55 protein-coding genes (2 of these 55 cut by a window edge) are annotated in these 57671 nt (G+C 32.2%); 27 read left to right on the forward strand and 28 right to left on the reverse strand.

The window, feature by feature from the left end; translation table 11 throughout:
* Together IW18_RS11745 and IW18_RS11750 are read right to left on the reverse strand one after the other, a co-directional pair.
* A protein-coding gene (locus IW18_RS11745) for an endonuclease/exonuclease/phosphatase family protein (protein WP_205625287.1) crosses the window boundary here: on the reverse strand, positions 1-649 show its 5' portion. Its footprint begins 428 nt before the window's first position; only the first 649 of its 1077 coding nucleotides appear in the window; the start codon lies at positions 647-649; its stop codon lies beyond the left edge, outside the window.
* Positions 650-882: 233 nt separating this feature from the next.
* A complete protein-coding gene (locus tag IW18_RS11750) occupies positions 883-1812 on the reverse strand; it encodes a hypothetical protein (RefSeq protein ID WP_041517919.1) in 930 nt (309 codons plus the stop codon).
* A gap of 182 nt (positions 1813-1994) precedes the next feature.
* Here IW18_RS11750 and IW18_RS11755 point away from each other — a divergent pair, with 182 nt between their 5' ends.
* From IW18_RS11755 to IW18_RS11780, 6 genes are read left to right on the forward strand one after another with little or no spacing between them, the layout of a single operon-like run.
* Complete coding sequence (locus tag IW18_RS11755) at positions 1995-2936, forward strand: class I SAM-dependent methyltransferase (protein WP_041517920.1); 942 nt, start codon at positions 1995-1997, stop codon at positions 2934-2936.
* A gap of 17 nt (positions 2937-2953) precedes the next feature.
* Positions 2954-5470, forward strand: coding sequence for an FAD-binding oxidoreductase (locus IW18_RS22940; protein WP_089081919.1), 2517 nt, complete (start codon positions 2954-2956; stop codon positions 5468-5470).
* A 27-nt stretch (positions 5471-5497) separates the two neighbouring features.
* A complete protein-coding gene (locus tag IW18_RS11765) occupies positions 5498-5791 on the forward strand; it encodes a hypothetical protein (protein WP_041517922.1) in 294 nt (97 codons plus the stop codon).
* Between the two features lie 49 nt (positions 5792-5840).
* Complete coding sequence (locus IW18_RS11770; RefSeq protein ID WP_041517924.1) at positions 5841-6476, forward strand: hypothetical protein; 636 nt, start codon at positions 5841-5843, stop codon at positions 6474-6476.
* 40 nt (positions 6477-6516) lie between these two features.
* Entirely contained in the window at positions 6517-7023 is a 507-nt protein-coding gene (locus tag IW18_RS11775) for a GNAT family N-acetyltransferase (protein WP_041517926.1), read from the forward strand.
* A 52-nt stretch (positions 7024-7075) separates the two neighbouring features.
* Positions 7076-7624 (forward strand): HutD family protein, encoded by a 549-nt coding sequence (locus tag IW18_RS11780; protein ID WP_052480150.1) that lies wholly within the window; start codon positions 7076-7078, stop codon positions 7622-7624.
* Between the two features lie 204 nt (positions 7625-7828).
* On the opposite strand, the gene IW18_RS11785 is transcribed toward IW18_RS11780, so the two are convergent.
* Entirely contained in the window at positions 7829-8398 is a 570-nt protein-coding gene (locus IW18_RS11785) for a Crp/Fnr family transcriptional regulator (RefSeq protein ID WP_041517927.1), read from the reverse strand.
* Between the two features lie 218 nt (positions 8399-8616).
* Between IW18_RS11785 and IW18_RS11790 the strand changes: the two genes are divergently transcribed.
* A complete protein-coding gene (locus IW18_RS11790) occupies positions 8617-9729 on the forward strand; it encodes a pectate lyase family protein (RefSeq protein ID WP_041517929.1) in 1113 nt (370 codons plus the stop codon).
* Positions 9730-9913: 184 nt separating this feature from the next.
* Here IW18_RS11790 and IW18_RS11795 read toward each other — a convergent pair whose 3' ends face one another.
* The 3 genes from IW18_RS11795 to IW18_RS11805 form a co-directional block, all read right to left on the reverse strand.
* Positions 9914-10297 (reverse strand): DUF3037 domain-containing protein, encoded by a 384-nt coding sequence (locus IW18_RS11795; RefSeq protein WP_041517930.1) that lies wholly within the window; start codon positions 10295-10297, stop codon positions 9914-9916.
* Positions 10287-11069 carry a HipA family kinase gene (locus IW18_RS11800; protein WP_041517931.1) on the reverse strand — a complete coding sequence of 261 codons (783 nt, stop codon included), beginning with the start codon at positions 11067-11069 and terminating at the stop codon, positions 10287-10289. The genes IW18_RS11795 and IW18_RS11800 overlap by 11 nt, the downstream gene beginning before the upstream one ends.
* A 325-nt stretch (positions 11070-11394) precedes the next feature.
* Complete coding sequence (locus tag IW18_RS11805; protein WP_041517933.1) at positions 11395-12243, reverse strand: NAD(P)H-hydrate dehydratase; 849 nt, start codon at positions 12241-12243, stop codon at positions 11395-11397.
* A gap of 234 nt (positions 12244-12477) precedes the next feature.
* On the opposite strand from IW18_RS11805, the gene gcvT reads away from it, so the two are divergent.
* The 4 genes from gcvT (at position 12478) to IW18_RS11825 (ending at position 17339) form a co-directional block, all read left to right on the forward strand.
* On the forward strand, positions 12478-13560 hold the full coding sequence (gcvT, locus tag IW18_RS11810) for a glycine cleavage system aminomethyltransferase GcvT (RefSeq protein WP_041517934.1): 1083 nt from the start codon (positions 12478-12480) through the stop codon (positions 13558-13560).
* A gap of 197 nt (positions 13561-13757) precedes the next feature.
* On the forward strand, positions 13758-15788 hold the full coding sequence (locus IW18_RS11815; RefSeq protein ID WP_041517935.1) for a S41 family peptidase: 2031 nt from the start codon (positions 13758-13760) through the stop codon (positions 15786-15788).
* Between the two features lie 255 nt (positions 15789-16043).
* The gene (locus tag IW18_RS11820; RefSeq protein WP_007811539.1) at positions 16044-16757 is read left to right on the forward strand and encodes a YebC/PmpR family DNA-binding transcriptional regulator; all 714 of its coding nucleotides are present in this window, start codon (positions 16044-16046) and stop codon (positions 16755-16757) included.
* A 99-nt stretch (positions 16758-16856) separates the two neighbouring features.
* Complete coding sequence (locus tag IW18_RS11825; protein WP_041517936.1) at positions 16857-17339, forward strand: hypothetical protein; 483 nt, start codon at positions 16857-16859, stop codon at positions 17337-17339.
* A gap of 277 nt (positions 17340-17616) precedes the next feature.
* Here the strand turns inward: IW18_RS11825 and IW18_RS11830 are convergent, their stop codons facing one another.
* From IW18_RS11830 to IW18_RS11840, 3 genes are all read right to left on the reverse strand, one after another.
* Positions 17617-18540: a LamG domain-containing protein gene (locus tag IW18_RS11830; protein ID WP_041517937.1), complete on the reverse strand. Its 924-nt coding sequence runs from the start codon at positions 18538-18540 to the stop codon at positions 17617-17619.
* A 374-nt stretch (positions 18541-18914) separates the two neighbouring features.
* Positions 18915-19955: a PLP-dependent cysteine synthase family protein gene (locus IW18_RS11835; protein WP_041517939.1), complete on the reverse strand. Its 1041-nt coding sequence runs from the start codon at positions 19953-19955 to the stop codon at positions 18915-18917.
* A 72-nt stretch (positions 19956-20027) separates the two neighbouring features.
* Complete coding sequence (locus IW18_RS11840; RefSeq protein ID WP_041517941.1) at positions 20028-22163, reverse strand: S9 family peptidase; 2136 nt, start codon at positions 22161-22163, stop codon at positions 20028-20030.
* 68 nt (positions 22164-22231) lie between these two features.
* Between IW18_RS11840 and IW18_RS11845 the strand changes: the two genes are divergently transcribed.
* Complete coding sequence (locus IW18_RS11845; RefSeq protein WP_041517942.1) at positions 22232-22552, forward strand: YbaB/EbfC family nucleoid-associated protein; 321 nt, start codon at positions 22232-22234, stop codon at positions 22550-22552.
* A gap of 138 nt (positions 22553-22690) precedes the next feature.
* On the opposite strand, the gene IW18_RS11850 is transcribed toward IW18_RS11845, so the two are convergent.
* Entirely contained in the window at positions 22691-23710 is a 1020-nt protein-coding gene (locus IW18_RS11850; protein ID WP_041517944.1) for a threonine aldolase family protein, read from the reverse strand.
* Positions 23711-23861: 151 nt separating this feature from the next.
* On the opposite strand from IW18_RS11850, the gene prfB reads away from it, so the two are divergent.
* The 8 genes from prfB (at position 23862) to hemN (ending at position 31727) form a co-directional block, all read left to right on the forward strand.
* A protein-coding gene (gene prfB, locus IW18_RS11855) for a peptide chain release factor 2 (RefSeq protein ID WP_115098683.1) occupies positions 23862-24960 on the forward strand; the annotation gives its coding sequence in 2 pieces (ribosomal slippage) (positions 23862-23924 and positions 23926-24960; 1098 coding nt in all).
* Between the two features lie 89 nt (positions 24961-25049).
* On the forward strand, positions 25050-25496 hold the full coding sequence (gene msrB / locus IW18_RS11860) for a peptide-methionine (R)-S-oxide reductase MsrB (protein ID WP_041517947.1): 447 nt from the start codon (positions 25050-25052) through the stop codon (positions 25494-25496).
* A gap of 352 nt (positions 25497-25848) precedes the next feature.
* The gene (gene lpxD / locus IW18_RS11865) at positions 25849-26847 is read left to right on the forward strand and encodes a UDP-3-O-(3-hydroxymyristoyl)glucosamine N-acyltransferase (RefSeq protein WP_041517948.1); all 999 of its coding nucleotides are present in this window, start codon (positions 25849-25851) and stop codon (positions 26845-26847) included.
* 169 nt (positions 26848-27016) lie between these two features.
* Positions 27017-28645: an acyl-CoA carboxylase subunit beta gene (locus IW18_RS11870; RefSeq protein ID WP_041517950.1), complete on the forward strand. Its 1629-nt coding sequence runs from the start codon at positions 27017-27019 to the stop codon at positions 28643-28645.
* Positions 28646-28766: 121 nt separating this feature from the next.
* Positions 28767-29189: a DoxX family protein gene (locus IW18_RS11875; protein WP_041517951.1), complete on the forward strand. Its 423-nt coding sequence runs from the start codon at positions 28767-28769 to the stop codon at positions 29187-29189.
* A gap of 120 nt (positions 29190-29309) precedes the next feature.
* Positions 29310-29657, forward strand: a complete 348-nt coding sequence (locus tag IW18_RS11880; RefSeq protein ID WP_041517954.1) for a hypothetical protein — start codon at positions 29310-29312, stop codon at positions 29655-29657.
* Between the two features lie 111 nt (positions 29658-29768).
* On the forward strand, positions 29769-30239 hold the full coding sequence (locus IW18_RS11885) for a hypothetical protein (RefSeq protein WP_041517955.1): 471 nt from the start codon (positions 29769-29771) through the stop codon (positions 30237-30239).
* Positions 30240-30362: 123 nt separating this feature from the next.
* Positions 30363-31727, forward strand: a complete 1365-nt coding sequence (gene hemN, locus IW18_RS11890; RefSeq protein WP_041517957.1) for an oxygen-independent coproporphyrinogen III oxidase — start codon at positions 30363-30365, stop codon at positions 31725-31727.
* A gap of 21 nt (positions 31728-31748) precedes the next feature.
* Here the strand turns inward: hemN and IW18_RS11895 are convergent, their stop codons facing one another.
* The 8 genes from IW18_RS11895 to IW18_RS11930 form a co-directional block, all read right to left on the reverse strand.
* Positions 31749-32450: a sulfite exporter TauE/SafE family protein gene (locus tag IW18_RS11895; RefSeq protein ID WP_041517959.1), complete on the reverse strand. Its 702-nt coding sequence runs from the start codon at positions 32448-32450 to the stop codon at positions 31749-31751.
* A 6-nt stretch (positions 32451-32456) separates the two neighbouring features.
* The gene (locus IW18_RS11900; protein WP_041517960.1) at positions 32457-32906 is read right to left on the reverse strand and encodes a FixH family protein; all 450 of its coding nucleotides are present in this window, start codon (positions 32904-32906) and stop codon (positions 32457-32459) included.
* A gap of 44 nt (positions 32907-32950) precedes the next feature.
* A complete protein-coding gene (gene ccoG / locus IW18_RS11905) occupies positions 32951-34369 on the reverse strand; it encodes a cytochrome c oxidase accessory protein CcoG (protein ID WP_041517962.1) in 1419 nt (472 codons plus the stop codon).
* Between the two features lie 11 nt (positions 34370-34380).
* The gene (locus IW18_RS11910) at positions 34381-35322 is read right to left on the reverse strand and encodes a cbb3-type cytochrome c oxidase N-terminal domain-containing protein (protein ID WP_041517964.1); all 942 of its coding nucleotides are present in this window, start codon (positions 35320-35322) and stop codon (positions 34381-34383) included.
* Position 35323: 1 nt separating this feature from the next.
* A complete protein-coding gene (locus IW18_RS11915; RefSeq protein ID WP_041517965.1) occupies positions 35324-35518 on the reverse strand; it encodes a cytochrome c oxidase subunit IV in 195 nt (64 codons plus the stop codon).
* 7 nt (positions 35519-35525) lie between these two features.
* Positions 35526-37712, reverse strand: coding sequence for a cytochrome-c oxidase, cbb3-type subunit I (gene ccoN / locus IW18_RS11920; protein ID WP_041517967.1), 2187 nt, complete (start codon positions 37710-37712; stop codon positions 35526-35528).
* A gap of 2 nt (positions 37713-37714) precedes the next feature.
* Positions 37715-37906, reverse strand: a complete 192-nt coding sequence (gene ccoS, locus IW18_RS11925) for a cbb3-type cytochrome oxidase assembly protein CcoS (protein ID WP_041517968.1) — start codon at positions 37904-37906, stop codon at positions 37715-37717.
* Between the two features lie 115 nt (positions 37907-38021).
* Positions 38022-40409: a heavy metal translocating P-type ATPase gene (locus tag IW18_RS11930; RefSeq protein WP_041517970.1), complete on the reverse strand. Its 2388-nt coding sequence runs from the start codon at positions 40407-40409 to the stop codon at positions 38022-38024.
* Between the two features lie 203 nt (positions 40410-40612).
* Here IW18_RS11930 and IW18_RS11935 point away from each other — a divergent pair, with 203 nt between their 5' ends.
* Complete coding sequence (locus tag IW18_RS11935) at positions 40613-41293, forward strand: Crp/Fnr family transcriptional regulator (RefSeq protein ID WP_041517971.1); 681 nt, start codon at positions 40613-40615, stop codon at positions 41291-41293.
* On the opposite strand, the gene mazG is transcribed toward IW18_RS11935, so the two are convergent.
* The 3 genes from mazG to def form a co-directional block, all read right to left on the reverse strand.
* A complete protein-coding gene (mazG, locus tag IW18_RS11940; RefSeq protein WP_041517972.1) occupies positions 41294-42064 on the reverse strand; it encodes a nucleoside triphosphate pyrophosphohydrolase in 771 nt (256 codons plus the stop codon).
* A 101-nt stretch (positions 42065-42165) separates the two neighbouring features.
* A complete protein-coding gene (locus IW18_RS11945) occupies positions 42166-42651 on the reverse strand; it encodes a DUF5606 family protein (protein ID WP_041517974.1) in 486 nt (161 codons plus the stop codon).
* A 71-nt stretch (positions 42652-42722) separates the two neighbouring features.
* Positions 42723-43313, reverse strand: a complete 591-nt coding sequence (gene def, locus IW18_RS11950) for a peptide deformylase (RefSeq protein WP_041517976.1) — start codon at positions 43311-43313, stop codon at positions 42723-42725.
* A gap of 200 nt (positions 43314-43513) precedes the next feature.
* Here def and IW18_RS11955 point away from each other — a divergent pair, with 200 nt between their 5' ends.
* The gene (locus tag IW18_RS11955) at positions 43514-45736 is read left to right on the forward strand and encodes an FUSC family protein (RefSeq protein WP_041517977.1); all 2223 of its coding nucleotides are present in this window, start codon (positions 43514-43516) and stop codon (positions 45734-45736) included.
* Between the two features lie 120 nt (positions 45737-45856).
* Here the strand turns inward: IW18_RS11955 and IW18_RS11960 are convergent, their stop codons facing one another.
* The 3 genes from IW18_RS11960 to IW18_RS11970 form a co-directional block, all read right to left on the reverse strand.
* Positions 45857-47353 carry a malate:quinone oxidoreductase gene (locus IW18_RS11960; protein ID WP_041517978.1) on the reverse strand — a complete coding sequence of 499 codons (1497 nt, stop codon included), beginning with the start codon at positions 47351-47353 and terminating at the stop codon, positions 45857-45859.
* Positions 47354-47476: 123 nt separating this feature from the next.
* Entirely contained in the window at positions 47477-47893 is a 417-nt protein-coding gene (gene ruvX, locus IW18_RS11965) for a Holliday junction resolvase RuvX (protein ID WP_041517980.1), read from the reverse strand.
* Between the two features lie 140 nt (positions 47894-48033).
* A complete protein-coding gene (locus tag IW18_RS11970) occupies positions 48034-48663 on the reverse strand; it encodes a PAS domain-containing protein (protein WP_041518089.1) in 630 nt (209 codons plus the stop codon).
* A 286-nt stretch (positions 48664-48949) separates the two neighbouring features.
* Between IW18_RS11970 and IW18_RS11975 the strand changes: the two genes are divergently transcribed.
* The 3 genes from IW18_RS11975 to IW18_RS11985 all read left to right on the forward strand — a co-directional run bounded on the left by IW18_RS11975 (position 48950) and on the right by IW18_RS11985 (position 51720).
* A complete protein-coding gene (locus IW18_RS11975) occupies positions 48950-49765 on the forward strand; it encodes a 2,3,4,5-tetrahydropyridine-2,6-dicarboxylate N-succinyltransferase (RefSeq protein ID WP_035683702.1) in 816 nt (271 codons plus the stop codon).
* A 108-nt stretch (positions 49766-49873) separates the two neighbouring features.
* The gene (locus tag IW18_RS11980) at positions 49874-50947 is read left to right on the forward strand and encodes a glycosyltransferase family 9 protein (RefSeq protein ID WP_041517982.1); all 1074 of its coding nucleotides are present in this window, start codon (positions 49874-49876) and stop codon (positions 50945-50947) included.
* The gene (locus IW18_RS11985; protein WP_041517984.1) at positions 50944-51720 is read left to right on the forward strand and encodes a glycosyltransferase family 2 protein; all 777 of its coding nucleotides are present in this window, start codon (positions 50944-50946) and stop codon (positions 51718-51720) included. Before IW18_RS11980 ends, IW18_RS11985 begins: the two co-directional genes overlap by 4 nt.
* Here IW18_RS11985 and IW18_RS11990 read toward each other — a convergent pair.
* Entirely contained in the window at positions 51698-52342 is a 645-nt protein-coding gene (locus IW18_RS11990; protein ID WP_041517986.1) for a class I SAM-dependent methyltransferase, read from the reverse strand. The genes IW18_RS11985 and IW18_RS11990 overlap by 23 nt on opposite strands.
* A 120-nt stretch (positions 52343-52462) precedes the next feature.
* Complete coding sequence (locus IW18_RS11995) at positions 52463-53260, reverse strand: Kdo domain containing protein (RefSeq protein ID WP_052480151.1); 798 nt, start codon at positions 53258-53260, stop codon at positions 52463-52465.
* A 350-nt stretch (positions 53261-53610) separates the two neighbouring features.
* Between IW18_RS11995 and IW18_RS12000 the strand changes: the two genes are divergently transcribed.
* Entirely contained in the window at positions 53611-54588 is a 978-nt protein-coding gene (locus IW18_RS12000; protein WP_041517987.1) for a CgeB family protein, read from the forward strand.
* A 136-nt stretch (positions 54589-54724) separates the two neighbouring features.
* On the opposite strand, the gene IW18_RS12005 is transcribed toward IW18_RS12000, so the two are convergent.
* Positions 54725-55552: a polysaccharide deacetylase family protein gene (locus tag IW18_RS12005; RefSeq protein WP_052480152.1), complete on the reverse strand. Its 828-nt coding sequence runs from the start codon at positions 55550-55552 to the stop codon at positions 54725-54727.
* Positions 55553-55561: 9 nt separating this feature from the next.
* A complete protein-coding gene (locus IW18_RS12010; RefSeq protein ID WP_041517989.1) occupies positions 55562-56674 on the reverse strand; it encodes a glycosyltransferase in 1113 nt (370 codons plus the stop codon).
* Between the two features lie 546 nt (positions 56675-57220).
* Here IW18_RS12010 and glf point away from each other — a divergent pair.
* A protein-coding gene (gene glf / locus IW18_RS12015) for a UDP-galactopyranose mutase (protein WP_041517991.1) crosses the window boundary here: on the forward strand, positions 57221-57671 show its 5' portion. 653 nt of this gene lie beyond the right edge of the window; the window shows 451 of its 1104 coding nt (coding positions 1-451); it begins with the start codon at positions 57221-57223; the stop codon falls past the right edge of the window.

The raw sequence follows: 57671 nt of genomic DNA on the forward strand, positions 1-57671 counted from the left end.
CTCCGCCCAAAAGCACCAGATTTCCTTTTTGTTGTTCTTTTAAAGCATCTTTTACAAAGAGCACAATCTCTTCGTCACGTTGTGAATCTATGTTTTGTTTCAGGATTTTATGTGTATCAACAATAGGTTCTGGTAGTTTTTTCCAATCAATTCCGTCGTAACCTCTTGGCAAATAACAAGCATAATGTGTATAATCTAAATGTGCCGAGTATACTGCAATACTGGTTTTCTTGTTTAGCTTAATCATACACTTGGTTACAGAACTTGAATTTATGGCCGAAGTAGATTCAATAGGAAATTTTGACAAAATAACGGCATCACTTTTAAGACTGGAACTATAAAAAGTTGTTCCTTTTGCTTTTAGTACTTCTAAAATATGTTGCGTAAAAATGACTCCATTGTAATTTCGCACTTCACTCAGCAAAACAATATCGGCTTCTGACTGAAGGATTACATCTGCAATTGCATCAAATCCTCCTTTTACTGAGGTTCCTTCGTGCCACGTATTTAACGAAAGTACTTTTAACTGCCCTTTAAAATCCTTTTCTACCAAAGACATGTTGGAAGTTTTAATACTAAAAGCAGTCATAGCGCTTACCGCTGTTCCAAAAAATAGCAAAGTAGCAAGGAATAATATTTTATTTTTCATTGAATAATTTATAAAAAGAGTTTTTACTTCTATTATTAATTTGCCAAATTCAAACTGTACTCGAATGCAAATCAATGCTGAAATTTAATATTAAAATCTATTGATTCCAATTTTAGCTTTAAAAATCAAAACCACAAATCATACTGATTGATTCTCAGTACAATTTGTGGTTTTAATTAAGGCAATTAAGTTGTGTAAAATTATTGGCTTTAAATCTTTACAAATAAAATGTTCTATTTGTAAATAAAGCTCATCTTAACATCTGTAAACTTTTTAAAGTTTGTCGAATTCACTTCTGTTATTGTTGTTCCCGACATTAAAATTTCGGCTAATCTACCAAACTCATCAAGATTTCTTTTTAGTGTAATACTATTAAAAGCTGTTGGTTGAGGCAGGTAATTTTTATAAATATTATCAATTTTAATAACATTGTTGGTGCTTTTTTTACCTATTCTGTCTTTAACCACAATGTCCATTCCGTAATTAAAGGCGTAAAAAAATGGCGTTTCGTAAATCATGTCACCCATATTGATGTAAGGACTATTGTCGTAAGTATAATTAACCTCAACGACTTCTCCAGAATATCCTGTTTCTTTCATTTGAGTAACATTACCGTTCTCAATTTTATAATCTACTTGTCTGTTTAAACGATAGTTTTTTCCGTTGTTACTACTTCCGTAATACTCTAATCTTGTAAGGTAATTATTGGTATATTTAAACAATACAGAGTCCTTGCTTGAACTACGAACTTCTTTAGTCGATTCTACTACATCAAAACTACTGTTTACCATTAATGTGATATTACCATTTTGCAAATGCAACGATCTCTTCGAATTTTGTTTAAAACCAGCTATTGGGTCATCTAACATATCAATTTCGATCAAATTATCATTTATATACGTAACGCCATAAACCCAACCTGTAAAACTAATTTTGTTGACTCTTTTTAAATCATCATATTCATAAGTTTGCGGATCTCTAGAATAGCCAATATCCATAGATTTTGGGTAAAGAATTGAAACTAATTTTTGATTGGCAGGATTAATAACTTCTGGTTGTACAGGATTTGGTTTTGTTGGAGAATCTCCAGAATCTGAAGAGCAGGAAGTAATTGTAAAAAAAATAAATGGTAATAAAAATAATAGTAATTTTTCTGATCTCATATTTAATTTGTTTTTGATTGGGGTTAGTAAAACAGGAACATATCCTTAATTTTCCGATGCCAAATGTAAAAATTTTATTATCAAAAATAAAAGCAAAAAAGCAGTTATTCGAATTCTTTTTTAATTATGAAATTAGTTTTTTGTAAGCATAATCACTATGTTTGGCAGCATAAAAATAAATTATGAAGAGACGGAATTTTCTTAAATCAACGCTGCTTTTTGTTACATCGGTACAAGTGTTTCCCAACACGATTTTAAATTTGACTTTAGAAGTTCGAAACAACTTCAAATACATTTATACGAACGCGAAGCTTAAAAATCAGTTCTTTCTGTTTTTAAAAAATGTATTCAATTTATATCCTGAAAAAAAATTCCACGACTTAATTTATCAAAACACCATTGCAAAAAATACAGACAAAGAGATTTATTTAGCCACACAATCTAAGTTGGACGATATAACTCCTATGCTTTCCACCTTCCGTTATCAGCTTCCGGCTTTGATGCATCAAAAAAATGAAATGTCTGTCGAAACAGTTTCTTTACTAGGCGAAGGCAGTTCGTATAACGGATATTTAGAAATTGGTTCTTCGGGCAGGTATTTAGATTATCTGGAAGAAAGCGTTTCTATAAAAGGAAAAAGATATTATGCCGATGGCCGAAAACCTAAATATTCTTTTTCTGAAATGGTCGATCGAGGTCAAATCGCCGTTGGTGCAGAATATATTCAGTTTACAGATTACAAAACCAAATTTGCAGACCACGTACCCAAAAACAGTTTAGACCTAGTAACGGTATACATTGGTTTTCATCATTGCCCTTTAGATTTGCGAACGCAATACATTTCGTCTATTAGAGATACAATGCGAATTGGCGGAAAATTGATTTTAAGAGATCATAATTGCGATACCGAAGATCAAAAAGTATTGGTGGCCTTGGCGCACGATGTTTTTAATTTGGGCGTAAACGAAACCTGGGAATACAACAGTAAGGAAGTAAGAAACTTTTATTCGTTAGATTTTATTATTGATTTTGTCGAAAAAATCGGGTTCAAGTTTCATCAAAAAACCTTGTATCAAAAAGGAGATCCTACAAAAAATGCCTTAATGCTTTTTACAAAAATATAATCACCGTACTTTCTTCCATGAAAAAAATCTACCGTTTGATTCAAATTCTCTTTGTCTATTTTATAAAAATTATAAAGTTTCTATACACCCGAATCAAAAAGTCGATTCGATATATTAATAGCAAAAAGCGCTTAGCAATTCCGTTTTATAGTTTTCTTGCGTTTGTAATCTATATCTTTTTATTAATACAATTTTCGGGAGATCCTGCATTTGATAAAACACTTGAGAACAAAACCTTAAATGATGTTACAAAACTGAATCCTATTCAGGTTAATAAAATCATCGAACCCAAAACGGTAAATGAAATTGTTTCTGCTATAAAAAATACCACCGGCCCCATTTCTATTGGTGGAGGAAAATACAGTATGGGCGGACAAACGGCTTTCGAAAATAGTTTACATATCGACATGAGACTGTTTAATAAAATCGTCAATATTGATACTACAAAAAAGCAAATTACAGTACAAGCCGGAATTCGATGGAGAGACATTCAAAAAGTAATTGATCCTTTGAATTTGTCTATAAAGATCATGCAAACTTATTCTAATTTTACGGTTGGCGGCGCAATATCTGTAAATTGTCACGGAAGGTATATTGGTCACGGTCCTATAATTTCATCGGTATTAGAACTAAAAATTATTACTGCAAATGGCGATATCATAATTGCTAACCGAGATGTAAACCAAGATGTTTTTAATGCCGCAATTGGTGGTTATGGCGGTATTGGAGTAATTGCCGAAGCTACTTTACAATTGGTAGACAATGTAAAAGTCGAAAGATTTCATGAAGTAATGCCTATTGAAGATTACAAAGCTTATTTTGATAAAAATATTCGTAGCAATGAAAATGTAGTTTTTCAGAATGGAAATTTATATCCGCCTAAATACGATAAAATAATGAGCGTTTCCTGGCAAAAAACCACAAAACCGCTAACAGATAAAGATCGTTTAATACCCGAAGATGAAAATTATTGGCTCGAATCGCATATGGCAGGAGTTGTATCCTGGGGAAATTCAGGAAAATGGATTCGAGAATATACGATTGATCCTTTGTATTACATTCCTAAAACGGTACGATGGAGAAATAAAGAAGCTAGTTATGATGTAAAAGAATTAGAGCCTTCTTCGCGAGAAAAAACAACTTACGTATTGCAGGAATATTTTATTCCGGTAGAAAACATAAAATCGTTTATTCCGAAAATGAGTGCTGTTTTTCAAAACAATAAAGTCAATGTAATCAATGTTTCGCTCAGACATGCTTTGCCTGATCATGAAAGTTATCTTTCGTGGGCAAGAAAAGAAGTTTTTGCCTTTGTAATTTACTATAAACAAGGTACAAATCAGGAAGCAAAAGATCTTGTAAAAAAATGGACGCTTGAAATGACTGATGCTATTTTGAGCGAAAACGGAACTTGGTATCTTCCGTATCAGCCACACGCAACGGTCGAACAATTTCAAAAAGGATATCCGGACAGCAATAAATACTTTGAATTAAAAAACAAACTAGACCCAAATCAGCGATTTACAAATAAGCTATTAGACAAATACAATCCTTATGCGAAAAATATATTCGCCGAAGAAAAAAAGAAAACAAAAGACTATTTTAGAGCCGAAGAACAAACTGTTCTAACTGTTCCGGAATGGTATTTAGTGTACAATCCAAAAGAGTACGCAAATTATTTAGAAAGCGGTAAAAACCCTTCAGATTTTCCTTTTTACAAATCTATTGATGAATACTGGAAACTTTATGATCGTTCTCTAAAATTGACTTCAAAAGCTTATCCTGAAAACGGCGAATATAAAACGATGCTTCAGGTTATTGGCGTAAGTATGACAATGGAATATGGTGCTAAGATTCTTTATGAAAATACCATTGGAAGATTCTTTTCTTTATTCGCGGAAGAAAAATCATCTGAATCTGAGAAAGTAATTATTGAAGCTCAAAAAGCATATAGCGATTTTATTTACCAAACCGCATGGTACGAGTTTAAGTTTTTACCTTGGATTACGAAAGTTTGGACAGCATCTGAAAAATCAGATCACAGTATACTTCGAAAATGGGAAAGAACATTTCTTTTCACTATCGAGTTTTCATTTAAAGCTTTTTATTCTCAACTAATCGAATGGGCAGCAAAGTCTACTTATGAAACTCCGGCCGACAAAATTTATTTGATTGTTTCTAATGTCGATTCTATTAAAGAAAGCAAGGATATAAAAATTATCAAAAGAGATCGCGACAAAATGATGATTGCCATAACAAGATGGGAAGTTTTTACAAAAAAAATGATTGAACTCTCTAAACAAGATGTAAAAATCTTCGAGATTTCCGGCAACGACGAAATTGCAGTTTCTACGATTATGAATAAATCACAAGACATAAAGTTGCAAGACATAAAACTATTGTATCAATCCAGAATTGTTACCGATGAAAAGCTAAAAAGAATTGTTTATCTTTTACCTGTTGAAAAACTATTACCTTTTATTAAAAATTTACAAAGTAACAATGTTACTGTTGAGCATGTTTATGATTATTAAATAACCGAACGCTTACAAATTTTAAAAATGGAAAAACTCTTTCTAATTATATTAATTGTACAAATGCTATGTTATGGTTTAGTTGATTACTTTAAAATCAAATATGGAAGACTAATTGTGCTTTCAATATTTTTATCACTTTTTTTAATCTTCTTTCCTATTTATTTCAAGATTGACGACGAAAAACAAAAAACATCACTTATTTGTATTTACAATGCATTTGCTTATTTTGAAATCTATTGGAATATTGGTTTAACACTAGTTTTATCTTCTCATTTCGTTTACTACTATTTGATTAATCGAAAACCAAAAAGTACTTAATTTACTTTATGTAAAATCTAAATTTTTATAACTCCAATAAAAAAAACCTATGAACCAAAAAATTATAAAAACACTTTTAATCTTTATTTCATTAATAGTAGTTGCTTGCGGGAAAAAAGATTCTAATAAACCTTTTGATGAAGGAAATGTAAAGGATGAAATCTACACTAGTAAAGAAATTGGCTGGACATTAGAAATTCCCAAAGGCTGGTCTATTATATCCAGAGATAAAATGGAAAAAAATGATGAAAAAGGCCAAAAAGCGCTTGAAAAATCATCTGGCAAAAGAGTAGATATGAGTGCTTTAAAACACCTAATCAGTTTTCAGAAAGACAATTTCAATCTCTTTGTTTCAACTTCGGAACCATATAAAGAACTGAATCCTGGAGATCACAAAAAAAATGGTAAAACTGTACGAGAGTTAATTTATCAAACCTACATAGATCATGATATCAAAGCCGATTCATCATCAAGAAAAGAAATTATACAAGGCCTTGAATTTGATGCATATTATGTCACCATTTATGCTCCAGATGGAAAAGTAATTCTAAACCAAATTTTATACAACAAGCTTATTAATGGTTATGATTTTGGCGTAAACATAAATTACAACAATGAAAATGACAAAAATACTATGGTTGACGCGTTTAAAAAATCTAAGTTTAACCGTCGATTAAAGCAATAATTTTAAATTAATATACAAATAATTAAGTGTATAGCATACCATGATTACAAAAGCAACATTACAAGATATTCCTGCATTAACGATATTAATTAATTCTGCATACAGAGGAGAAACCTCAAAAAAAGGCTGGACTACCGAAGCCAATTTATTAGAAGGAAAAAGAACCAATGAAGAAGAACTAACAGAAACATTACTGGATCCTAAAAATACAATTCTGAAATTTACAGATAACAATACAATTATTGGTTCGGTTTTATTGATTGAAAAGGAACATCAATTGTACTTGGGAATGCTTACCGTTTCGCCAGAACTTCAAAACAGTGGAATTGGAAAAAAACTTTTGGCTGAAGCCGAAAATCACGCCAAAGCTTTAGGTTTATCTAGTATTATTATGACGGTAATTTCTGTTCGTGAAGAGCTTGTTGCGTGGTACAAACGTCACGGATATGTTGATACTGGCGAAAGAGAAGCTTTTCCTGAAAGCGAAATTCATGTTACGATTTCGGAAAACCCTTTGGAGTTTATTTATTTGGAGAAGAAAATTTAAGGGTCAAGAAAACAATCCGTTTTACTTTTGATTTCTCATTAAAAATAGAAAAATGTACATAAGACTTGTCCCTAAAAAAAATAGTAAAGCCTCTATATGGAGTGGCGGATTAACATATGAATATATGATATATCCAAAAACAGCTAACTATGCCGATAGAGATTTTATATTTAGAATAAGCAGTGCTACAATAGAGAAAGTACCTTCAGTGTTCACCAAATTTAAGGGCTACTATCGATACTTGGCTATGCTTGATAACTGCTTAGATATTGAGATAAACAAAGAAAAAAAAGTATATGAGAAGTATGAAATCATGAAATTTAATTCGGATGACGAGATTACTTCCTATACAAAAGGTATTGATTTTAATTGGATGGTTTCTGAAAAAGTTGTCCATCACAAACTGAGAATAACGAATAGTAGTCAGAATTGTGATGCTGAAATACTATTTTTATTTTCTCTGGATATAACAACTATTAAAATTAATGAGAATTGTTATGATCTAGAACCTTATGATTTATTAGTCATTGAAAATCCTGAAAAGGAAAATGTAATGCTTCATTCTTCTAATGAATGTCTTTATGGAATATTAGATTTTTAATCTGCTAATGTGTGGAGAAGAAAATTTAGTTTTTTTATTACGTACGTGAAATTTGCTCGCAAAGACGCAGAGACGCAAAGAAAAATAAAACCTTGCGTCTTCGCGCGTTTGCGAGATTTTAAATACAACGTTAGACGCACAGCTGTGCGTCTCTACAATATACCTTTGAACCTTAATGCCTAAGCAACTCAGTACCTCACCAACTCAGCATCTCTTCTTAATCTTTGACAAAAATTCATGCGAAACACCAAGATAAGAGGATAAATTTCTATTGTTAATCTTATCTATTTTGTGTGCGTATCTCTCAATAAATTCCAAATATCGTTGTTTAGAAGTTTTATTTAAAACATCGACTAATCTTTGCTGAATGGCGATATTAGCCTTTTCGACTATAAGAATATGAAACTGAAGTAACTTTGGTACTTGTTCAAACAAAAGTGCTTTATTGGTTTTGTTAATCACCAAAATCTCACTGTCTTCGATGGCTTTAATATTGTAGGTTGTTGGTTTTTGATGGTAAAAACTTTCGATATCACACATCCATTCGTTTTCGAAAGAGAAGAAAATTACACTTTCGGTTCCGTTGTCATTTAAAATGTAGGTTTTAAAGGCTCCTTTTAAAATGAAACCTTCATAAGAACTGTTTGAATCCTGAATTTGTAGGTATTCATTTTTTTTAAGTTTAATAAATTCTGTTTTTTCAACAACAAAATTCCATTCCTCATCAGTGAGTAGAAATTTGCGTTCAATGCTTAATCGTAGGTTTTTATACATGTGGTTTTTACTTTTATTCTTACTCAGGGGCGTAAGTAGGTGAATGAATGAAAAATAATGTAATCGATTACGTAAAAATATAATTTTTTGTAATGTGATGGTTACGAAATACATAATTAACAGTAAAATATTTTCAAAACATTGAACTTGTTCAACATTATTCATACAAATTATAAGCAGATTTGCAGTATTAACTATTTAAAACCACACTTAATATTATGAAACTTAAATCAATTTGTACAGTGTTAGCCCTAACACTAGTTTTTGGATTCGCAAGCTGCAACTCCGAAGAAATTGCCACTCCACAAAGTAGCGAAAATGCAATTATCGAAACCACAACACCTATTACCGGCAGTGCAACAGCAAAAGTTGGAAACTGTACTGAAGTTCCTGGATGGGCTTCTCAAAACGGAGGAACTACAGGTGGAGGAACATCTCCCGAAACGGTTGTTAGTAATTATGCTCAATTAAAATTAGCAATTGAAAACAGCGCCGTTAAGGTGATAAAAGTTACGGGTACAATTACTATCACGGCAAGATTGTCCTTGCAAGATCAAACGGGTAAAACTATTTATGGTGCAAGTGGAGCAAAACTGGTATCGACAGATCAAACTAAAGATGGTTCTGGTATTATCAACATTAAAAGATGTACGAATTTAATCATCAGAAATTTAATTTTTGAAGGACCTGGTGCTTATGACACTGATGGTTGGGACAATGCTATTTTGGACGATTGTCAAAATGTATGGGTAGATCACTGCGAATTTAGAGATGGTGTTGATGGAAACTTTGACATCAAAAACAAGTCTGATTATGTGACTGTTTCTTATACCAAATTTACTTACCTAAAAGCGCCAAAAGCGGGAGGCTCGGGAGGAACAGATGATCACAGATTCTCGAATTTAATTGGTTCTAGTGACGGTGCAACTGCTGATCGTGGAAAACTAAGAATTACTTTTGCTCGTTGCTGGTGGGCTGCAGGCTGCAAAGAAAGAATGCCTAGAGTTCGTTTTGGTAAAATACACATTATTAACAGTTACTTTAATAGTACAGTAACTAACAAATGTATTGCGGCAGGTTTTGAAGCCGATATTCGCGTAGAAAACAATGTTTTTGAAGGTGTTAAGACTCCAATAGATTTAATGACTGGATACACAGCAGTTACAGCAGTTGGAAACTCTTTCGTAAATACAACTGGAAACACAGCCGGAAGCAACACTGCGTTTACTCCACCTTATTCTATTTTAACATTAGCAGCAACAGCGGTTAAAGCAGATATTACTGCAGGAGCAGGTGCTACTTTTTCTGGTAATACTTGTGGATCGTTTTAATAAAAAATAGTTCTTTTTCTAATTATAGAACTAATATATTATCTCGCAAAGTCGCGAAGTCGCAAAGTTTGATATTCTTTGCGATTCTGCGACTTCGCGAGATTCTTTTTATAAAATATCTTAGACGCACTGCCGTAAAAAACCTTTGAACCTTTGTTACTCTGCACCTTTGAACCTAAAGAACCTACAAAACCAATTCGCTAAATAATCTTTGAATTGTTTTTTCTAAATCTTCAGACAAACCTGGGTGTGGTCTTGATGTTTGAATTGCCGAACTACGAATCGCTGTTAGCCATCTAAAACGTTCCGGAATATCCATTTCGCCAATTGGGCCGCCATCTTTAACTCCGTTTGCAATTTTTTCTAATGCAGTTATGTTACAATGCAATTGTTCAATGTCAAAATCGTTTGATAATGCTTCAATTTTAGCATCGTTTATGTAGTGTAATACTTTTATAAATTTGGCTTTTTTGCAAAATAAAATAATTCCGATGTTTAGGAATTCTTCGCGTTCCACTCTTGGTACCACACGAATTACGGCATACTCATATAAGTGACTATCTTGCATTTTGGGCTTGATTTACAAAGATTTCTGAATTGTTTAATCGGGTCTGTAAAAACTGTAAGTATACGTTTCTTAATGCTTCGGGAGTTTCATCTGTATCTTCCCATTGCAACCATTCTAGCGGAATCGTATTTACAATATCTTCCAGAATTTCATGCGTTAAAAGCGCTTTAAATTCGGTATCAACCTCTTTTAAAAGTGTAGCTTGTGGCAATAAAACGTGATCTTTTATCAATGCAAATGGACTTTTGGCATGTTGTTCCCAATTGTTCCAGGAATGATGAAAATACAAACATGCACCATGATCAATTAGCCATAATTCTTTATGCCAAATTAACATATTAGTATTTCTAAATGTTCTGTCAACATTAGTGATATAAGCATCTAACCAAACAATTTGTGAAGCCAGCTTAGCGTCTATTGTTGTTACAACCGGATCAAAAGTAATAGCACCAGATAAAAAGTGTAATGCAAGATTTAATCCCTGACTTCCTTGCAGTAAATCTTGAATTTCTTCGTCGCCCTCGCTTCTACCAAAAGCTTCATCAAGATGAGCAAAAACCAATTCTGGAAGCTGCAATTTTAGAGCTTTTGCAATTTGTCCGCCAACTAATTCGGCAATCAAAGCTTTTACACCATGACCGGCTCTTTTAAATTTTAAGACATATTTAAAATCGTCATCGGCTTCTGCCAAAGCTGGTAGAGAACCGCCTTCGCGCAAAGGCGTGATGTAACGTGTAACGTTTACCGTTCTGAGATCGAAATTGTTTTTCATAATACAAACTTACGAATTTAGATTTCTGATCGTAGAGTTTAGATTTTAGATTTTTTTTAATTGCAAAGTTTTACGCTAAGAATGATTTTAAAGTTGTTACTGTTTAAAGTACGCGGATGAAACAGATTCGCTAAAGCGATGACGCAGATTAACGCAGTTTTTTTCATTTTTGCTTCCTTTTTGTCATCCTGAGCGGAGTCGAAGGCGAGCCAATTGAAACGTGGGCTTCTCCCGTCCCGAAGCTTCGGGATCGGGATCGCTCAGCCTGACAACCCAATTTTCAAGTAAAATTAGAATTAAATCAATTATCTAATTGCCAAATTTTCTAATTATCTAATTCTAAAAAAGCTTTTCCAAGATTCTCAATAATATCTGAGGCAATAAACGATTGATAACCTGTTTGAGGTAAAGCAATATCAGCCGTTAAACCATGCAGAAATACACCTAGTTTCACAGCATATTTTGGTTCGTAGCCTTGTGCCAGAAAACTTGTAATTATTCCCGTTAAGGTGTCGCCACTACCAGCAGTTGCAAGTGCAGCATTTCCTGTAGTATTTTTGTAGATTTCGTTTTTATTAATGATGTGTGTTGGCGCACCTTTCATAACCACGATTACTTTATATTTCTCAGAGAAAGCGACCGTTTTTTGAAATTTTTCCGATTCAGAATTCCACTTTCCAATTAAGCGCTCCAATTCTTTTGGATGCGGAGTCAAAATCGTGTTTTCGGGAACTAACTCCAGCCACGATTGATTTTGTGCCAAAATGTTTAGCGCATCGGCATCGAGAACTAATGGTATTCTGTTTGTTCTTAAAAATTCGAATAACGCTTTTTGAGTTCCAAGCTCCTGCCCTATCCCAGGTCCAATTGCTATTACTTGCGGGATTAAAGGTAGATGGATATTGGTTATGAAATTGGCATTTTCATCGGTGACAACCATAACTTCCGGAATTGATATTTGCAGTATTTGATAACCGCATTTTGGTACAAAAGTCGTTACGAGTCCGCAACCAGATTTTAAACAAGCTTTTGATGCTAAAACTGCTGCTCCTATTTTGCCATAACTTCCGGCAATAATCACAGCATGGCCCTGAAGTCCTTTATGTGTATGAGGATTTACGGGTTTGTAAAATCTCAGTATTTCATTTTTTGTTATTAAAAGAGGATCTTTCATTGGAATGATTTATACTTTAAAGTTACATAAAAAATTGAAGAAGAAAGTGTTTCTTGTTTCCTAAAAGTCGCTAGCCCTGATAGGAGCGATATCCTTTTGTTTTTTTCTTTAGAAAACAAAAGATATAGCGGATAGCAGGAAATAGCTCCTAATCATTGCGAAATTTATAATTTAGACTACTAAAATTTGATATTTTTTGAATAAATTTGCGACACAATTTTATAAAACGACACAATGAAAAATACTGCGCTAACGCACATACATGAGAGTTTAGGAGCAAAAATGCTGCCTTTTGCTGGTTACAATATGCCTATTACTTACGAAGGAATTAACGCTGAACACGAAACTGTTCGTAATAGTGTGGGCGTTTTTGATGTTTCACACATGGGTGAGTTTTTGTTGACAGGTCCAAATGCTTTGGCTTTGATTCAAAAAGTTACTTCAAACGATGCTTCGACTTTGACAATTGGTAGAGCGCAATATTCTTGTTTGCCTAACAACGAAGGCGGAATTGTAGATGATTTGATTGTTTATAAAATGAAAGATGAAGAGTATTTACTTGTGGTAAATGCTTCGAATATTGAAAAAGATTGGAACTGGATTTCTTCGCACAATGATTTGGGTGTTGAGATGAAAAACCTTTCTGATGATTATTCTTTATTGGCAATTCAGGGACCAAAAGCGGTTGAGGCGATGCAATCTTTATCTTCTTTAGATTTGGCTGCGATTCCTTATTACCATTTTGAAGTTGGTGATTTTGCTGGTTTTAACGATGTAATTATCTCTGCAACTGGTTATACTGGTTCTGGCGGATTTGAAATTTACTGTAAAAACGAGAATGCTGAAACTATTTGGAACAAAGTTTTTGAGGCTGGCGCTGCTTTTGGAATTAAACCAATTGGATTGGCTGCTCGTGATACCTTGCGTTTAGAAATGGGATTCTGTTTATACGGAAACGATATCAACGATACTACTTCTCCACTTGAAGCCGGATTGGGATGGATTACTAAATTTACTAAAGAATTTACGAACTCTGAAAGTTTGAAAAAACAAAAAGAAGTTGGTGTTACCAGAAAATTAGTCGCTTTTGAAATGCAAGAACGTGCGGTGCCAAGACACGATTACGAAATTGTTGATGCTGAAGGTGCTGTAATTGGTATTGTAACTTCTGGAACGATGTCTCCATCTATGAATAAAGGAATTGGTTTAGGATATGTTACTGTAAACAACAGTGCTGTTGATAGTGATATTTTTATTAGAATTAGAAAAAATGATGTTCCTGCAAAAGTGGTTAAATTACCTTTTTACAAGAAATAAGTTTTAAAACCTATATATTGAAAATGCGTTGCTTTTAGTAACGCATTTTTTTTTGTTTAAGATTCTAACTAAAATGATTACTAGACACTTAGTATTAATTAAATCAAACTGTTTTGATGTAAGAAATTTTAGAGTAAAAAAATAGGATTTATAACTAAAAATAAACGTAACTTTAGTCTAAACGAAGATTTCGATTTATGAAAAAATTATTATTAGTATTCCTGTTTTCAACAACTGCACTATTTAGTCAAAATAGTGATCCAACTTGTGAAATAGTAAACAAAATAAATGCACTTATTCAGGCAGAACATATTAGGCCAAAGCCAGTTGATGATAGCTTATCTGTTTTTGTTTTTGACAATTTAATTAATGAATTAGATCCTTCGAGAAACCTATTTTTGAAGACTGAATACAACGATATGTCAACAAAATATCGCACAACCTTAGACGATTTTATTCTGAGTGATGATTGCAGTTTTTTAACAGACATTACGAGCACTTATAGAAAGGCACTCTTGAGAACCAAAACTGTTCTGGAGAAGATTCAGAGAGAACCTATCGATTACAGCAAAAAAGATACGATTCGATTTTATAAAAAATCGTTTCCATTTTACCTTAAAAGCGAAGATATAGAGAAGGTTTGGCTGAAAAAACTTCGTTATCAAATTCTGGACGATATCGCTGAAACGAGTGATAATCTGGATTCGATTAAAGCCAATTTTAAATCTATTGAACTAAAATCCAAAAAATTAATTCTTTCAAATGAAATTTGCCGAATAAGTACACTTTTGGAGAATAATACAAAGCAGGAAGAAAAATTCTATAATTTTTTCTGCACGTACTTTGATCCGCACACGGCTTATTTTAGTGATGATTCTAAAACAAGTTTTGTAGCTTCATTATCAAAGGAGCATTTGTCTTTGGGAATGACTGTGAATCTGAACGAAAAAAATGAAATTATTATCGCCGAATTAGACCCAAATGGTCCGGCTTACCAAACGGGACAAATAAAAAAAGGAGATCAGATTATTTCAATATCCAATCAAAAAGAAACTTTACAGGTTTCGTGCGCTTCATTAGAATCGATTTCGAATATGATTCTATCTGAATCTAATAAAAGTATTACGCTTACGCTAAAGCGAAACTCAGGTAAAAGTTTTGATGTTTATATTGAGAAGCAAGTAATGAAGGATGAAGAAAATTCTGTTTTTAGCTTCATTATTGGAAAAGACAGTAAGATTGGATATATTAAAATTCCGAGTTTTTATGCAGATTTAGACGGTACAAGCCGAAAAGGTTGTGCCGATGATGTTGCTCGTGAAGTAATAAAACTAGAAAAGGATAATATTAAAGGTCTTGTAATTGATCTAATTGACAATGGCGGAGGATCAATGGAAGAAGCTATAAAATTAGCCGGAATGTTTATTGATTACGGTCCGCTTTCGATTGTTGTTGATAACAATCAAGTCAAATCTGTAATAAATGATCCGTTTAAAGGTCTCATTTATAAAGGTCCAATTGTAATTTTAGTGAATAGTAATACGGCTTCGGCAAGTGAATTTTTCTCTTCTATATTGCAGGATTACAACCGAGCCTTATTAATAGGAAGTACAACTCTTGGAAAAGCAACAATGCAAACTATTCTTTCGCTTGACGAACATAAAAACACTGATTTTTTAAAGCTTAGTATCAATAAATTTTACAGAGTTACCGGAAAAAGCCACCAATATATTGGGGTTACTCCAGATGTAGTTTTGCCTGAGTTTTATGAAGGTATTTATCAGAAGGAAAGCGATTTTCCAACCGCAATTAAAAATGATAGCATTCAGACATCTCTAAAATTTAGACCTTATGCCAAAAGAAGTCTTATTGATAAACTGGCTAAGAACAGTTCAGCACGTTTGGCAGACAATTACTTTTTTACCAATATTAAAAAAATAAATGTAAAAATTGATAAGTTGGTTAATACTCCAAAAGCGGAGTTACCAATGACTCTCGATGCTGTTTTTAATCAAAAGAAAGTATTAAACTCTCTTTGGACAGAAATCAATACATTTAATGATGAAAATAATCCTTTAGATGTCTATAATTCTAGCGTTAATCAGTTTTTACTGGGTGTTTATCCAAACGACAAAACTATAAACCAGCACCAGATGGATAACTTGAAAACAAATCCTTACTTAAACGAAGCTGTTAACGTAATTAATGAATTTAATAGTTCGAAATAGGTTTAGAATATGAAATGAGAATAATTTTAACCGCAAAGTGCGCAAAGTTTTTGCTATTAATGGCGTTAATAAACGCAAAGAACGCAAAGCTTTGCGAACTTTTTTTTTCATAAAATCTTTAATGATGAAAACTTTGCGTGCTTTGCGGTAAAATCTACACAATCCAAACTAGAAACAAATCAAAAAAACTTAATCATTGATTTTGCATAAATAAGGAATAACCGTATTTTTGCATCTCAAAATAAAAAATTAGTAATGGGAAGAGCGTTCGAATTTAGAAAAGGAAGAAAAATGAAACGTTGGTCAGCAATGGCTAAAACATTTACCCGTATTGGTAAAGACATCGTAATGGCTGTTAAAGAAGGTGGCCCTAACCCAGATGCCAATTCTAGATTAAGAGCTGTTATACAAAATGCAAAAGCCGCTAACATGCCTAAGGACAATGTGGAGCGCGCAATTAAAAATGCAAGTAATAAAGACACTGCCAATTATAAAGAAATTCTTTTTGAAGGATATGCTCCTCATGGAATTGCTATTTTGATCGAAACTGCATCTGACAACAATAATAGAACTGTAGCAAACATTCGTAGCTATTTTAATAAATGCAACGGAACAATGGGAACTCAAGGTTCTGTTGAATTTATGTTTGATCATACTTGTAATTTCAGAATTGCCAAAGGTAATCTTGATCCTGAAGAATTAGAATTAGAACTAATTGATTTTGGTGCCGAAGAAGTTTTTGAAGATGAAGACGGAATCTTAATCTATGCGCCTTTTGGAAGCTTTGGAGCTTTACAAAAAGAATTAGAAAACAGAGGATTAGAAATTTTATCTTCAGGTTTTGAGCGTATTCCGCAAATTACCAAAGAACTTACTGAAGCTCAAATCGCTGATGTTGAAAAATTAATAGAAAAAATCGAAGAGGATGATGACGTAATGAACGTTTATCATACGATGAAAGAAGAGTAATATCTTTTTTTCTTCAAAAATTACACTCCAGAGAAATCTGGAGTTTTTTTTTGATTGATTTTAATATATTTATGACACTAATAGAAAACAATTAGGTTTATGAAAACACTTTCCTTAATCCTTATATTTTTAGGATTATCAATTCTTGCAACTGAAATAGTAAACGATTTTTATAAAACTAAAATATTTTATGCCTCATTAGATCCTCAAAAAAATTATTCTCCAGACACTCTGCTTGTTAATGAAGAAACAAGACCATCAAGTATAGGTAGCAATAAAACTACATGGATATTTCATGGATATTGCAAGTCTGATAAATTGAAGATTGGAATTTCAATACCAATGAATATTGTTTCAGCTACCAATTTCAACAGAAATAAAATTCCAATTTGGCGAATTAAAAATATAAATGATAAAATAATCTATAGAAGAATGGACAACAAAATTAATAGCCCTTTTTCATATGAAATGCGTCAATATTGGACTTCTCAGGTATTTATGATTGCTACAGTACCAGCTTTATTTTACTATTTAAGTATAAGAAGAAAAACGAAAAAAAAGCTAGAGAAGCAAATACCCTAAAAAATTATTAGATAAACTATTATATTTGCAAAGTTTCAAATCTAAATTAATTTAAATTATCACTTTATGCAAACATCAAAATACACCAAATTTGCTTTAATTATTTTAGTAATCTTATTTGTGGTTATAAGTGTTATAAGCTAATAATCGCAACAGACAATAAATTTAAAAGCCTTCTAAAGTTAAACTTAAGAAGGCTTTTTCACTATTCAAAAATATTTAATGCTACTAACAATTTAATAAACTAACAGTTTATTTTTTAACCCAAAAAATGTTTTTAATTTGCCGTCATCTTTTTTACAGGAGTATTTGTTATTTTCAACAAATAAGTTCCTTCAGGTAAATCATTAATATTTGTTGCATTGCTGCCTAATACTTTTTGTCCTTGCGAGAAAACCTCAACATTTTTTCCACCAGAATTTACATCAGCTGTAGAAATAATTGTACTTGTTACAACTGGCTTAGCAACTGTTTTCGTTTTCACTACTATTTTTTTATCTGTTTTTACAGCAACCGTTTCAGCAGCGACAATAACAGGAACAATAGCTTTAGATATGTTATAATACTCTTTTACCTGTTCATCTGTCAATGCAACGCTATAGATCTTTAAATCGTCTATATCAGCATTTATACCAACTGTAGTGTTTATTTCTCCAAGTCTAAAAATATTTCCTTTTGTTGAACGTGAAATTCCATCTACAGATTTCAGCATTTCTCCGTCACGGTATACTTTTGAAACCTTTCCGTCGAATGTTATTGTATATTGATACCAAACATCTTTTGCCAGCGGAGTAGAAACAATAACATCATTACTAGCACCCCAACCTGCCAAACTAAGGTCTGAATTAGAAGAAGTAGTTCCTTGTTGTAACAATCCACAATATTGAGCGCTATAAGCTGTTCCATAACCCCAAACGTAATTTGGAGCAGAAATAGAATTAAATTTTACCCAAATACTAACTGATCTTGCACTATTGCCTTGAGGAAGATTGTCTATAACTGCTTCCATTGCTTTATTAGTTAGCCGTTGAGCAGATTTAGCAGCTCCAGATCTATCGTTTACAAAATTGTTCGTACCGATAAAAGAGGAAGTATTATCAGTATTATTCAAAGTACCATTGAAAGCAAACTCTTGAATTGGATTTTGAGCATTCACATTCAAATAACTTACAAACATCAAAGTGAGTAGTAATTTTTTCATAATAGTAGATTTTAGGGGATTAAAAAACAATGTGTCATTTTAACACTGCTAAACTAAATTATTATGCATTTCGCCGAAAATTTTTCCGATAACTAACCTAAATAATCGTTCAAATAACCAAATTTCAGGATTTAAAACAGCTAATCGATTTTTTATACTCGCAGAAATAATATTAAAATAATAAATTTATCTCAGCAAAAAGATTAAAAATCTTACGTATAAATACGGTATTTACAATTACAAATTTAAATTCAATATCTTAAAGAAATGGTCTTATATTCTTTATCATCTAATATTTAGTCTAAAATCTAACCATAAAAAAACTCCGTCTACTAACGTAGACGGAGTTTTATATTATAGAGCGTAATTAAAAATTACTTCACAAATTCAATTTTTTGAACTTCTTCTTCATTGACACTGTCAAAGAATCCTTGCTCATTCATCCAGTCATCACTAAATACTTTGCTCATATAGCGAGAACCGTGATCAGGAAAAATAGCGATAATATTACTATCTTTAGTAAACTCACCCTCTTCTGCATATTGCTTAATGGCTTGCATTACTGCTCCGGAAGTATATCCAACAAATAAACCTTCTTTTCTAGTAATCTCTCTTGCAGAGTGAGCACTTTCCTCATCCGTCACTTTTATGAATTTATCGATGATATCGAAGTCTGTCGCTGATGGAATTAAGTTTTTACCTAATCCTTCAATACGATAAGGATAAATTTCTTTATTGTCGAACTCTCTGGTTTCGTGGTATTTCTTTAAAACAGATCCAAAAGCATCCACACCTAAAATTCTAATATTTGGATTTTGCTCTTTTAAATATTTTGCTGTTCCTGAGATTGTTCCTCCAGTTCCGCTACAAGCAATAAGATGCGTTATTTGTCCTTTTGTTTGTTCCCAAATTTCAGGCCCTGTTGTGTTGTAGTGTGCATCAATGTTTAACTGATTAAAGTATTGATTGATGTAAACTGAGCCTTTTGTTTCTTCGTGTAGACGTTTGGCTACATTATAGTAAGATCTCTCATCATCTGCAGAAACGTGAGCCGGACAAACATAAACTTTAGCCCCTAAACTTCTCAACATGTCAATTTTATCTTTCGATGATTTTGAACTTACAGCCAAAATACAATTGTAGCCTTTTATAATGCTTACCATTGCCAAACTAAAACCTGTATTACCAGATGTCGTTTCGATTATGGTATCTCCTGGTGATAGAATTCCTCTTTTCTCAGCCTCTTCAATGATATATAACGCTATTCTATCTTTTGAGGAATGTCCTGGATTAAAAGCTTCTACCTTCGCGTAGAAATTTCCTTCTAAGTCTTCGGTGATTTTATTTAGTTTAATAAGAGGGGTATTTCCTATTAACTCTAAAACATTATTATAAGCGTTTATTTCTTCTTTCATAAAAAAATAGTTAATCGAGATGGTATTTCAAAATAACCTCGATAGGTTGCAAATTTAACAAAAATTTTCTAATTAGCTTTTAATTTTTTCTAAATCTAATAAAAAACTAAATTCTTTTGCTAAGTCTTTTAGTGCTTCAAAACGTCCTGAAGCTCCACCATGTCCAGCATCCATATTGGTATCTAAGAACAATAAATTATTATTTGTTTTTAGATTTCTCAATTTAGCGACCCACTTGGCAGGTTCCCAATATTGTACTTGCGAATCGTGAAGACCCGTAGACACATACATATTAGGATAATTTTGTGCTTTTACGTTATCATACGGTGAATATGATAACATATAATCGTAATATTTTTTATTGTTTGGGTTTCCCCATTCGTCGTATTCTCCAGTTGTTAACGGAATACTATCGTCCAACATTGTGGTAATAACATCTACAAAAGGTACTTGAGCAATAACTCCGTTGTACAATTCCGGTGCTTCATTTATGATAACTCCCATCAAAAGTCCTCCTGCAGATCCTCCTTCAGCATATAAATGTTCAGGAGAAGTGTAATTTTCGTCGATTGCAAATTTAGAGCAATCGATGAAATCTGTAAAGGTATTTTTCTTTTTTAACAGTTTTCCGTCTTCATACCATTGTCTTCCTAAATCTTCTCCGCCTCTAATATGTGCAATCGCGTAAACAAAACCACGGTCTAACAACGAAAGTCTTGTTGACGAAAAATAGGTATCCATTGTAATTCCATAAGAACCATAAGCATACAGTAATAACGGATTTTTACCATTTTTCTGCAATCCTTTCTTATAAATCATCGAAATTGGCACTTTTACTCCATCTCTTGCAGTTGCCCAAACACGTTCTTCAATGTAATTTTCTTTATCAAACTTACCACCCAAAACCTGTTGTTCTTTTAAAATCTCTTTAGTTTTGGTCTTCATGTTAAAATCAATAACCGAAGATGGTGTTGCAAGCGATTGATAACTATAGCGTAAAACATCAGTATCAAAATCAACATTTGTTGTCGTATAAGCATTATAAGTCTCACTACCAAAAGGAAGATAATAATCTGGCTCATCATTCCAAGGCATAATACGAATATGATTTAATCCGTTTGAGCGCTCTTCAACAACTAAATAGTTTTTGAAAATTTCAATATCTTCTAACAAAACATCTTCGCGATGCGGAATAAGATCTACCCAATTTTTCTTTCCTGTTTTATTCTCAGGCGTCTTCATCAGCTTAAAATTGGTAGCTTTATCTTTATTCGTCAATATATAAAATGAATCTTCAAAATGAGAAATACTGTATTCCAAACCGCGAACACGAGGCTGAAAAACAATGAATTCTCCATCTGGATTGTCAGAATTAAGAATTCTGTATTCAGTAGTTAGTGTACTTCCTGAACCAATAACAATATACTTTCTTGATTTTTCTTTGCTTATCGAAACATTAAAAGTATCATCTATTTCATTAAAAACTAAAACATCTTCTGTACTTAATGTATTTAATTTGTGTCTGAAAATTTTATCCGCTCTTAGTGTAACTTCGTCTTGTTTGGTATAAAAAACAGTTTTATTATCATTTGCCCAAACAGATCCGCCTGTGGCATTTTCGATTTTATCAGATAAAATCTCTCCTGTTTCTAAGTTTTTAAACTGGATCGTATATATTCTTCTTCCAACAAGATCAAGTCCAAAACTTGCAAATTTATTATCCGGACTTATACTTAAACCTCCCAACTTAAAATAAGCATGTCCTTTTGCCATTTCATTACAGTTGAACAAAATTTCTTCCTCTGCAGAAAGGCTTCCTTTTTTTCTAGCAAAAATTGGATAATCCTGCCCAGTTTCAAAACGGGTAATATAAAAATATCCGTTATAGAAGTATGGAACCGATGAATCATCTTCTTTTATTCTCGCTTTCATTTCTTCGTACAAATCTCCTTGAAGTGTTTTTGTATGCGAAGTCATGCTTTCGTAATAAGAATTTTCCTGATTCAAATAATCTATAACTTCAGGATTTTCGCGGTCATTTAGCCAAAAATAATTATCTACTCGAGTCTCTTTATGTTTTTTTAATGTTTTTGGAATCTCTTTGGCTTTTGGAGCCACTATATCGTTTTGCATTGATTGAGCATTGGTTTTTAAATACGGAGCTGCAAAAATACTACAAACACAATAGAACGGAATTAATTTTTTCATAAAATATTCTATTGATATCATACAGCAATATACTAATTTTGTATGAAATAATTTAAAAATCAACAAAAATGGATTTAATGGGAATGATGGGTAAACTTAAAGAAACCCAACAAAAAATTGAAGATACTAAAAAGCGTTTAGATACTGTTTTAATTGATGAACAAAGCGCTGACGGATTATTAAAAGTAACATTAACGGCTAATAGAAAAGTAAAAACCATCTCTATTGACGACTCTTTACTTGAAGATAAAGAACAACTAGAAGATTACTTAATTGTAACTTTAAATAAAGCAATCGAAAAAGCAACAAGTGTAAACGAAAGAGAACTTGACGCCGTTGCAAAAATGGATATGCCGATGATTCCGGGAATGGATAATCTTTTTAAATAAGGTACAAAGGTTCTAAGTAACAAAGGTTCAAAGGTTTTTTCATATTATGATAACCTTTGAACCTTTGTTTTTTTTATATCTCTATCAGTTCAAACCTTTAAACCTATTAAAAACCTTTGCAACTTTGAACCATTTATCCTAAAACTTGGCAAGCGTTTCTAAAACATAGGTATGCATAACTTCTTTATAGTCTAAATGTGTTACAATACGAAGTTTATTGTGTCCCATTGAACTTATTAAAATATTTTTTTGTTTTAATTTTTCTACTAATAATTTGTCGTCATAACCTTCGGCTAGCGAGAAAATCAAAATATTAGTTTCTACAGGCTCAATTTCCGAAATCCAAGGTTTTACGCTTAAAATTGCCGCAATTTCTTTAGCTCTTCTGTGATCTTCTGCCAAACGTTCTATATTATTAGCCAAAGCATAAAGTCCTGCTGCTGCCAAATACCCTACTTGACGCATTCCGCCGCCAAGTATCTTCCTGATTCTCAACGCTCTATGGATATCAGATTTACTTCCTAACAAAACTGAACCAATTGGAGCTCCCAATCCTTTTGATAAACAAACTGAAATTGTATCGAAAATAGCTCCAAATTCCTTTGGATTTTGTCTTTTTGCTACCAATGCATTCCAAATTCTCGCACCATCTAGGTGAAATTTCAAATTATTAGCATCGCAAACCTTTTTTATTTCTTTTAAATCATTTAACTCATAACATGCCCCACCGCCTTTATTAGTTGTATTCTCAACACAAACTAAACTCGTCAATGGACTATGGTAAAACTCTGGGTCGTTAATTGCTGCTGCAACCTGCGAAGCAGTTATCATTCCTCTATTTCCGTCTATCAAACAACATGAAACTCCACTATTAAAAGAAACTCCTCCTCCTTCGTAATGATAAACGTGTGCATATTTATCAGCGATTAACTGTTCTCCTGGCTGGGTATGCAATTTAATAGCAGTTTGATTTGCCATCGTTCCTGAAGGAAAAAATAGCCCGGCTTCCATACCAAAAAACTCAGCTACCCTAGTCTCCAATTCAATAACAGTAGGATCTTGCCTATATACATCATCTCCAACATGAGCATTAAACATATATTGCAACATTTCATGCGTGGGTTTGGTAATGGTATCGCTAATTAAATTTATTTCCATATTCTAAAAACTATATCTTATTTTTGTACGACAAAATTACGTATTACTATTTGTTAATTTTTGCAAGTTTGAGTAAAATTTAACTTGCGAATTACGATATAACCAAATTAACGTAATATTTATAAAAAACATATAAAACTACTATTAATTTATGACAACTACCGAACAAATTAAAGGTATTGTGGAGCGCCTTGGTGCGTTGAGGAGGTATCTTTGACGTTGATGCCAAACTAATCGAAATCGCTAACGAGGAAGAAAAAACCTTTGCGCCAGACTTTTGGAACAATCCTAAAGAAGCAGAAATCATTGTAAAAAATCTTAGAAACAAGAAAAAATGGATCGAAGATTACAATAAAGCAATCGAACTTACGGATGAACTTCAGCTTGCTTACGACTTTTACAAAGAAGGAGAGCTTTCTGCAGAAGAATTAGACGAGCATTATAATAGAACTCAAACTCATATTGAAAACATTGAGTTTAAAAATATGCTTTCTGATGAAGGTGACAGCTTAAGTGCTGTTGTACAAATTACTGCGGGTGCCGGCGGAACAGAAAGTTGCGACTGGGCAGGTATGTTAATGCGTATGTACATGATGTGGGGCGAAAGTTATGGATACAAAATAAAAGAACTTAACTTTCAGGCTGGAGAGGTTGCGGGAATTAAAACCGTTACTTTAGAGTTTGAAGGCGATTATTCTTTTGGGTATTTAAAAGGAGAAAACGGTGTACATCGCTTAGTTAGAATCTCTCCTTTTGACAGTAACGCCAAACGTCACACTTCGTTTGCCTCTGTTTATGTTTATCCGCTTGTTGATGACAGTATCGAAATTGACATTAATCCTGCCGATATCGAAATTACAACTTCTCGTTCTAGTGGAGCCGGAGGACAAAACGTGAACAAAGTTGAAACCAAAGTACAATTGGTACACAAACCAACCGGAATTCAGATTCAGTGTTCTGAGACTAGATCGCAACAAGACAACAGACAACGTGCTATGCAAATGTTACGTTCTCAATTGTATGAAATTGAGCTTAAAAAACAGCAAGCGCAACGTGCTGATATTGAAGCCGGAAAAATGAAAATTGAATGGGGTTCGCAAATACGTAATTATGTAATGCAACCTTATAAATTAGTAAAAGATGTTCGTACCGGTTACGAAACCAGCGATGTTGATGGCGTAATGAACGGAAATATTGATCCTTTCTTAAAAGCATTTTTAATGATGATGGGACAAAAGGAAGAGGAATAGTTTTTTAGTATTCAGTCGCAGTTTTCAGTAAACTGAATACTGAATACCGAGACTAAGAACCGAGACTGTAAACTAAAAAAATAAAGACTATGATTAAATGGGCCGATATAATTCGTTATACTAATAAAGGAAATCCTATTCCCGAAAAAAGAATAGAAAAAACGGAAGAAGAATGGAAACAAATTTTAACTCCGGAAGAATTTCAGGTTACACGCTTAAAAGGCACCGAAAGATCTTTTAGCTCTGAACTTTGCAGTTTGTTTGATCCGGGAATCTACGAATGTAAATGTTGTGGCACTTTACTTTTTGATGCAAGTGAAAAATTCGAATCAGGGACAGGCTGGCCTTCATTTACGCAACCTCTTCAAGAAAATGCCATAGCGTATCATGCAGACAAATCATACGGAATGATTCGTGTTGAAGTTGTTTGCAATACCTGCGACGCACATTTAGGACACGTTTTTCCAGACGGGCCTGAACCAAGTGGTCTACGTTATTGCATAAACGCCATTTCGTTATCCAAGATAAAAGAATAAAATTTCAAAAAAGCGATTCACTTTCAACCAAAGGAATCGCTTTTTTTCTGACAAGAGTTTATTTTAAATAATTAACACATTAAATGTAAGTCACTACCTATCAATAAAATAATTTTCATTTTATTGATATTACATATTCATTTCCTCTACTTTTTGACTACAAAACCCACAGTAACAACACTATCACAAAATTAAAAACATTTAATAAATCAACAGTCAAAATGTTAATTTTGTAATATTTAAACTGTTATTTTAAATATATTTCAAGAAACTCAAAAATAATATTAGGTAATTAGAATCTAATTGATTTTATTTGGCAAAAAATAACCCCAGAATCTATTAAATTCATTAAATGAAATCCTATTCAATTCAAGAAATCAATGAAGTTATCAAAGGCGTAATTTACGGCACTACTTCTCAGAGCATTACGGCAACAGAGCAATTAGAAAAAGCTACCACTTCAGAAATTTCTTTTATAGGAAACAAAAAATATGAAAAATATTGGTCTGCATCAAATGCATCAATTGCAGTTGTTAACGAGGATATTTCAATAGAACCTGGCGAAAACCGAGCTTTTATTAAAGTAAAAAATGCAGATTTGGCAATGTCTCAAATCCTTGCACTTTTTGCTCCACCTACTCCAATATTCCATAATAACATTCACAAAACCGCAACGGTTGATGAAACTGCTGTTATTGGTGAAGGAGCAAGAATTGGCGCAGGATGTTATATTGGTCCAAAAGTTGAAATTGGTGCTAATGCAACAATATATCCAAATGTGACAATTTTAGACGAATGCACTATAGGAAAAAATACTATTATTTGGTCGGGCACTGTAGTTCGTGAGCGTTGTCATATTGGAAATGATTGTATCATTCATCCAAATGCAACAATTGGAGCTGATGGTTTTGGATTTCGTCCATGTAGTGAAAAAGGTTTAGTTAAAATTCCACAAATAGGAAATGTTATAATCGGAAATGGAGTTGAAATTGGTGCCAACACTTGTGTTGATCGCGGTAAATTCAGCTCGACTGTTTTAGGAGATGGTTGTAAAATCGATAATTTAGTACAAATTGGACATAATAGTAAATTAGGTAAATTTTGTATTATGGCCGGAAATAGCGGCTTAGCAGGTTCTGTAACATTAGGAAACGGTGTTATTATTGGCGGAAGCGCCTCTATAAAAGATCACACAACTATTGGTGACGGTGCAATTGTAGGTGCAGGTTCTGGTGTAGTTGGAGATGTTCCCGCAGGAAAAACAATGTTAGGTTATCCAGCTGTCGAAGCTCGTGATGCTTTAAAGCAATGGGCAATCTTAAAACGAATGGTTTGCGATTCTAAAAAATAGTCTACTCAACATAATAAATACAAAAACAGAAATTCGCTTCTGTTTTTTTTGTGCAAAATTTAAAGATCACAAACAGGTTTTTATTTCACTTCAAGATCATATTTATAGTGTCAATTTCAATTGATTTTGTAAATTAGCCAACAGTATTTTGTAAAAACATCAATATCTTATGGATTTAAACTTCAATAAAAACGAAGATCACAATAAACTCTTACTTTCTGAATTAAAACAAAAATTTGCCAAAGTTAAATTGGGCGGAGGAGAAAAACGTATTCAAAAATTACATGCCGAAGGTAAAATGACGGCTCGTGAACGTATTGCTTATCTACTGGATGAAAATTCAAAAAGTATCGAAATTGGAGGATTTGTTGGAGAAGGAATGTACGCAGAACACGGCGGTTGTCCGTCTGGTGGTGTAGTTATCAAAATAGGATATATAAAAGGCAAACAATGCATTGTTGTTGCCAATGATGCTACTGTAAAAGCAGGCGCATGGTTCCCGATAACGGGCAAAAAAAATCTGCGTGCTCAGGAAATTGCAATGGAAAACAGATTACCCATCATCTATTTAGTAGATAGTGCGGGGGTTTATTTACCGCTTCAAGACGAAATTTTCCCTGACAAAGAACATTTTGGTAGAATCTTCAGAAACAATGCTCAAATGAGCAGTATGGGAATTACTCAAATCGCAGCCGTAATGGGAAGTTGTGTTGCAGGTGGAGCCTACTTACCAATTATGAGCGACGAAGCCTTAATTGTAGATAAAACAGGAAGTATTTTCCTTGCTGGAAGTTATTTAGTAAAAGCAGCAATTGGAGAAACTATCGATAATGAAACTTTAGGTGGCGCAACTACACATTGCGAAATTTCCGGAGTGACAGATTATAAAGCCAAAGATGACAAAGATGCTTTAGACAAAATCAAAAATATTGTAGACAAAATTGGCGATTATGATAAAGCTGGCTACAGCCGAATAAAAGCCGAGAAACCAACGTTAGAACCAAAAGACATTTACGGAATTTTACCAAAAGCCCGAAACGAGCAATATGACATGATGGAAATCATCAATCGCTTGGTAGACAATTCAGAGTTTGAAGCTTACAAAGACGGTTACGGTCAAACTATTATAACTGGTTACGCCAGAATTGATGGCTGGGCAGTTGGAATTGTAGCCAATCAAAGAAAAGTAGTAAAAACCAAAAAAGGCGAAATGCAGTTTGGTGGTGTTATTTATTCAGACAGTGCAGATAAAGCAACACGTTTTATTGCCAATTGCAATCAAAAGAAGATTCCTTTAGTTTTTTTACAGGACGTTACAGGTTTCATGGTAGGATCAAAATCTGAGCAAGGAGGAATCATTAAAGATGGTGCAAAAATGGTAAATGCTGTGAGTAACTCTGTTGTTCCAAAATTTACTGTTATTGTAGGTAATTCTTATGGTGCAGGAAATTATGCTATGTGTGGTAAAGCTTACGACCCTAGATTAATTTTTGCTTGGCCAAGTGCTGAACTAGCTGTGATGGGTGGAACTCAGGCTGCAAAAGTATTAGCACAAATTGAAGCTTCTTCGCTTAAAGCGAAAGGAGAAATTGTTGATGAAGCTAAAGAAACAGAGTTATTCAATAAGATAAAAGCACGTTACGACGAACAAACTTCTCCTTACTACGCAGCGTCAAGATTATGGACAGATGCTATTATCGATCCTTTGGATACACGTACATGGATATCTATGGGAATTGAAGCCGCAAACCACGCTCCTATTCAAAAACCTTTTAATTTGGGTGTTATTCAGGTTTAGCTTTTTACAAATCATCAAAATAAGTTAAATAAATAGTAAAAAACTTGTTTTCAACTACTTAAAAATACGTATATGATTAAAAATTAGTAACTTTATGTATAATTTTTAATCACGTAGTATCATGGAAAATGTAAAAAGTTTGAATAAATGGGCTAATGCGCACACTTATTTACCAGTAGATTTAGTACGTATTGTATTGGGTGTTTTTTTATTTATGAAAGGAGTTTCATTTGTAACAAACGTTCAATACCTGCATGATTTAATTTCTCCAATTGATCACTTTGGAGGCGGAATGTTTTTATTACATTACATTGCGCCCGCCCATATGATTGGAGGTATAATGATTGTTTTTGGGCTACTTACCCGCTGGGCAATTGCAGCTCAATTACCAATACTTTTTGGAGCAATCCTGATCAATTTCATGGGACACATGCACTCCGAAAGTTTAGTTTTAGCTATCGTAGTTTTATTGGTTTGTATGTTCTTTTTGTTTTATGGAAGCGGAAAACATTCGGCTGATTATTATTTTAAAATGCAACAATAACCTTGTTTTATCCTCAACTAGACCTCTTAAATGTTGAGGATAAAATAATAACATTAGAATTAAAGTTAATTAATTCTTTAAAATTTCTTTAATTGTCTTTTATGAGTTAAATTCGCGACCATGAATTGGATTCGTAAGACTATTATTTTTGTATCACTTTTGATTATCGCCTTTTTTGCTTCACAAGCAAACGAGTTTGGTATGCAAAAAATCGAAAATAAAAAGACAGACACCAATTTTTCAATAGATCACTCAGACTCTTTGGCTTTTATACAGCCACAAGCAAGTTATCAATTTGTAGGCAATATCAAAACAAGCTATCCGGCTATCATCAAAAGTTTTGATTATTTATTGGTAGTAGATCCTCTTCATCAAGCAGTACATTCAACATCAAACTTTGCAAATCAATTTGCAACACAGGGCAAAAAAATCCTTTTAATGCTCTACCCCTTTCATTTTTTCTGGTAGAAATTTCATGAACCTTTGGAAGAAAAATCTTTATTCTCCCAAACAATAAACTGCTTTCGACCTGAAAGCTGTTTACTATTTCATTTATAACCTATCAATTTTAAAGACAAAATGGAAACAAGTGTAACCATAATTGGTATTGTGATCGCGATCATAGTAGCCATTCCAATATATTTTTCTGCGCGTACAAGTGCCGCAAACAAATCAAAAATATTAAACATAAAAAAGAAGTTCAATCCAACTCATCCTGAAGATTTTGATTTGACAGAGTCGCAAAGCAATAAAACGCTAACAATTGATCAAAAAAACAGGAAATTTATTTTAATGAATTTCAACCCAAATCAACAAGAATCGACTTATGTTGATTTAAAAAATGTATCTGCGTGCAAGTTAGTTCTAACTACTGACGGAAATTCAGATACTATTTTAAAAATCGATTTTGAATTTCAGGATAAAGAAACTTCTAAAAAAATTACAATCCCATTCTATGATTTTGACGACGACCGCATTAAACAAATAAGCGCGTATCAAGATCATATGTTTGCAAAAAAATGGCTTAAAATCATTCAAGATTCTATTTAGTGTTAGTTATTTAATTCAGTAAAAGAGGCTCATTTTTGAGTCTCTTTTTTTTTATAATATGATATTTGTCATTTTATTTCCTGCATGGATACTCTAATTTTGAGCAATCCAAAATGCACTTTTATGAAAATTTCCCTTACACAAAAATACAATGTACCTGGTCCAAGATACACAAGTTATCCAACCGTTCCGTACTGGAATGAAAGTAATTTTAGTGATCAAAAATGGATTAAGTCTTTTCAAAAATCATTTTCAGAAAGTAATTCACAAAACGGAATAAGTTTATATATACACTTACCCTTTTGCGAAAGCATGTGTACTTTTTGTGGATGCAACAAACGTATTACCAAAAATCATTCGGTAGAAGAAACTTATATAAAAGCTCTTTTGAAAGAATGGAGTTTATACTGTAAATTACTTCCCGAAAGACCTATTATTAAAGAAATTCATTTGGGTGGAGGAACTCCAACGTTTTTCTCAAAAAACAACTTAGAACATCTAATAAATGGTATTTTTAGTTTTGCTGAAAAAGCCGAAAAACATGAATTTAGTTTTGAAGGTCATCCCAATAATACAACTTACGAACAATTAAAAAAACTATATGATCTTGGCTTTCGCCGAGTAAGTTTTGGCGTTCAGGATTATGCCGAAAAAGTTCAAAAAGCCATTCATCGAATTCAACCTTTCCATAATGTTGCAAAAGTAACTTTTTGGGCAAAAGAAATTGGTTATACTTCTATTGGTCATGACATCATTTTTGGTTTACCTTTCCAAACCATTGATGATATTATTGATACTGTCGAGAAAACAAACTCATTAAAACCAGATCGTTTAGCATTTTACAGTTATGCACACGTACCTTGGATTAAAGGAAACGGACAACGTGGATTCAATGAAGAAAATCTTCCAAAAGATGCCGAGAAAAGACAACTGTATGAGATTGGAAAACAATTACTTTCTAAAAACGGTTACCACGAAATAGGAATGGATCATTTTTCGTTCCAAACTGACAGTTTATATAAAGCAGCTCAAAACAAAGAATTACATCGAAATTTTATGGGTTATAGTGCGTCAAAAACACAACTTATGATTGGATTAGGCGTATCATCAATTAGTGATAGCTGGTATAGTTTTGCTCAAAACACTAAAAACTTAGAAGACTATTACCAATTATTAGAATGGGACAAATTACCTATTGTAAAAGGTCATATTTTAGATAATGAGGATTTAATTATCCGTAAACACATTTTGAATTTAACATGTGAATTTGAAACTTCCTGGAGCGATGAATCCCTTTATTTTAAAGAAATTCCTAGTATTTTACTTGATTTAAAAGAAATAGAAAACGACCAGTTAATTGTAATTGAAGAAAATAAAATTAGAATTACTGAAGCCGGAAAACCATTCGTGCGCAATATCTGTATGGCTTTTGATTTGCATTTAAAAAGAAAATCACCGGAAACAAATTTGTTTTCGATGACGGTTTAATAATCGTTTAATTTATTGGATTTAATGGCAATTTGGCGTTGCCTGAACGAACAAACTCATATTAGAAGGGGAAATGTAAGGAATTCCTAATCCTAATCCTCTAAGGATAAATAAAACACCAATAATTACTGCTAAGTAAGGAATAGCTTTTTGAATTTTATTTCTAAAAGGAAGTCTAATTAATGAATTTATATAAACTACAAAAGTCATTAAAGGTAAAGTTCCTATTCCGAATAAAACCATGTACAAAACTCCTAAACTTGCACTTTGCATTGCAATTGCGCCAAATAAGGCAACATAAACCATTCCGCAAGGCAAAAACCCATTTAGTAAGCCAATCGTAAAAAGAGATTTATAACTCTTATTTTTAAACTGATTTCCTAGACTTGATTTTATCTTTGAAATGACTTTATAAACTGGTTTTGAAAAATTGTATTTTGAGAATACTTTCTCAGGTATTAAAACCACCAATATCATAGCTAAACCAATAAAAATTGATATTTTTTGCTGAAGTCCAGCTAGGAAAAAACCTCTTCCAAGTAATCCAAAAATCAACCCTATAGTTGCGTAAGCAGTCAAACGTCCAAGATGATAGGTAATAATTTGAGTAGCTTTTTTAGCTTCATTTTTATGATCTACAGGCAGCATCATAGCGATAGGCCCACACATTCCAATACAGTGCAGACTGCTAATCAGACCAAATATAAAAGCTGAATATAACATGCTGAATTAATTTACATAAATAACCTCCTTTGACAGGTATTTTTTACCATTATATTGCCACTCCATATTAACATCCCAACGTCCTTTTACCAATTTATCTTTGGGAATTAGTAATACTGAATTTGTTAGCGCAATTTGGGTGTTAAAATCAAATTTCTTGTTTGACGGACGATATAACAATATATTTCCTTTTACTTTATCACTTTCAAAAGCAGCAGGAAAACTAACTTTCACTCCACTTTCGTTATAAGCGATGGAAGGTTTCTGCTGTAAATCGTGAGCATTTTGTACACGTGCCATTTCTTCTTGAAAATGTGAATCGTGTTTGTAATACTCCTCTACAACCAAATCGTTGTCGTACTTACTATTCGATTGCACTTCAAAAACGAAATATAAAATAAAGGTCATAAACAATGCAAATGCAATGACAATTCCTGTTCCCCAATTGATTTTCATATTTCTATATTTTAATTGTTAGTGGTCAAAATGGCATTTAATTTTTAGTTAAAACTTCTCGGACCTAAAAAGTTTGTTGTTGTAGTTTCAAGCAATTCATTGCCATTGTAAACACCTATTTTAACTTTTGTTTTATCACTTTCTAAAATTGCTTCGTTTATTTCTATAAACAATGTTCCTTGAGAAATTCCTTCTTTTGCAACTTTAAAATGTGTTTTTCCAACATTTTTTATCTCACCTTTCTGGTCAATTAACTCAAAATGAATATCATTATAATCTTTCATTGTTTTGTTGACAATTTTATAGGTATACACATTACTGATTTTGTCTCCTTTGTGTTGAAAAAGCTGTCCTGGTAAACGTAAAACAATTGCTTCTACATCTGTTCTTAAAAACAACATTCCAACAAAAACACCTAATAAAATAATCAAGACTGCCGTATAACCTTTCATCCTGGCGGTAAACTTAAAAGGTGCTTTTTTCTCAATTTCATCTTCAGATGCATATCGAATAAGCCCCTTAGGCAACCCAACGCTATCCATAATAGTGTCGCACTCATCAATACATGCTGTACAGTTTGTACATTCTAATTGTGTACCGTTTCTAATATCAATTCCCATTGGGCAAACATGCACACATTGGTGACAATCAATACAATCACCTTTTCCGGTTGTTGCTCTATCTTCTTTTTTATTGAATTTAGCGCGACCTACTTCTTTTTCTCCACGTACAAAATCGTATGCAACATTAATGGATTTATTGTCTAAAAGTACGCCTTGTAATCTTCCGTAAGGACAAGCGATAATACAAACCTGCTCGCGAAACCAAACAAAAACAAAATAGAAAACACTTGTAAAAATAAGTAATGCAATAAAGTTACTTGATTGCTGAATTGGCCCTTGTTCGACCATTAAAAACAATTGATCACTACCTACTAAATAAGCTAAAAATACATTTGCAATTCCGAACGAAATCAGAAAAAAGACTGTCCATTTAATGACTCTTTTTCTAATTTTCTCAGCATTCCATTCCTGTCTCGCTAATCGTAATTGTGCTCCACGATCGCCATCAATCCAATACTCTATTCGTCTAAAAACCATTTCAAGAAAAATCGTCTGTGGACAAATCCAGCCACAAAAAATTCTTCCAAAAACAACAGTAAATAAAATGATAAACACTATACCAACGAGCATTGATATTACAAAAAGATAAAAATCCTGCGGCCAAAAGGGAAATCCAAAAATATTGAAACGTCTTTCTATAATATTGAACATCATAAATTGATTTCCGTTTACTTTTATAAAAGGATTTGCAATTAAAATAGCTAGTAAAATATAACTAACTATTTTGCGATATTCATAGAATTTACCAGACGGTTTTTTAGGAAAAATAAACTTCCTCTTACCACCTTCATCAATAGTTCCAATGGTGTCTCTAAAATCTTCGTCTGGTAAATTTGACATGATTACAATTATTATTTTTTAACTTCTGTACTATCTTTTGCTTTACTTGCAGTATCATCTTTTTTAGGAGCGGTATCATCTACCCAAATTTCTCCTTCTGGTTCTTTTGGATCTTTTGGATTACTTCCTCTAAGAGACAAAATATAACTGGCAACTTTTTGAATTTCTTTTGGTTTCATACCATTGGTTTTCCAAGAAACCATTCCTTTTCCGTCACGTCCACCATTAGTAATTGTGTGAAAAACGTTTTTAATTCCGCCACCCAAAATCCAATGATCGTCGGTTAAGTTTGGTCCAATTTGCCCACCACCATCTGCTCTGTGACAAGCTGCGCAATTCATTGCAAAAATTTCTTTACCTGCTGCTAAACTCTCTGGATCAGTTAGTAAAACAACCGTTTTTTCATCCATTAAATCAGGTGCCGTTTTTAGATATTCATCTACATCAATTTTTGCCTGAGCCATTTCTTTTTTCAATTCAGTTTCCTGATCGTCTCCACCAAACAACTCATATTTTGCAACATAGATTACTCCAAAAATGATACAGATATAGAATAAATATACCCACCAAGGCGGCAAATTATTATCTAACTCTTTAATTCCGTCATAATCATGATCCATTAATAAATCACCTTCTCTTTCTATTGGTTCTGTTTTAGTAAATTTATACATCAAGTCTTTGTACCAAGTGCTTTCTGTTAAACTCAAACTATTTTCATATTCCAATTTTGCTTTTTCTTCTGGCGACATTAATTGATACATCACTCTATTAACAGCGCTTAATGTAATTTCGATCGCAATTAAAATGAATAGAAAAACGATTAAAAATACTGAAACCATTGGGTATTTTATAAAAGCTGGTCTATCGCCTGAATCTATAAAATATTCCATCAGAGCAAAAGCGATAAAGAAAATCAGCGGTACTCTTACATATACTGGGAAAAATTTTTTCATTTTAGTTATCTTTTGAAATTATACTAAGCCCTTCATCCAAAGGTATTTCACTCATTTCCTGAATTTTTTCTTTCTTGTATGAGAAAACCCAAAAGCCTAGTCCTACAAAGAAGAAAAAGAATATCAAGAGAGAAAGTATCGGGTAAATTTCGATACCCGATATAGTCTCCATATTGTGTTTTATTTGTTCGAACATAATGCTGTTATTTAGTAGTTCCCTTTACTTTTATATCAGTTCCAAGTCTTTGAATGTAGGCAATCAAAGCAACGATTTCTCTTTCATTCATAGGAACGAATTTCTCACCTGTTTCAGCTGCTTTTTTCTTACTAGCTTCGTAACTTTTTACATAATCAGGATCATTTTCTAAACTCTTTTCGATTGCCATTGCTTGTGCTCTCAATGTTTTTTGAGCATTTGCTACGTCAGCCTCACTATAAGGAACTCCAAGCGTAATCATTGCTTGCATTTTCTTTTGAGTTAGAGAAATATCCATTGCTTCATTATCAAATAACCATTTGTAACCTGGCATAATTGATCCAGATGAGGTACTTTGTGGATTCCAGAAGTGATTAAAATGCCAATTGTCATTATATTTACCACCTACTCTTAACAAATCTGGTCCTGTACGTTTTGAACCCCATAAAAATGGATGATCATATACAAACTCACCCGCTTTAGATTGTGGTCCATAACGTTCAACTTCACTTCTAAACGGACGAACTGACTGTGAGTGACAACCTACACAACCTTCTCTGATATATAAATCTCGTCCTTCAAGCTCTAAAGGTGTATATGGTTTAACACTTGAAATTGTCGGAATATTTGATTTTACCATAATCGTAGGTACAATTTGAATAATTCCTCCAATTAAAATAGCGATTGTCGCCAGAATTGTTAACTGAATTGGTTTTCTTTCAAGCCATGAGTGAAATTTTTCTCCACTAAGTCTACTGCTACTAATTCTTTGTAAAGCTGGTGCTTGTGCTAATTCATCTTCAATAGTATCACCTGCTCTAACTGTCATTATGATGTTGTAAACCAAAGTCAACATACCAATTAAATACAAAGTACCACCAATTGCTCTCATCCAATATAACGGCATAATTGCAGTTACGGTTTCAAGGAAGTTACCGTAAGTTAAAGTTCCATCAGGATTAAATTGTTTCCACATTGAAGCTTGCTGAAAACCAGCTACATACATTGGTAACGCATATAGAATGATTCCTAAAGTACCTATCCAAAAGTGGAAATTCGCCAGTTTTTTTGAGAACAATGTACTTTTTGTCATTCGTGGAATTAACCAATAGATAATACCAAAAGACATAAAACCATTCCAAGCCAAGGCTCCAACGTGAACGTGAGCAATAATCCAGTCTGTATAATGCGCTATAGCATTTACATTTTTAAGAGAAAGCATTGGTCCTTCAAAAGTTGCCATTCCGTAACCTGTAATCGCTACAACGAAGAATTTTAAAACTGGTTCTTCACGAACTTTATCCCACGCACCTCTTAAAGTTAAAAGTCCGTTGATCATACCTCCCCAAGATGGCGCAATTAACATTACTGAAAATGCTACTCCTAAATTTTGAGCCCAGTTTGGTAAAGCTGAATATAATAAATGGTGTGGTCCTGCCCAGATATAAATAAATATTAAAGACCAAAAGTGTATAATTGATAATCTATAAGAATATATAGGACGATTGGCTACTTTTGGAATAAAGTAATACATTAATCCTAAGAATGGTGTGGTCAAGAAAAATGCTACCGCATTATGACCGTACCACCATTGCACTAAAGCATCCTGAACTCCGGCATAAACAGAGTAGCTTTTTAAAGCCGAAACCGGAATTTCAATATTATTAAAAATATGCAATACAGCTACTGTAACAAATGTTGCCAGGTAAAACCAAATTGCTACATATAAGTGACGTTCTCTACGACGCAACATTGTACCAATCATGTTAATTCCCATTACAACCCAAATTAACGCTATAGCAATATCAATTGGCCATTCTAACTCAGCATATTCTTTTGATGAAGTATATCCTAATGGCAATGTAATTGCTGCCGCAACGATAATGAGCTGCCAACCCCAGAAATGTAAATTGCTCAAAAAATCGCTAAACATTCTGGCTTTTAGTAATCGCTGTAACGAATAATACATACCCGCAAAAAAGGCATTACCTACAAAGGCAAAAATTACCGCATTGGTGTGTAATGGTCTTAATCGACCGTAACTAAGCCACGAAATCCCATCTGTGATGTTGGGAAAAAGGTACATAACCGCTAAGGTAAGCCCTACTAACATACCCACAACTCCAAAAAGGATAGTGGCGTAAATGAATTTTTTTACAATTTTGTTGTCGTAATAAAACTGTTCCATTTCCATAATTATACTTGTTTTTCTTCGGTTGGTGAATTATTATTCTGGGGAGTAATTTTGGTCTCATCGTCAAAAAGCATTCTGACTGAAGGTGTATAATCGTCGTCGTATTGTCCAGATTTGACAGCTACTATAAAAGCAATAAAGAAACCTATTGCTACGAAAATACTTACTGAAATTAATAGATAAATAACACTCATACCTTAAATTTATGTTAACAAAATTACTTAGTTACTAGTTGTTAAAATATGATAATTATCATAGTCGAAGTCTTTAGTTAAATTTATAAAAAAATAACCTTTAAATTATTTATAATCACTCTAAACTACTGTTGCTGAAATAATTAGACATTATCGTTACAAAACTCACTATTGTAATAGTGCTTAAAGGCATGATAATAGCCGCTACTAAAGGAAGTAAATTGCCTGTAATTGCGAAAGAAAGTCCTACAACATTGTAAAGCAATGATAAGACAAAACTCATTTTGATTATTGTAATGGACTTGCGAGATAATTTTAAAAAGTAATTTAATCTCGAAAACTCACTTGCATCTAATATTGCATCGCAAGCAGGCGAAAAAACATTGACATTTTCAGAAATAGAAATTCCAACATTACTTTGTGCGAGTGCTCCAGCGTCGTTTAATCCATCTCCAACCATCATTACATTCTGACCTTTGTCTTGTAGGTTTTTAATGAATTGAAGTTTTTGCTCCGGTTTCTGATTAAAAACAAGCTCGGTGTTCCTGGGCAAAATAGCCTCTAGATTTGCCCTTTCGCCATCATTGTCACCGGAAAGTACTTTTATCTGATAATCTTTACTTAGAGTTGCAAATAATTTTTCTATACCTTCTCTATATTGATTTTGGAACGTAAACTTTCCATAATAAATATCATTAATTCTAATGTGTAGACTTGTTTTTTCGATTTCTGATGAATCTGCTACTTGACTTTCGACAAACTCCGCAGATCCTATCTTAATTGTTTTATCACCAGAAAAAGCATAAATTCCTTTTCCGGTAATCTCTTGAAAATCATCAATTTTAATTCTATTGGATTCAGGCAAAAAATCATATAACATACGGCTTAAAGGATGATTCGAAGCGCGAAGGACATTTTTTATAAGAATATAATTTTCATCAGAAAGCACATTCCCTTCATACATTATATTTGATTTTTTGTTGGTTGTAATTGTTCCTGTTTTATCAAAAACTATAGTATCTACTTTTGCCAATTGCTCTATAACTAAAGCATTTTTAAGATACATTTTCTGCTTGCCCATAATCCTCAAAATGTTACCAAAAGTAAATGGAGCTGTAAGCGCCAGCGCACAGGGACATGCTACAATTAAAACTGCTGTAAAAACATTAAAAGCAATATTTGCGTCAATAGATACCCAATAACCAAAACCTGCAACAGAGATCAACAATAATATTGGCGTAAAATAACGACTAATTTTATCTGTGATTGTTTTGTGTTTTTGCTCTACATTTTTCTGAAAAACTTCATTGCTCCACAATTGTGTTAAGTAACTTTGAGAAACAGAATGCAATACTTCCATTTCGATAACTTTTCCTATTTGTTTTCCCCCAGCAAAAACTTTATCTCCAGACTTCTTAGTAATTGGTACTGCTTCTCCAGTCACAAAACTGTAATCAATTTCAGCTTTTTCACTAATCAAAATTCCATCCACCGGAATTAGTTCTTGATTTCTAATTAGCAATCTATTGCCTTTTTGAACATCATAAATAGGCACACTTTCTTCGGATGTATCAGAATTAATTCTTGTTACTGCTATTGGAAAATAAGATTTAAAATCACGCTCAAAACTTAAAAAACTATAGGTTTTTATTTGAAACATTTTTCCGAGTAACATAAAGAAAACCAACCCCGTTAAACTATCAAAAAAACCAGATCCATAGTTCATTACTATATCAAAAGTACTACGCACAAACATGACGATAATTCCCAAAGCAATTGGTATATCAATATTTAACATACCCGATTTTATACTTTTGTAAGCAGAAACATAATAACCACTTGCCGAATATAAAAAACTAGGCAATGCCAGAATAAATATCAGGATTCTAAAAAATGGTTTATAATTGTCTAACCAAAATTCTTTGATTTCAAAATACTCAGGAAATGAAAGCAACATAATATTTCCAAAGCAAAAGAAAGCGACTCCTAATTTATAAGTCAAACTTCTATCAACATTATTTTTTCCTGATTCGTAATTCTCTAAACTTATATAAGGTTCATAACCTATTGAACTTAATGAGTAAACAATAGTTTTTAATGAAACGATATCTGTATTAAAGGTAATTCGAACTCTTTTTTCTGGAAAATTAACTTGAGAAGTACTTATTCCCGGCTGAATTCGGTTTAGATTTTCCAGAATCCATATACATGAACTACAATGAATATGAGGAATATTTAATGATACAATTGCGGTATTCCCTTCTTGAAATTCTAAAACTTTTGATAAGATAGCTTCATTGTCCAGAAAATCATATTTTCCTTTTATGTCTTGAGGAGTTGCACCGGGAGATTTTTCAAAATCATAATAACAGGTTAGATCATGAAGACTAAAAATTTCATAAACGGTTTTGCAGCCCGCACAACAAAACTTTTTTTCATCAAAATTGATTTCTTCATTTTTAGGAATGGTAAGTCCACAATGAAAACAACTCTGCTCACTCATAATTTGTTTCTTTTTTAATGTAACAAATATTCAAAATAAGTCCCGACTTTTAATATGACATTTATCATAGTATAATTAAATCGAATTCTAATTTAATGAAATAAAACAGGCAAAAATCAACATTACATTTTTTATCTCTTTTTTCAGTAATAATAGCACCTTGGAAAGCGAATATTCCTTAATTTTGCAGTAAATTTTTTGCTATGAATAAATGTGACCAATGTATCGTACGCCAACTTTCCTCTCTTAAAGCTCTCAATAAAGATGAAGTTGTAAAATTGGCAAGTAGCAAAACAACTTACACGATTAAGAAAGGCGAGGCTATTTTTGAAGAAGGCGAAGTGACCAATGGTGTTTTTTGTGTAAAAGATGGCGTTGGAAAACTTTCAAAATTAAGTGCAAACGGTAAAGATCAAATTGTAAAACTGGTAAAATCCGGAGAACTTTTGGGTCAGCGCTCAATGATTAGTAATGAGCCTGCAAACTTATCGGCTAAAGCTATTGCCGATATGGAAGTTTGTTTTATTCCAAAAAGCGAAATCATTCACTTTTTTAATAACAACAATCAATTCTCTATGAATTTGATGCAATCTGTTTGTGAAGACTTAAAAGAATCTGAAAACGATAAAATTGCCTTAGTTCAAAAAACTGTAAAACAGCGTTTAGCAGAAACTTTATTACATCTATATGATGCTTTTGGGGAAACTGCCGATAAAACACTAAAAGTGCAACTAACCAGAGAAGAACTGGCTGGTATAATTGGTACTGCCACAGAAAGTTGCATCAGACTATTATCTGACTTTAACAAACTTGAACTGATAGAGTTAGTTGGTAAAAAAATTAAACTTAAAGATATTAAAGCATTAAAAAAACTGGCTGAATAATTACAGTTTTTTTGCTTCGTTCCAAAATACATCCATTTCGGCCAAAGTCATATCCATCAAAGGTTTTCCTAATTCTCCAGCTTTACTTTCCAGATATTGAAAACGCTTAATGAATTTTTTATTGGTACGCTCTAATGCATCTTCCGGATTAACATTTAGAAATCGGGCATAATTAATCATCGAGAACAAAACATCGCCAAATTCGGCCTCAATTTTATCCTGATCACCTGATTTTACTTCTACTTGCAATTCTTCTAATTCTTCTTGTACTTTATCCCAAACTTGGTGTGGTTCTTCCCAATCAAAACCAACTCCTTTTACTTTATCCTGAATTCGGCTTGCTTTTACTAATGCAGGTAAACTTCTTGGAACTCCTTCAAGAACAGATTTTTTACCCTCTTTTAGTTTCAGTTTTTCCCAATTTTGTTTTACTTCTTCCTCATCTTTAACAACGGTATCACTGTAAATATGCGGGTGACGGTGAATTAATTTATCACAGATTTCATTACAAACATCGGCCATATCAAAATCGTTGGTTTCGGAACCAATTTTTGCATAAAAAACGATATGCAATAGTAAATCTCCTAGCTCTTTTTTGATTTCATTCAAGTCATTATCTAAAATAGCGTCTCCTAATTCATAAGTTTCTTCAATGGTAAGATGTCTCAGGGTTTGCAAAGTTTGCTTTTTATCCCACGGACATTGCTCACGAAGCTCATCCATGATAATTAATAATCTTTCGAAAGCCTTAATTTGAAGTTCTTTACTCATTTTATGAAGTTTTATTTGGATTGCAAACAGATTTGTAAAAGTAAAAAATCCTGTCAAGAAAACATCTTAACAGGATTAATATATTTGAATATAGCGAACTACTATTCTTCTTTTTTAGCTTTTACTTTTTTAGCAGCTGGAGCTTTTTTTGGTTTCTCTTCTGCAACAGGAGCTTCTTCAGCAGCTTCAGCAGCAGCTGGAGCCAAATCTGTAACTAAACCTTTTGCCTGAAGTGTGTTGTACCAGTTTAATACCTTTTTGATATCAGAAGGATATACTCTTTCTTCGTCATAATCAGGTAAAATTTCTTTAAAGTAAGCTGCCAATGTAGCGTTGTCTTCTTTATGAGAAATAGCTTGTCCCTTATTTTCTTTAGTTGCAATACGTTGCATTACTTCAGTCAATGGTTTTTCGCCGTCGTAAGTATAAATTGAAATTTCTGATAATAAACTTACATTACTTTTTAAGTTTACTGTAATTTTTTTTCCGTCTAATAATGATTCTGCCACAAAACCTGTACGAGTTTGTACTTTCAATACATATAAACCTGGTTTCCCAGAAATGGCTAAAATTTTCTCTAAATTCATGTTTATTAAAATTAGTATTAAGAATTTGATTTATTATATTTTGATGATTCTAAATTTATACTTTAGAATGCTTATCTCCCTTTTTTAGCAGCAGCAAATTTCATTCTATATTCTTGAAAAGTCTTGCCTTCTGTAATATTTTTTAATTTCTTTTGAATCAAACGCTTTTTCAAAGAAGATATTTTGTCTGTGAATAAAACGCCTTCGATATGGTCGTATTCGTGTTGAATAACTCTTGCAATCAAACCGTCAAAAACTTCTGTTTTCATTACAAAATCTTCCTCACAATATTCGATTGTTACAGTTGGCTTTCTGTAAACATCTTCGCGAACGTCTGGAATACTCAAACAACCTTCGTTAAAACTCCACTCTTCACCTTCTTCTTTAACAATTTTAGCATTGATAAAAGTTTTTTTGAAACCTTTTAAATCTTTTTGCTCTTCTGACGGTAAATCGTCATCATCACTAAAAGGAGTTGTATCAATAACAAACAAACGAATTGGCATACCCACTTGAGGTGCAGCTAGTCCTACTCCGTAAGCGTTGTACATGGTCTCATACATGTTTGCTATTGTTTCTTTTAAGTTTGGGTAATCTGGCGTAATTGCCTCGCCCACTTTTCTTAAAACAGGATCACCATATCCTACAATTGGTAAAATCATTTGTATTATTTTAATGTATTATCTACTGAAAACCCTGAATTTATTTCTATTAATTCAGCTGGCAAAAATAGTAAAAAATAGTCAATGAATAATTCTAAAGCCATATTATATGTCATTTTTTGCTTTAGCTCTAAAAACTCATCTATAATTATGCCAAATTAATTCGTACAATTCGTACTTTTGTTTATAAACCTTACTATATGTTTGAACGTATCACTAAATTTACCAATAGTACTTCTTTTTTTAATGCCTCAAAAATAACCATTGCTTCAGTAGTTCCTGTGTTAATTTTGAACTTTTTAGGATATTTTGAAATAGGTTTTACAATTGCGTTAGGTGCTTTTTATACTTATCCAAGTGATATTCCGAGCTCATTAAGCCATAAAATAAAAGGTCTTATTGCAGCTTCGTTTATCGTAGCTGGTGTTAATTTTTTGGTGAATATTGCATATCCATATCCCTATATTTTTTATCCTTTTTTAGTATTCTTACTTTTTGCATGTTCTATGATATCAGTTTATGGACAACGTGCAACTTTAGTTTCGTTCTCGGCTTTATTATCAATTTCATTATCTTTTGGTCATTTACACGAAGGTTGGGAAGCCGTTGAATATTCTGGGTGGATTTTCGTTGGAGGTATTTTATACTTAATTGTATCTCTTGTTTTTCATTTTGTGCAACCTTATAAATATGTTGAATTAGAAATTGCTCAGGGAATAAAATTAACCGCAAAATACTTGAAATTAAGAGGTGATTTATGGAATCCCGAAGCCAATAGAGAATCAATTATCGAAAAACAATTGAGTGTTCAGGTTGATCTAAATTTGATTCATGAAGATTTAAGAAAATTACTTATTGGCAATCAAAATACTTCTGCAGCAACGAGTCAAAATCGAAAAATGTTGCTTGTTTTTATTACTTTGGTCGAAATTCAAGAACTTGCATTATACACTTCTTTTGATCACAGTAAACTTCATGAAAAATTTGCGAAGCATCCAGACGTTCTTCGCACTTATCAAAATGTTGCTTATAAACTGGCTTCAACTTTAAAAAAACTTTCAAAAAACGTACATAATATAAGTGTTTATGTCGATAAAAATGATTTAAAAAATGAACTTGATGCATTTGAATTTGCCATTTTTGACTACGAAAAAAGTTTAGGCAAAGATGAAGCTGCTGAGGGCGTTTTGATGTTGACGAATATGCTGAAATATGCTAAAAATCAAGTTGGAAAAATTAAAACTATTCAACGTGCGTTTTCGTTAGCCATGCAATCGTTTAAACTAAAGGATAAAGATAAAGAACTTGAAAAATTCTTAACGCCTCAATATTATCCGTTGCGTACTTTAATTGAAAATCTTACTTATTCTTCTTCTATTTTCAGACATTCACTACGACTAACGATTACAATTTTAATTGGTTTTATTATCGGGAAGTTTCTTCCGTTTCAAAACGTTTACTGGATTTTACTAACTATTGTTGTGATTATGAGACCTGGTTACGGCTTAACAAAGGAACGCTCGTACAATAGAATTTTTGGAACTATTTTAGGAGGTTTACTAGCATTTGGAATTGTATCTGTTATTCAAAACCATGTTGCCTTGAGTATCTTCTCTATTGTTTGTATGCTTCTGGGAATTTCATTTACGCAAATCAATTATAAAATAAGTGCCACATTTGTAACGATGTATGTGGTTTTTATATACGGAATTTTAACTCCAAATGTGGTCGAAGTAATTCAGTTTAGAATTTTAGATTCGCTTGCCGGAGCTATTTTAGCTTTTATGGCCAATCAGTTTTTATGGCCTGCATGGGAATTTATCAATACGCCAATTCATATCGAAAACTCGATTAAAGCAAACCGAAATTATCTTAAAGAAATTGCCGATTTTTATAATAAAAAAGGTGAAGTGCCGACTTCTTACCGTTTGGCCCGAAAAAATGCTTTTGTTGAGGTTGGTAATTTAATGACTTCTTTTCAGCGCATGATGCAAGAACCAAAATCGAAACAAAAAACACTTCCGTTGGTTAATAAATTGGTGGTTTTAAACCATTCAATATTATCTGCATTAGCCTCATTATCTACTTATATACAGTCACATCAAACAACATCGGCATCAGAATCGTTTAACTATATCATTAAAACAATACTTTCAAACTTAGACAATTCGATCTCTATTTTGCGTAATGAAACTGTTATTACCGATCCTTTTTTTGATAAAGAAGATGTTACTTTACAATTTGAAGAGCTCAAACGTGTTAATTTCAAACGTTTATCTACAGATGACGAATTAGACAAAGAAACACGTCAAGCCAAAATGCAAGAAGCACAAATGGTGATTGAGCAATTAATATGGATGAGTAATTTGGCAGAAAAGATTTTAAAAATCACCACAGAATTTAAAGAAACAAGTCAGGATTAAAACGAATAATACTTTATACATGATTTAATTAGTTAACAAATCATATTATTTTCCAAATAAAAAAAGAGCTTAATTTTGATATCAAAACTAAGCTCTTTTCTTATATTATATTTCCAGATACTAATTATTTAGCTTCAAAACTTCAGAAGTATGTTTTCTAAGTTCGGCCAAAAATTCTGGTTTATCATTTAAAGTTTGTCCGTAAGAAGGAATCATGTTTTTCATTTTTGCTTCCCACTCCGGAGTTTTAATTTGATCTGTAAAACATCTGCTTACTAAATCAATCATGATCGCAACTGCTGTTGATGCACCAGGAGAAGCTCCTAATAAAACTGCTAAAGTTCCGTCATGTGTATTTATTACCTCTGTTCCAAATTCTAAAACACCACCTTCTTTCTCATCTTTTTTAATAACCTGAACACGTTGTCCGGCTTTTTCTAATTTCCAATCTTTAGAACGTGCCGAAGGTAAATATTCGCGTAAAGCTTTCATTCTGTCTTTTGGAGACTGACGAACTTGCTCAATTAAATACCTTGTTAATGGAATATTGTGAAATCCTGCAGATAACATTGGTACTAAATTATTTGCTTTAATTGATAATGGCAAATCTAAGTACGAACCGTTTTTTAAGAAACGTGTAGAGAATCCTGCAAAAGGACCAAAAAGTAATGCTTTTTCACCATCTATCACACGTGTATCAATATGCGGAACAGACATTGGAGGTGCTCCAACGCTTGCTTTTCCGTATACTTTTGCCTGGTGTTTTGCAATTACTTCAGGATTTGTACATTTTAACCATTGTCCGCTTACAGGAAAACCTCCATAACCGTTTCCTTCCGGAACGTTTGCTTTTTCTAATAAAGGTAATGAACCTCCACCAGCACCAATGAATACAAATTTTGTATATGCTTTTCGTTTTTGACCTGTGGCTAAATCAGTAATTTTAATTCTCCACGATTTGTCATCACGTTGCTTTAATTTTTCAACTTCATGATTAAAATACAAAGAAACACCATCTAGTTTTTCTAAATAATTAAACATGCTTCTGGTCAAAGCACCAAAATTAACATCGGTACCAATTTCCATATGGGTAGCAGCTAATTTTTCGTTAGAATCTCTGCCTTCCATAACAAGTGGCATCCATTTTTTTAACTGCTCAATATCGGTACTAAATTCCATTTGAGAAAAAATTGGATTGCTTTGTAATGCTGCGAATCTCTTTTTAAGATATTCAACATTTTTTTCTCCCCAAACAAAACTCATGTGAGGAACACTTTTAATAAAATTATCTGGAGATGGTACTTTATTTTCTTGTACTAAATAAGACCAAAATTGTCGAGAAATCTCGAAAGATTCTGCTATGCTTATTGCTTTTTTAGGATCAATACTTCCGTCAGCCTTTTCCGGAGTGTAATTTAGCTCACAAAAAGCTGAGTGTCCCGTTCCTGCATTATTCCAAGCATCTGAGCTTTCGGCTGCGGCAACATCTAATCTTTCGTAAATTTCAATTTTAATATCAGGTTGTAATTCTTTCAAAATTACTCCAAGAGTGGCACTCATTATTCCCGCTCCAATTAGTACTACTTCACTATTAGAACGTATTGTTTCGTTAGGCATAACAGTATTGTTTTTAAAGTGCAAAGGTACTTTTTATAATTGCAAAAAAAAACTAATTTTCTATGATAAAAGTTATGTTTTTATTAAAAATATTAGATTAAAGAATTCAAAATGAGGAAAAATTTAAAATCGTTTTGAAGAAAGGTAATCCTGAAGCATTATTGTTGCTGAAATTTCGTCAATTAACCCTTTATTTTGACGTTGTTTCTTACTCAAACCGCTATCAATCATGGTTTGAAATGCCATTTTTGAAGTAAAACGCTCATCTACTCTAACCACTTTCATATCTGGAAAAATGTTAGAAAAATGAGTTACAAAGCCTTTAATTATTGAAGCACTTTGAGATGGTTCGCCGTTCATTTGTTTCGGCTCACCAATTAAGACGGTTTCAACTTTTTCTTTTGCAAAATAATCTTTTAGAAAATCAATTACAGTATTTGTTGGAATAGTAGTTAAACCTGACGCAATAATTTGCATTTCATCAGTAACAGCAATTCCTGTGCGTTTTTGTCCGTAGTCTATAGAGAGAATTCTTGGCATTTTGTAAGTTTTGTCAAAGATAACTATTTTAATTTTTCAATTCTTAACAAACCTTTTTACCACACTAAAAAAAATCCGTTTTGACAAACTCAAAACGGATTTTTCATCCAAATACTAAAAACTAAAAAACTATAAATAATCTACCTATTAAATAAACGTCTAAAAAAACCTCTTTCTTCCTCTTCCTCATTATCTTGTTCTTCATATTGAGCAAACTTCGATTGTGCTTTTTCATGTTCGTATATTAACTCCTTAATATACTCTACGTACGTTCTCTTTTTTTCTTCAAGAAATCCAATCAAATATTTCTCACCAAACTCTACTCCGCTTGCCGCTTCAATTTGTAATAACTTTTTATATAACGGTTCAATATGCAACGAAATAACTTCTTGAGGAACAGCTTGTCTTCTTCCAAAATAATTCACAATTACACCGTTTTCATCTTTTGCAATTTCAAAATCAGTAACAACCCAATAATAACGTCCAGACTTCGCAAGGTTTTTTACAATCGCATGAAAGTTTTTACCCGCTTTAAGATTCTCCCATAGTACTTTAAAAATAACTTTTGGCATATCTGGATGACGGATCATATTATGTGGTTGTCCCATTAATTCGTAATCTTCGTAACCAGATACATCGACAAAAACTTCATTGGCATATTCAATAATACCAAAGGCATTTGTTTTACTCATAATCACTTGTGTTTTATCCCACGTGACTTCTTTATCTATGACTATAATTTGATTTCGAAGCTGATTTTCTTGATTCATCTTTTGCTGCTTATATATTTTGTTTTGGAATGTATTTTTAATCCCCATATTAAAGTGGTTTGGGAATTATGCCGCGAAATTAAAGAGAAGAAAAAATTCAAAATCTGATTTTTGTCATATTTTGATATTAAAAAAACTTTTAGAGGTAGTTAATATGTTTCTTTTTAAATAAGTCGCAATTTTATTTATCAAATTAAAAACAAAAAGTTATATCTGTAACATTTTACAAAGGTTTTGCTTTTTTGCTTTTCCGTAAATACGCTATCTTTGCCAAAAATTAAAACTTATGAATTCTTTACAAACTATAATTGAACAAGCTTGGGAAAACAGAGCTTTATTACAAGAAACTGCAACTACAGATGCTATTAGAGAAGTTATCGAACTAGTTGATGCGGGAAAACTACGTTGTGCTGAACCAGTTGGAGACAAATGGCAAGTAAACGAATGGGTTAAGAAAGCGGTTGTTATGTATTTTCCAATTCAAAAAATGGAAACATGGGAGTCTGGTATTTTTGAATATCACGATAAAATGTTGCTAAAAAGAGGTTATGCTGAAAAAGGAATTCGTGTAGTACCTAATGCAGTTGCACGTTATGGAGCTTACATTTCTAGCGGAGTTATCTTAATGCCAAGTTATGTAAACATTGGTGCTTATGTAGACGAAGGTACAATGGTAGACACTTGGGCAACTGTTGGCAGTTGTGCACAAATTGGTAAAAATGTTCACTTAAGCGGTGGTGTTGGTATTGGTGGTGTTTTAGAGCCATTACAAGCTGCTCCTGTAATTATTGAGGACGGTGCTTTTATTGGTTCTCGTTGTATTGTTGTAGAAGGAGTTCACGTTGGTAAAGAAGCTGTTCTTGGTGCTAACGTTTGTTTGACTGCTTCGACAAAAATTATCGATGTAACTGGTGACGAGCCTGTTGAAATGAAAGGTTTTGTTCCTGCTCGTTCAGTAGTAATTCCTGGAAGTTATACTAAAAAATTCGCTGCTGGTGAGTTCCAAGTTCCATGTGCTTTAATTATTGGTACTCGTAAACCATCTACTGATTTAAAAACTTCATTAAACAATGCACTTCGTGAATACGACGTAGCTGTTTAAGTTTTAAAATAAAACAAATTAAAAAATCCAAATTCCAATTGATAATGATTGGAATTTGGATTTTTTTTGCTTCAATTTGTAATCTTATAAAAAGATTCCATTTTCTCTATGAAGATACTTGTAATTCAGCAAAAAATGATTGGCGATGTTTTAATTAGCAGTATAATTTGCAATAACTTGCGTACTGCTTATCCTAACGCTCAAATCGATTATTTGGTTTATGCTTCGACAACGCCCGTTTTAGAAGGAAATTCAAGTATTAGTAATATTATTTTGTTTGAAGAGAAACACCGCAAAAGCAAAAAAGAATTATTAAATCTTGGTTTTCAGATTCGAAAAGAAAAGTATGACATCTTAATCGATGCTTATTCAAAATTAGAAAGTTGGATATTAGTTTTGCTTAGCAATGCCACACAAAAAATATCATACAAAAAACCCGGTAGAAACTTTTTATATACTGATAATGTTCCGTTTGAACCTTTTCCAAAAACCAATTTAGGTTTAGCAATCGAAAGACGACTTTCATTATTAGAACCTTTGGATTTGAAAATTGAAATAGATCCAATTCCTAAATTGTTTGTATCTGAAAAAGAAAACCAAGAGGCGATTGCACTTTTTGAAAAACACAAGGTTCAAAAAGATCGAAAAACAGTAATGATAAGTCTTTTAGGAAGCGAGAATTTAAAAACTTATCCTTTAGATTACATGGCAAAAGTGGTCGATTATATCGCTGATAATGCCAATGTAAATATTCTTTTTAATTATTTCCCAAAGCAAATCGAGCAGGCTAAAACCGTATTTAACGCTTGTAAACCTTCAACTCAGGAAAAAATTTACTTTGATTTATTGGGCGGAGATTTACGCTCTTTTATTGGCTTGGTCAATCACTGTGATTTAATTATTGGTAATGATGGTGGTGCAATTAATATGGTGAAAGCACTTGAAAAACCTTCATTTATTATTTTTTCTCCCTGGATTGAAAAGAAAATCTGGGCTACTTTTGAAGATGAAGTTCATCATCTTTCGGTGCATTTAAAAGATTACCGTTCTGATTTATTTGAGCAAAAAACAGAAAAAATGCTCAAAAAGGAATCTTTATCATTATATCAGGAATTTAAACCTGAATATTTTGAAGCTAAAATCAAATTCTTTTTGGATAAAAACCTTAGCATTACCAAATGATTTTGTCTGAGAAACAACCTTTAACGGCTCTGGTAATTACTTATAATGAAGAACAAAATATAAAAACTGTTCTTGATCATTTGGCTTTTGCCGATGAAATTATTGTTGTTGATTCCTACAGTTCAGATAAAACTTTTGAGATCGCTACGTCATTTCAGAATGTAAAAGTGGTACAACGTAAATTTGATAATTTTGCCTCTCAGCGCAATTTTGCAATTAATCTTGCAACAAATTCATGGATTCTATTTATGGATGCCGATGAAAGACTTACAGCAAAACTTCAAGATGAAATCGTCTATATAATCAGTCTCAAAAATAGTGCTACGGCTTATTTCATGTATCGCACCTTTATGTTTAAAGGTAGAAAATTACATTTTAGCGGTTGGCAAACAGATAAAATTATTCGTCTTTTTAAGAAAGAAAATGCTTTTTATAACCACGAAAAAATCGTCCATGAAAAGCTAATTGTAAAAGGAGAAATTGGTAAATTAAGAAATAAACTCACTCATTACTCCTATTCGAATTATGAGGATTACAAGAAAAAAATGATTCTTTACGGGCAATTGAAAGTGCAGGAAGAATTGCAAAAAAAAACCAATCCTAATTTCTTTCATTTTTACATTCGTCCTGCATATCAATTTCTAAACCAATACATTGTCCGTCTTGGTATCTTAGACGGAAAAAAAGGGATTATTATTTGTTATCTTAATGCACTAAGTGTTGCAGTCCGTTTTCGGGAGCTCAAAAAAGTTAAGACTTTGAAGCAACAGTAGCATATTGCAGGTAAAAAATATCCATTTGAGTGAACAAAAACAAAATATTAAATAAGTAAGGTTTTAAAGATTTTGTTCTTCTGATTCCCTCATTTGTTTTCACCACATATCCTGCTTCTTCATACATTCTTTTAATACTTTTTCCGGTAAAAAATCGCATATGCGTGAAGTCCATAACGCCATGTTGTTCATATTTCCAATCTTTTTTCCATAAAAACATGGTCATTTGATTGTGATATCTGATATTTGGAATAGAGCTGATAACAACTCCTTTATCTGAAAGTTTCTTTTTAATCTCTTTTAATAAAGCATAAGGATCATATACATGTTCCAAAACGTCATTAAAATAAATGGCATCGAAGTAATTGTCTGGCAAATCGTTGATAAAATCTTCACACATTCCAACAAATGCTTTATCTAAAACTTTTTTGGCTTTTTCACCTTCTTCAGGCATCATTTCAATACCCCAGACTTCTTTGTTATTATCTTTTTTAATTAACTCGCCAAAACAGCCATTTCCACAACCTACCTCTAATATTTTAGTAGCATGATCCGGCAAATATTTAAGCATCTCAAAACGAACTTTACTGTAATAGTGGTCTGGTTTATTGTCGTAATTCATATATATTTTTTTCTAAATATATGAAATCAGAAATAAAAACCAACTGTTTCTTTAATTTTATAAATAAGAAAAGATTTACACTAAGAATAAAATGAATTCATGACAGTATTTTCAAAATCACTAAGATTTCCAGAATTTAAGTTTCTTTTTAAGTCTTTTCTTTTTAGCAAATTCTTCTTGAAAATGAGTTGTAGCATGCCACATCGTTTCAAAAATTTCAGCTTCAGTCTTATCCGTATAAAACTTAGCATATTCATTACTCATTACTGCAATCATGTCTTTTCTAGGCGTTAAACGTCTAAAATTGTTCATGCGTTGCTCAAAGCTCATTGTTTCATGAAAATTCATTCGGTTTAAATCAACCAAAAAGAACTCATATTTATTTTCAGTTACCTTCTTAATTAAAGTATTTCCGGGAGAATGATCTAGAAATTCGACTCCTTTTTGATGTAAATCAAATGTAAATTTAGTAAACTGTCTTAAGATATTATCGTGATCCGGGTAATCTGGAATTTCCACCAACTCTCTATAAGTCAACTCTGTTACTAAATGTTCGCTTACATAGTAACTATCTTTTAATCCTAGAAAATTGAAATTCTCATAATATGCAATTGGTTCTGGAGTTCCAATTCCTTTTTCTAACAAAATTGTAGCATATTCGAACGAACGCTTTGCTTTTGATTTTCTAAAATATTTATAAGCTACCTTATTAATAATGTTCGGGATTTTAAATGATTTGATGTTAATTGTCTTACCATTTAAATTGAACAATTTAATTTTATTGCGATCTCCATTACCAAAAAGCTCTCCTGAATTTTGGAAACTATCAATAATAGCAAGAATATCATTATACTGTTTTTCCTTGTTGTATTCACTAAAATCTCCCTTATTAGCAGTAATAACTAATTTATTAGCCATGTGTATTTCTAAGATTAAGTCTGTTTAAAAATGCTCTTTTTCTATGTTTGAACATTTTTTTACATTTTTTTATTTTTCTGATTAAACCTTTGGCAACAAAATTAATCTAATAAACAAGATAACTTCATTCTGGAACATTTTTTTTATCTATTCCAGCAAATATTCCTTGTCGCAAAAGGGATAGCAAGAGAAGATGAAGTTGTAAAAAAACAAATCAAACCATATATTAAAACTGTATTTTTTGCGTTATTATATCCCATGTTAGAATGAAAAAGGCTTTTATTATTGAACACGTGGGAATTATGTAATTTAAAAAAAACAGGTTTAAGTATTTTTACACCTACAAAAATATGAATAACAATACTATGCAAATTACCTTGATAAGTTTTGACAATTGGGGCCTTAACAAACATATAGCCACAAGTTTGGAAGAACAAGGACACAAAGTAAAACATATTGATTTTAATGCTTTTAAATATAAATACCCAACTCCATTACATAAAGTTCAGAATTTTATTTTAAAAAATCTTTTCAAAATAAACCTGAAGAATTTGTATTACGGAAAAGAAATCATTAAAAAACTACAAGAAAACAAAGAAGTTCAGGACGTTATTTTAACCATAAAAGGGGACTTTATTGATTCGAAAAGCATTTTGGAATTTAAGAAATACACCAAAAAATCAATTGGTTTTTTTAATGACAATAGTTACCGTTGCCCTAAAATTGGACGCGTTTTTTCGTCTTTTGATGAAGCTTATTCATTTGAGAAAGAAGATTGTCAAAAATTCGGTTTAAAATTTGCTCCAAACTGGATTTACAATTCTTCTAATACAACTGCAAATACAAATACTGATTTTGAATATGATGTTTTTAACATTAGTTCTATAGACAGACGATTACCCATTTTAATGCGTGTGGTAAAAGAACTGGAATCAAAAAAAGTAAATCATAAGTTTATTGTTTACGACAAAAATCATAAACCTACCAATGACAACGTTACTTATATAGACAAACACATGTCCTTATCTGAGGTTAACAACTATATTAATCGCTCAAAAGTATTATTAGACATCAATAGAGTTGGTCAAACGGGTTTAACTTTTAGAGTTTTTGAAAGTCTTGGTTTAGGAAAAAAACTTATCACAACTAATAAAAGTATAAAGGATTACGATTTTTACAACCCAAATAATATCCTTATAATCGACGAGAAAAATCCCGTTATACCTACTTCTTTTTTCGAAAATGATTATGAAAAAATCCCTGAATCTGTTTATAAAAAATATACTTTAGAAGGTTGGAGTGATAGTGTTGTTTTTAAAAATGTTTAACACAATCATCTCCGCTTAAAAAAACAAAAACGCCACATTTTTAAGATGTTGACGGTTTTATATTATAATATCTAATTTGTATTTTCTATTAATCGTAAAGTGATTTGAAAAAAAGATCTAACTAAAGTCCCTATTCCTAAAACAATTTACGTCGACCAAGTATGACTTTCTTTTTAAAAGTTTCAAATGAATCTCTTCCTCTAATATCAATACGTTGTACTTTATAGACATCTTTAATTGGGAATATATTGATTCTATTTCCAATTCTAAGACCATACTTAATACCATATTTTTTGAGCAACTCAAAAAACTGCTCTTGTTTTGGCCCTTTTTTTCTGTAATATCCGCCGTAAGTATATGCTAAAGCAGGAAAAACTTTAAGATCTTCTTTCGCAATAATCTCTTGGCAAAGCTGCAAGTCCTTTTCGATTTCTTCTAAAGATAAAAAAGCATAATTATCGTGCTTAAAAGTATGATAACCCAATTCGATATGAGATCCAATAGCCAACAATTGTTCTTTATTCATTAACTGCATGTTATCATTTTTATTGATAAATTTTCCGCCCCAATCAATTCTTTGGCCAATTCTTCCTAAAACCATAAAACAAACTGCCTTAAAATCGTACTGCTTTAACAAAGGATACAACTCTGTATAATTGTCCAAAAATCCATCGTCGAAAGTTAGAACTACTGATTTTTCGGGTAAAGGCTGATTTTTATTTTTTAGCTCATCAATTTCCGACAACCAAAAAGTTTTATAATTGTTCTTTTTTAAATATTCAAACTGCTCAATTATGTTTTCTTTCTTAATTGTAATTTGATCTTCGAAACCATTTGTAGAAATAGAATGATATTCTAAAATTCTTAATTTTTTATTAGGCGAATAAAACAATTTGAACTGAACATTTAGCACAATCAAAAAAGCAAATAAAACAATCAATAGAACTAAAACAATATAAAACATAAGTATTTTTTAAAATGCATTATTAACAACAACCTCATTTGCAACATTAGAAATCTTCGTCGCAATAATTATGCGGGTTGAAGTACTCATTAAAAACTCATAACCTTTATCGATAAATTTATCTCGAAGTAAGTTATTGTCTATAAGTGCTTCGACTTTGTTTGCAAAATCAAACGAATTTCCAACTTCGGCCAATAAACCCGTTTCATTATCTATTAAAACTGTTGGTATTCCTCCTGCTTTTGCAGCTACCACCGGCACTTTACAAGCATAACTCTCAAGAATTACACCGCCAGTTGCTTCATTTTTAGAGGTAAATAAAAACAAATCAAACTCAGGAAGACATTTATTTACGTCTTTTCTAAAACCTGCAAAAATAATTTCATTTTCCAAGCCCTTCAAACGTGCATAATCTTTAATATCCTGCTCCAGAGATCCTTCACCAATTAAAACATATTTTGCTTTAAGTCCTCTTTTAAATAACTCTTCTACTGTATTTACCCAGGTAATATGGTCTTTTACTTTACAAAATGCCGAAACATTTCCAACTATTTTATAATCCTGCGGAATATTAAATTCCTCGTGAAGAAAACCTTTTTTAGGATTATTTATAAATCTATCTGTATCTACAACGCTTCCAATAACTGTAAGCTTTGCGTGATCTTTAACTGAGAGTTTAAGAATATCGGCAACAGGATCAGAGATACAAACAATTTTTTTAATTGATTTGTGATTGTATTTATATTTTCTAAAAAAGTTGGTTCCAACATTTTTAATTAAAGTTCTAAAAAGAACCATTGGTACATTTAAACCAAAAAATATTGACGCCAAAACTGCAATAGTATGAGATTTACTATTGTGCAGAAATAAGATATCCGACTGAAATTTTTCAACCTCCTTCTTAAAATTTTTAGCAAAGCTAAGACTGTATTCAGATTTAAAATCTAAACCTAAAACTTTTATATTTTTTTGAATAGCAATTTTAAAAATTTCAGAATCTTTTGGACAAATGATCAACTGATCTTTTACCAAATTATTGTCCCGAAAAGTTTCAAAAATATCTATTATCATTTGCTCGTGTCCCCTCCAGACTTTCGAAGCAGTAAAATGTACTAAGCGCATATTTCCAAAATGACTTTTTATGATGCGAATGTAATTTATTTTTAGATTCTAAATGATTATATCTTAAAAATTTAGCTTAAAAATCACTTAAAAAATTATTATCTTAAAAAACTTACAAATAACACTATTTTTAATGGTTTTAAATAATCAAACTAAAAAAATAAGTCGATTTTCCCCAAAAAAAGTACATTATAAATGAAATTATTTTCCCGAAAAAGGAAAAAAAAGCATTCTTTCTTCCAAAAACTATCATTTACAATGTTCGAATTATGCATAATTTATTTTTGATGAAGAATAAAAGAACGTCTATTTTTAAAGAAAAATCAAATTAACTCTTTTTTTTAAGTCTAAAATAATTCGATGATTTTCTAAACTTAATATCAAAACTTAATAATTTTATTATAACATTGCACCATAAATTCATACATGATTATTCCTTAAAAAAGGAATAAAAATAATCTTAATACCACTAATTTTAAAAACATCTTTTAGGCACTATGAAAAGCAGTTACTATTTTATTGAAATCAAAAAGTTAAAACTTCAACATGAGTAATTACGATTATTTAATAGTAGGCTCAGGACTGTACGGAGCAGTTTTTGCCCATGAAGCAACAAAAGCAGGGAAAAAATGTCTTGTTTTAGATAAAAGAAATCATACTGGCGGTAATGTTTATTGCGAAAATACCGAAGGAATAAATGTGCACAAATACGGTGCTCACATTTTTCACACCAATGATAAAGGTCTTTGGGATTATGTAAATCAGTTTGTAGAATTTAATAATTATGTAAATTCTCCTCTTGCCTATTCTAAAAACAAGCTTTATAATTTGCCATTCAATATGAATACATTTTATCAGCTTTGGGGAACTATAACTCCAAAAGAGGCAAAAGCAAAAATAGAAGAGCAAATTTTGCTTTTTGGCGTAAAAGATCCAAAAAATCTTGAAGAGCAAGCCTTAAGCCTTGTTGGAAAAGATATTTACGAGAATTTCATTA

It is taken from the genome of Flavobacterium hibernum, assembly GCF_000832125.1.
In the GTDB taxonomy this organism is placed as follows: Bacteria; Bacteroidota; Bacteroidia; order Flavobacteriales; family Flavobacteriaceae; genus Flavobacterium; species Flavobacterium hibernum.

What these genes read in the sequence shown, in the direction of transcription:
- IW18_RS11750 (WP_041517919.1), bottom strand. Translation starts at nt 1,812, where the DNA reads ATGAGATCAGAAAAATTACTATTATTTTTATTACCATTTATTTTTTTT.
- IW18_RS11755 (WP_041517920.1), top strand. Translation starts at nt 1,995, where the DNA reads ATGAAGAGACGGAATTTTCTTAAATCAACGCTGCTTTTTGTTACATCG.
- IW18_RS22940 (WP_089081919.1), top strand. Translation starts at nt 2,954, where the DNA reads ATGAAAAAAATCTACCGTTTGATTCAAATTCTCTTTGTCTATTTTATA.
- IW18_RS11765 (WP_041517922.1), top strand. Translation starts at nt 5,498, where the DNA reads ATGGAAAAACTCTTTCTAATTATATTAATTGTACAAATGCTATGTTAT.
- IW18_RS11770 (WP_041517924.1), top strand. Translation starts at nt 5,841, where the DNA reads ATGAACCAAAAAATTATAAAAACACTTTTAATCTTTATTTCATTAATA.
- IW18_RS11775 (WP_041517926.1), top strand. Translation starts at nt 6,517, where the DNA reads ATGATTACAAAAGCAACATTACAAGATATTCCTGCATTAACGATATTA.
- IW18_RS11780 (WP_052480150.1), top strand. Translation starts at nt 7,076, where the DNA reads ATGTACATAAGACTTGTCCCTAAAAAAAATAGTAAAGCCTCTATATGG.
- IW18_RS11785 (WP_041517927.1), bottom strand. Translation starts at nt 8,398, where the DNA reads ATGTATAAAAACCTACGATTAAGCATTGAACGCAAATTTCTACTCACT.
- IW18_RS11790 (WP_041517929.1), top strand. Translation starts at nt 8,617, where the DNA reads ATGAAACTTAAATCAATTTGTACAGTGTTAGCCCTAACACTAGTTTTT.
- IW18_RS11795 (WP_041517930.1), bottom strand. Translation starts at nt 10,297, where the DNA reads ATGCAAGATAGTCACTTATATGAGTATGCCGTAATTCGTGTGGTACCA.
- IW18_RS11800 (WP_041517931.1), bottom strand. Translation starts at nt 11,069, where the DNA reads ATGAAAAACAATTTCGATCTCAGAACGGTAAACGTTACACGTTACATC.
- IW18_RS11805 (WP_041517933.1), bottom strand. Translation starts at nt 12,243, where the DNA reads ATGAAAGATCCTCTTTTAATAACAAAAAATGAAATACTGAGATTTTAC.
- gcvT (WP_041517934.1), top strand. Translation starts at nt 12,478, where the DNA reads ATGAAAAATACTGCGCTAACGCACATACATGAGAGTTTAGGAGCAAAA.
- IW18_RS11815 (WP_041517935.1), top strand. Translation starts at nt 13,758, where the DNA reads ATGAAAAAATTATTATTAGTATTCCTGTTTTCAACAACTGCACTATTT.
- IW18_RS11820 (WP_007811539.1), top strand. Translation starts at nt 16,044, where the DNA reads ATGGGAAGAGCGTTCGAATTTAGAAAAGGAAGAAAAATGAAACGTTGG.
- IW18_RS11825 (WP_041517936.1), top strand. Translation starts at nt 16,857, where the DNA reads ATGAAAACACTTTCCTTAATCCTTATATTTTTAGGATTATCAATTCTT.
- IW18_RS11830 (WP_041517937.1), bottom strand. Translation starts at nt 18,540, where the DNA reads ATGAAAAAATTACTACTCACTTTGATGTTTGTAAGTTATTTGAATGTG.
- IW18_RS11835 (WP_041517939.1), bottom strand. Translation starts at nt 19,955, where the DNA reads ATGAAAGAAGAAATAAACGCTTATAATAATGTTTTAGAGTTAATAGGA.
- IW18_RS11840 (WP_041517941.1), bottom strand. Translation starts at nt 22,163, where the DNA reads ATGAAAAAATTAATTCCGTTCTATTGTGTTTGTAGTATTTTTGCAGCT.
- IW18_RS11845 (WP_041517942.1), top strand. Translation starts at nt 22,232, where the DNA reads ATGGATTTAATGGGAATGATGGGTAAACTTAAAGAAACCCAACAAAAA.
- IW18_RS11850 (WP_041517944.1), bottom strand. Translation starts at nt 23,710, where the DNA reads ATGGAAATAAATTTAATTAGCGATACCATTACCAAACCCACGCATGAA.
- msrB (WP_041517947.1), top strand. Translation starts at nt 25,050, where the DNA reads ATGATTAAATGGGCCGATATAATTCGTTATACTAATAAAGGAAATCCT.
- lpxD (WP_041517948.1), top strand. Translation starts at nt 25,849, where the DNA reads ATGAAATCCTATTCAATTCAAGAAATCAATGAAGTTATCAAAGGCGTA.
- IW18_RS11870 (WP_041517950.1), top strand. Translation starts at nt 27,017, where the DNA reads ATGGATTTAAACTTCAATAAAAACGAAGATCACAATAAACTCTTACTT.
- IW18_RS11875 (WP_041517951.1), top strand. Translation starts at nt 28,767, where the DNA reads ATGGAAAATGTAAAAAGTTTGAATAAATGGGCTAATGCGCACACTTAT.
- IW18_RS11880 (WP_041517954.1), top strand. Translation starts at nt 29,310, where the DNA reads ATGAATTGGATTCGTAAGACTATTATTTTTGTATCACTTTTGATTATC.
- IW18_RS11885 (WP_041517955.1), top strand. Translation starts at nt 29,769, where the DNA reads ATGGAAACAAGTGTAACCATAATTGGTATTGTGATCGCGATCATAGTA.
- hemN (WP_041517957.1), top strand. Translation starts at nt 30,363, where the DNA reads ATGAAAATTTCCCTTACACAAAAATACAATGTACCTGGTCCAAGATAC.
- IW18_RS11895 (WP_041517959.1), bottom strand. Translation starts at nt 32,450, where the DNA reads ATGTTATATTCAGCTTTTATATTTGGTCTGATTAGCAGTCTGCACTGT.
- IW18_RS11900 (WP_041517960.1), bottom strand. Translation starts at nt 32,906, where the DNA reads ATGAAAATCAATTGGGGAACAGGAATTGTCATTGCATTTGCATTGTTT.
- ccoG (WP_041517962.1), bottom strand. Translation starts at nt 34,369, where the DNA reads ATGTCAAATTTACCAGACGAAGATTTTAGAGACACCATTGGAACTATT.
- IW18_RS11910 (WP_041517964.1), bottom strand. Translation starts at nt 35,322, where the DNA reads ATGAAAAAATTTTTCCCAGTATATGTAAGAGTACCGCTGATTTTCTTT.
- IW18_RS11915 (WP_041517965.1), bottom strand. Translation starts at nt 35,518, where the DNA reads ATGTTCGAACAAATAAAACACAATATGGAGACTATATCGGGTATCGAA.
- ccoN (WP_041517967.1), bottom strand. Translation starts at nt 37,712, where the DNA reads ATGGAAATGGAACAGTTTTATTACGACAACAAAATTGTAAAAAAATTC.
- ccoS (WP_041517968.1), bottom strand. Translation starts at nt 37,906, where the DNA reads ATGAGTGTTATTTATCTATTAATTTCAGTAAGTATTTTCGTAGCAATA.
- IW18_RS11930 (WP_041517970.1), bottom strand. Translation starts at nt 40,409, where the DNA reads ATGAGTGAGCAGAGTTGTTTTCATTGTGGACTTACCATTCCTAAAAAT.
- IW18_RS11935 (WP_041517971.1), top strand. Translation starts at nt 40,613, where the DNA reads ATGAATAAATGTGACCAATGTATCGTACGCCAACTTTCCTCTCTTAAA.
- mazG (WP_041517972.1), bottom strand. Translation starts at nt 42,064, where the DNA reads ATGAGTAAAGAACTTCAAATTAAGGCTTTCGAAAGATTATTAATTATC.
- IW18_RS11945 (WP_041517974.1), bottom strand. Translation starts at nt 42,651, where the DNA reads ATGAATTTAGAGAAAATTTTAGCCATTTCTGGGAAACCAGGTTTATAT.
- def (WP_041517976.1), bottom strand. Translation starts at nt 43,313, where the DNA reads ATGATTTTACCAATTGTAGGATATGGTGATCCTGTTTTAAGAAAAGTG.
- IW18_RS11955 (WP_041517977.1), top strand. Translation starts at nt 43,514, where the DNA reads ATGTTTGAACGTATCACTAAATTTACCAATAGTACTTCTTTTTTTAAT.
- IW18_RS11960 (WP_041517978.1), bottom strand. Translation starts at nt 47,353, where the DNA reads ATGCCTAACGAAACAATACGTTCTAATAGTGAAGTAGTACTAATTGGA.
- ruvX (WP_041517980.1), bottom strand. Translation starts at nt 47,893, where the DNA reads ATGCCAAGAATTCTCTCTATAGACTACGGACAAAAACGCACAGGAATT.
- IW18_RS11970 (WP_041518089.1), bottom strand. Translation starts at nt 48,663, where the DNA reads ATGAATCAAGAAAATCAGCTTCGAAATCAAATTATAGTCATAGATAAA.
- IW18_RS11975 (WP_035683702.1), top strand. Translation starts at nt 48,950, where the DNA reads ATGAATTCTTTACAAACTATAATTGAACAAGCTTGGGAAAACAGAGCT.
- IW18_RS11980 (WP_041517982.1), top strand. Translation starts at nt 49,874, where the DNA reads ATGAAGATACTTGTAATTCAGCAAAAAATGATTGGCGATGTTTTAATT.
- IW18_RS11985 (WP_041517984.1), top strand. Translation starts at nt 50,944, where the DNA reads ATGATTTTGTCTGAGAAACAACCTTTAACGGCTCTGGTAATTACTTAT.
- IW18_RS11990 (WP_041517986.1), bottom strand. Translation starts at nt 52,342, where the DNA reads ATGAATTACGACAATAAACCAGACCACTATTACAGTAAAGTTCGTTTT.
- IW18_RS11995 (WP_052480151.1), bottom strand. Translation starts at nt 53,260, where the DNA reads ATGGCTAATAAATTAGTTATTACTGCTAATAAGGGAGATTTTAGTGAA.
- IW18_RS12000 (WP_041517987.1), top strand. Translation starts at nt 53,611, where the DNA reads ATGAATAACAATACTATGCAAATTACCTTGATAAGTTTTGACAATTGG.
- IW18_RS12005 (WP_052480152.1), bottom strand. Translation starts at nt 55,552, where the DNA reads ATGTTTTATATTGTTTTAGTTCTATTGATTGTTTTATTTGCTTTTTTG.
- IW18_RS12010 (WP_041517989.1), bottom strand. Translation starts at nt 56,674, where the DNA reads ATGCGCTTAGTACATTTTACTGCTTCGAAAGTCTGGAGGGGACACGAG.